This is a genomic window from Blautia sp. DFI.3.45 (assembly GCF_020593505.1).
GTDB classification, from domain to species: Bacteria; Bacillota; Clostridia; order Lachnospirales; family Lachnospiraceae; genus Blautia_A; species Blautia_A wexlerae.
This window is the reverse complement of the sequence record NZ_JAJDMI010000020.1, coordinates 1-57,671: the sequence shown is the minus strand read 5'-3', so window position 1 is coordinate 57,671 and position 57,671 is coordinate 1. Positions and strand designations below refer to the sequence as shown.

Genomic DNA, 57,671 nt, shown 5'->3' with positions numbered 1-57,671 from the left:
AAAACAGCATTCTTCCTTCTGGGAGAGGTGGTTGAGTTTGATGATACCGATAAACTGTTCTCTATGCCTTCTGACAAGCGTACAGAGGATTATATTACAGGAAGGTTTGGTTGATTATGTCAAAGTATTTCGAAAGACAGCTGGAGGAACTGCACGTTCAGCTTATCACACTGGGAAGCTATTGTGAGAAAGCAATTTCATTCTCTGCAAAAGCAATCCAGAAGGTACAGAATGAAGAGATTGCCCGCCAGGTTTTTGAGACGGACAGAGATATTGATGCCAAGGAAAGAGAGATTGAGAATCTGTGCCTGAGTCTTCTGCTCCATCAGCACCCGGTTGCAAGAGATTTAAGAGAGATATCTGCAGCATTGAAGATGGTTTCTGATATGGAACGTATCGGTGACCAGGCAGCAGATATTGCAGATCTGTCTTTATATGTTGCAAAGAATACCACTGCGATCCCGGAGACTATCACACAGATGGCGGAAGACACTGTGCGTATGGTAACTGAGAGCGTGGATGCTTTTGTAAAGAGTGATCTGGAGCTGTGCAGAAATGTCATTGACAGAGATGATGTGGTGGATGATGCGTTTAACGAGATTAAAGAGAAGCTTGCAGATATGATCTACGGAGGAAATCTGGATGCCAAGACCGGACTGGATCTTCTTATGACTGCCAAGTATTTTGAACGTATCGGAGATCATGCAGTGAATATTGCTGAATGGGTGGAATATTCCATCACAGGACAGCACAGAAATAATGAGCATCAGGATTATCTGAATAATTAAAAAATGAAGTCCCTTATCACAGATAATGTGAGAGTGTGCAGGGGCGTTTTATATCCGCAGGCGGGAACCGTTTGCGGATATTTGAGTGTTAATATGTAAAGGGAAGTGAAGAGAAGTGACAAAAAAAATATTTAAGTCTACAATGTTAGTATGTGTACTGGTTCTGTCTGTAGGACTGGCTGCTGTGATGGGGATTCTTTACAGTAATTTTGACGGACAGATGAAGAAAGAACTGTCAAAGGAAGCTGCTTATCTGTCATATGGTGTAGAACAGCAGGGAACAGATTATCTGAAGAATGTAAAGGATAAGAGCTCAAGGATTACTTATATTAATAAGGATGGAACTGTGCTTTTTGATAATAAGGCTGATGCAGATGAAATGCAAAATCATAAGAACAGAACTGAATTTCAGAAAGCAGAGAAATATGGTGCAGGAGAATGTTCCAGGTATTCGGATACACTTTCTGAGAAAACAATTTATTATGCACTGCGTCTGAAGGATGGAACTGTGCTGAGAGTTTCAGACACTCAGGATTCTGTGCTGGCACTGGTTGAAAATCTTCTTCTTCCCTTATGTGGACTCTTATTTCTGATGCTGATTCTATCAGGAATCATGGCATCTGTGATATCAAAAAGGATCGTAAAACCTGTGAATGAGCTGGATCTGGAACATCCGGAGGAGAATAAGATTTACGAGGAGCTTTCTCCGCTTTTAGGTAAAATCCATAAACAGAACCGGCAGATCCAGAAGCAGCTGGAACTGGCAAAACAGCAGCAGGAAGAATTCTCTCTTATTACAGAAAATATGCAGGAAGGTCTGATCGTGATTGATAAGTATACCATGATTCTTTCTGCCAATTCCAGTGCATGGAATCTGTTCCGGGTAGATAAAGTATGTCAGGGAGAAAGTGTTTACTGTCTGGATCGTGCGGAAGATTTCAGACATGCGATCGAGCAGGTTCTCAGCGGAGAACATGCGGAACTGATATTGAAATTAAATGGAAGCGATATCCAGTTGATTGCCAATCCTGTGGTACGTGGACAAAAAACAGAAGGTGCTGTGATCCTGCTTGTGAATGTGACAGAGAAGCTTGAGAGGGAGAATCTGCGGAGAGAGTTTTCGGCAAATGTCTCTCATGAGCTGAAGACTCCTCTGACTTCTATTTCAGGATTTGCGGAGATCATGCAGGGCGGTCTGGTGAAATGTGAGGATATTCCCAAGTTTGCAGGGCGTATTTATAAGGAATCCCAGAGACTGCTTCAGCTGGTTGAGGATGTGATCCAGATTTCCCAGCTTGACGAGGAAAAAACATCCTACACCTGGGAACTGGTGGATGTTTATCAGGTTTGTAAGAATGCCTTTGAAAGTCTGAAGGAGAAAGCACAGAGCATGAATGTGCATCTTTATATCTGTGGGGACAGTATGAAGATGGAGGCAGTTCGGACACTTCTGGAAGAGGCAGTTTATAATGTCTGCGATAATGCCATTAAGTATAACCGAAATGATGGAAGTGTAAGCATTTTTCTGACTCAGACTGCACATGAGATACAGATTGTAGTCAAGGATACAGGTGTGGGAATTCCAAAGGAAGATCAGGATAGAGTTTTTGAGAGATTTTACAGAGTGGATAAAAGTCATTCCAAAGAGATTGGAGGTACCGGACTGGGACTTTCTATTGTGAAGCATGCGGTCAGCACTTTGAATGGAAGTATTGTGCTGAGAAGTGAAGAAGGAAGTGGAACGGAAATTACTATGAAATTTCTGAAAGTGCATAAGGAATAAAATAGAATAGATACAGAGGGGATGTCAGTTTGACAGCCCCTCTAAATTATACCGTAGAAAGAACCTTTTTATTTTTTTCGATATTCATTGGGGGTGCAGCCGATCACATCTTTAAACAGTTTGGAAAAGTAGGAATAATTTCCATAGCCGACTTTCAAAGCAACTGTTCCCACCGGGATGTCAGGGTTGAGCAGAAGCTCTTTTGCTTTTTCTAACCGATAGGTGGTGATGTAATTGATGATAGAGGTCTGCGTTTGTTTTTTGAAAAGTCGTGCCAGATAATCTGGATTGAGATAAACCATATCAGCCAGCATGGTACGTGAGATATCTTCGGAGTAGTGCTGATGGATATAGTTGAGTACAATATCAACGACGGAGTCTTTTTCGTTGATGAAGCTATTGTATTCTACGGCGCGTTGTATCAGATAGCGCAGATAATTAAACATATATGGTACAGCGTCCAGAGATTTTGTGATCAGTTCGTCTCTTTCTTCTGAAGAAAATAGAGTGTGTGCTTCGATTCCGTTTTTATGTAGATAGGAAAAAACAATTTGTTCGATATCAAGTCTCAGATGCAGAAGAAAATTTTTGGTGATACCACTGGCCTGAATGTATTTGGACAGGTAATTTTCGATATTCTGTAAAGCTGCGTCTGCCTGTTTTTGTTCCAGAAAAGTATTGATTACTTCCAGTGATGGAGGGATGTAGGAAGTTGTGCTGGGAACAAAATCTTGCAGAAAAAGTGGTTTATTTACGGAGTTAAGGTTGGATTCTCTCATTTCACGTAGTCTGGTAAGAGTTTCAGGCAGTTCTGTCAGGGAAACCTCTGGTGCAATGCCGCATGCAATTTCACAGTGCAGAAAACTCTGAAGATTTTTGAACAGTGTCAGTAGATTTTCTGTAAATGGCTGACGGATTTGTTCCAGTTGCAATCCAGAAAGTATGACAACGTATTCAAAGGTGTTCAGTATCACTATAGACTCATAGAGAATGCAGGATTTCTGAAAGGTTTCGGCTGTAATATTCTGGAAAGAAAAATCTACCATGGAAGACTCCATGGGCATTATCTGGCCGGAGAGTGGATAAAGCCGGAACAAAACAGGAATGAAGAGGTCATCTGCTGTATAGGAAAGATCTTTTTTTCTTAATTCTGTTTCAAGAAGAGAAGGTTCACGAAACAGAGTGGTGGCAAAAAGTTCTTTCCAGAATAAATCTACAATATAGCGGTAATTATCTTTCCATTTCTGACTGTCTGCTTTTGTCTGGGTGAGCGCAGCATTCTTTCTGACTTTAGAAACTGCTTTTTCCAGAATATGGGATAAAGTATCAAAGTCTATAGGTTTTAGCTGGTAATCGAGGGAGGACAGTTCGATAGCTTTTTTTGCGTAATCAAAATCCGCATAGCTGGTCAGGAAAATAAATTGTATTTCTTTTCCTGATTCCCGGACCCAGGAAAGAAGATCAAGACCAGAACCGCCGGGCATTTCGATATCGCAAACACAGATATCGATGGAGTTTTTTTCTATGATTTTCTGAGCTTGACGGATATTGAAAGCAGTGAGTACTTCTGTGATTGTTAGTTGCTCCCAGTTTATTTTTTTCTCAAGGGCCGCTACAACAAAGCGGTCATCATCAACTAATAATGCGTTCATAAAACTTTCCTTTCATAAATTAGGCAGAGAATTGGATCAGATTGCAGGGAGAAGGATGGTTACGCAGGCACCCCCAGACGGGAGGTTTGAGAAAGTAATGACCGCTTCTCCCTGACCGTACAGCAGATTCAGACGTTGGATGGCATTGGTAATTCCAATACGGTGACCATTTTGAGGTTCCAGAGGAATAGCAGAATTTAGGGATTGCAGGATGTCTTCCGAGAATCCGCATCCAGTGTCCATGACCTGAATCTGAATATTTTCATGTGAATTTCCGCCGGCAGTCATCCAGGCGATGTCTGTGCGTATGATTATGGGGTCATCAAAAGTATTGGAGTGTTTGATGGCGTTTTCTATAAAGGTCTGGATCAGAATGGGTGGGATTCGTATGTTTTCTGTACCTTCTTCTGCGTGAATTTCATAGGAGAACGTATCTCCGTAACGCATCTTTTGGATTTCCATATAATTTTTTATATGTTCCAGTTCATTTTTTACAGGAACAAGATCCTGGGTGTTCTGGAAAATATATCGAAAATAGTTGGAAGTAATCATAGACATTTTCATGATCTCTTCGTAAAGCTGCGTCTGTGCCATACTGTAAATGGTATTCAGACAGTTCAGAAAAAAGTGAGGACGGATCTGTAGCTGAAGATAATTCATCATTGTTTTTTGTTTTTCCAGTTCTTTTTCGTAAATGTCAATTTTCAGTTTTTTGATCTGGCGCATCAGATTTTTGAACTGGGAGTTCGCCTGCTCAAGTTCGAGAAGATTGGTGTCTTTTAAACTGATGGTTTCTGCAGAATCATCCAGATGTGCCAGATTTTCTAAAAAGAGCTTGATCGGAGTCAGAACGTGTTTCTTCATATAGAAAATGGAAGTAAACAGAATAACTGCGACCAGAAGGACTGCCAGTGCAAGAATAAACTGAAGCAGGATTATTTTTTCATAAGCCCTGAATTTGCTGAGAATAATCTGAGGATAAAAAGCACCCATAATCAGAGCACCGCTGATAATCAGATTATTTCCCTTATTATAGGTCTCGTAAGAATCGGAATTGCTTTTTCTTGGAAATTCAATATGGTGTTGCTTCAGCAGTTCTTTATTAGTAAGTACGGTTCCGTTTTGCGAGGTAAGAGAAATGAAACCGTCTTTTTCTTTAATTATGTTTTTTAGTGGCTGAATGATATTGTCAGCAGGAATAAAACAGCAGGCGTAGTGGGAGCCTGTATGAAAGGATTTGTAAAAATATACGTTCTTTCCGAACATTAGTACTTCCCAGGCATCCGTGTAGAAACTTGTTTTGGGCGCAGTTATTTTTTGGATCAGATGCTTGTTCAGCAGTACGAGCTGATTCTGAGTAAGTGTCTGAAAAATTTCTGTAGGACGATACATCCGTTCATTCTCTGAATTATATAGAAAAATCTGATATCCTTTTTCAAAAGATTCCAGAAAAATATCAATATTATTATGAACTCGTTCTGCGGATGAAATGAATTCCAGTTTGTCCTGTGTTTCCAACAGAGTATCTGCATCGTCATTTTCAGTCAGGAGCCGGATTAAATAGCGATTGATGGAAATATGTACGGTGTCGATTTGCGAAGCATAAAGGGATGTTGTATCTTGCAGGGACTGAATACTTTGGGAACGCATGGAAAAAATGACAAAACAGCTGATCATGATATCCAGGATTACAACCGGAACCAGCAGAAAAAACAAAAATTTTATGACATGATCAATGGAGTATCCGGCAACACGATGTCTGGAATACATATAAATACCTCCTGAAATATTATAAAATCATTATGATGAAAACAATTATAACAAAAATCCGATAAAAAGATAATAATATTCCGACCTTTTGATACAACAAAAGAGACAAGCTATGAAAAAAGAAATCGGATTTCGGAAAGTGTGAGGTCGTTATTTTACTATTAAAATACTGGAAAATCTGTATAATGAGAAACATCAGACAGAGAGATGTATACATCAAAAAAAATTAAAAAGGAAAAGAATTGAGGTAAAAGGATGAATAAGAAAGTGATTGCAGCGGGAATGGCTATGGTACTGGCTTCTATGGGGCTGACTGCCTGTGGCGATTCCGGTTCAAAAGAGGCTAAAGATTCTTCTGATGAGACTTATACAGTTACAATGGCTTATATTGGAGATAAGGAGGAAGATACAGATCGCATCGAGAAGAAAATCAATGAGATTATGAAGAAAGATATCAATATGGAACTCGATATCGAACCGATCAGCTGGGGTGCCTATGCGGAAACAATGAAGCTGATTCTATCCGGTGGAGAAAAGATGGACATTGTACCAATCCTGGTGGAACAGGTTAATTCCATGGTGAATGCGAAGCAGGTTATTGACATGTCTGAATATATCGACAAATATGGCAATAATATTAAAGAACTGCTTGGTGATACTGCGAAAGCAGCAAATATCGGAAATTATGTATACGGTGTGACAACAGGACGCGAATGGTTCTGCCAGTCATCTGTTATTATGCGAAAAGATATTCTGGATGAGTGTGGAATTGATGTATCTTCTATCACAGATTATAAAGATTTGACTGACGTTTATGCAACTGTGAAAGAAAAATATCCAGATATGGTCATGATGGCAAGCAATAACAGTGCAACACCGGATACCAAATATGAAATGAATGATACACTTACTGATGGATTTGGTGTATTGATGGATCATGGTCAGGATACGACAGTTGTAGATTATTATGAGACAGATGAATATAAAGAGTTTGTAGAAACAATGTATGACTGGCAGCAAAAAGGTTATTTGTCCAAAGATGCTGCAACCACAACAGAGAGTGCGGAGAATCAGGTAAAAGCAGGTGCCGCTTTTTCTTACCTTGCACCAAACAAACCAGGATATGATACCCGTGCCGCTTTACTTTGCGGAACAGAGATGGAGATTGCTCCGATTTCCGAACCATGGGCTGGTACTGCACAAATTTCTTACCTGACTTATGGCATCAGTTCAAGTTCTGCTGATAAAGATAAAACAATGCAGTGTCTGGATTATTTATATGGAAATGCAGATATTCTGAACCTGTTGAACTGGGGGGAAGAAGGTGTTGATTACGAAGTTGTAGATGCTGAAAATAATATCATTAACTATCCGGATGGAAAAGATGACAGCAACACGTATCATCTGGCAGAAGGATGGCAGTTATTTGACCAGTTTAAAATGCATATCTGGGAGGGTGATTCACCAGATATCTGGGATGAAACAAAGGCACTGAATGAGAGTGCAATCAAATCAAAAGCATTCGGATTTACCTATGATTCTACAAGTGTTGCAAACGAACTGGCTGCACTGAGTAATGTAAAAGCAAAATATGCAGCTGCTCTTGGTTCTGGTACAGTAGATCCTGAAGAAACACTTCCGAAATTTATTGAGGAACTGAAGAAAGCAGGAATTGAGAAAGTGATCAGCACCAAACAGGAACAGCTGGACAAGTGGCTGGAAGAGAATAAATAACACAGACAGGGGATGCCGCTATGCATCCCCTGTTATATTCCAGATAATTGAAAGGAAAAATTTATGAAAAAAGCAAAATTTAAAAGATGGGTACCGCTTTATCTGATGATGGCACCGGGGCTGATTTATCTTTTTATCAATAATTATATGCCGATGGCAGGACTTGTGGTTGCTTTCAAAAATTACAACGTGGTAGATGGAATCTTTGGCAGCCCATGGGCCGGTCTCAGCAATTTTACTTATCTGTTTAATGATGCGTGGACGATTACAAGAAATACGTTGCTTTATAATATTGTATTTATTATCATCAACCTGATTCTGGGAATTGCATTTGCCATCTTTATCTGTGATATTCGGAGCAAGGCATGCAAAACAATTTATCAAAGTGCAATTTTACTGCCGTTTCTTATGTCTATTGTAATTGTAAGTTATATCACTTTTGCCTTTTTCAGTGGGGATAATGGAATGCTGAATAAGACAATTCTTCCGTTTTTCGGGAAAGAAGCAATTAATTGGTATTCAGAATCCAAATATTGGCCTGTGATCCTGGTTATCGTAAATACATGGAAAGGTGTAGGATATGGATGCCTGATTTATATTTCCAGTATTTCCGGAATTGATCCTTCTTTTTATGAGGCTGCAGAACTGGATGGAGCTTCAAAGTGGAAACAGATCCGATACATTACACTTCCATCGATCATGCCGTCTGTAATCACTTTGACACTGTTAAACATTGGAAGAATTTTCTATTCTGATTTTGGATTATTCTATCAGGTTACACAAAATTCCGGTCAGCTTTATGATACCACCAATGTAATCGATACTTATGTATACAGGGCACTGCTTCAGTCCGGAAATATCGGAATGGCTTCAGCGGCAGGCTTTTATCAGTCCATTGTCGGATTTGCCTGTGTACTGCTGGCAAATGTGGTTGTGCGCAAATTAAGCCCTGAAAATGCAATGTTCTAGGAGGTAAAAAATGGTTAGAAGCAAAAGTGCAAAAAGATTTGAACGATTGGCACATACGGTCATGATACTGGTTACAATCTGTATTGTATTGCCGTTTATCTTGTTATTTATGTCATCTATTACCTCTGAAAGTGCTCTGGTTAGAGATGGATATTCCTTTTTTCCAAAAGAGTTCAGTATTCATGCCTATAAGTTTATCTGGGATAATGCTGCAAATGTATTCAGGGCATATGGAATTACAATACTGGTCACTGTAATAGGAACCAGTATTAATGTGGCAATGTCTGCATTGTTGGCGTATCCGCTTTCCCTGAAAAATCTTCCAGGAAAAAGAATCCTGAATTTCTACATATTTTTTACCATGTTATTTAATGGTGGACTGGTTCCTACATATCTCATGTATACAGGAATTTTCCATATCAATAACACACTGCTTGCATATATTGTGCCGGGACTTCTGATGAGTGCTATGAATGTTATGCTGATTCGTACATTCTTTGCAACCAGTATTCCGGATGCACTTTTTGAAGCAGCTCAGATTGACGGTGCAAGTCAATTCCAGATTTTTTTCAAAATTGTATTGCCACTGGGTAAACCCATTCTTATTGCCATGGGTCTGCTTTCCGGATTAGGATACTGGAATGACTGGACAAATGGTCTGTACTATATTAGAGATACGAAGTTATATGGCATTCAGAACCTTCTGAATAAGATGATTTCAGATTTGACAGCACTGACACAGAATGCTTCTGGTGCGTCAACTGTTGCAATTGCAGATATTCCATCTGCATCTGTCAGAATGGCAATAGCGTTTGTTGCAATGCTACCGATTTTATGCCTGTATCCGTTTTTACAGAGATATTTTACCAAAGGTATCGCGCTTGGTGCCGTAAAAGGCTGAAGATGTTTTGAAGGAAAGGTGGATTATTTTCCTGTAAATATTTAGTGTTTTCAGCAAAGATTTTTTCTGATAAGATGGGGAATAGAAAGTATTGGGGAAAAACGGTCGGAACGATCATTGCATCGCTTGAGAGATGTTGTTCTCAGAAAGAAAGGATAAAACATGAACGATTATAAATTGGATTTAGAGAAATATGCAACACTGGCGAGACAGGCAGCCGCAGAGGGATGTGTACTTCTGGAGAATGAGAAGCAGGCACTTCCTTTGAGAGAGGGAGAGAGTGTGGCTGTTTTTGGCCGCATGGCATTTCATTATTATAAAAGCGGACTTGGTTCCGGCGGTCTGGTGAATACGAGATATGTAGTGGGAATTCTGGATGCGCTGAAGGAGTGTAAAGAGATTCAACTGGATGAGAAACTGCTGGGTATTTATGCAAACTGGATTAAAGAGAATCCTTATGATGAAGGTCAGGGATGGGGTCGTGTTCCGTGGTCTCAGAAAGAGATGGAAGTTACAGAGGAAATGCTGGACTGCGCACGTAGCAACGATGTTTCGCTTGTTATTATAGGAAGAACTGCAGGTGAAGATCAGGATAATAATACGAATCTGGGAAGCTATTGTCTGACGGAGACGGAGGAGGATTTGATCTGCCGGGTCTGTGAGGTGAGTAAGTGCACAGTTGTGGTGCTGAATGTTGGAAATATTATTGATATGAGTTGGGTGGAGAAATATCATCCTCAGGCTGTGCTGTATGCATGGCAGGGTGGTCAGGAAGGTGGCAATGGTGTGGCTGATGTGCTGACCGGTAAAGTGTGTGCATGTGGGAAGCTGACAGATACCATTGCTGAGAGGATTGAGTATTATCCGTCTACGGAGAATTTTGGTGATCCATATAAGAATTATTATAAGGAAGATATTTATGTGGGTTATCGTTATTTTGAGACATTTGCGAAGGATAAGGTGCTGTATCCGTTTGGATATGGTTTGTCCTATACGAATTTTGAGACAAAGGCGGAGATTTTTAAGAATACTGAGGATGAACTCACAGTGGCTGCGACGGTTACCAATATCGGTGATGTGAGGGGCAAAGAGATTGTACAGGTTTATGTAAAAGCACCGCAGGGTAAACTTGGAAATCCGGCAAGAAAGCTGATCGGATTTGCAAAAACCCGGGAACTGGCACCGGGTGAAAAAGAAGAACTTGTTATCATCATTCCCAAATATGATATGGCCTCTTATGATGACAGTGGAGTGACAGGACACAAATCCTGTTATGTTCTGGAAGAGGGAACTTATGAAATTTTTGCAGGCAGTGATGTAAGAAGTGCGAAATCAGCAGGAATTTACGAAGAAGAATTACGTGTAATAGAACAGTTACAGGAGGCATATGCACCGATTGAGAAATTCCGGAGAATGAAAGCCGTTCTGAGAGCGGATGGAACTTATCAGGCAGTAACAGAAGAGGTTCCTGTCCGCACAGCAGATCCACATAAACGCAGAGAGGAAAGAATGCCGAAGACTCTGGAGTATACGGGAGATAAAGGCTATAAGCTGGCAGATGTACTGGATAAAAAAGTTTCTATGGATGAGTTTGTGGCACAGATCAGTGAGGCGGATCTGATTGCCATGTTCCGCGGTGAAGGAATGTGCAGTCCAAAGGTCACTGCTGGAACTGCAGCTGCATTTGGCGGTGTGACAGAGTCTTTGAAGGCTCTTGGAATCCCGGTGGGATGCTGCGCGGATGGGCCGTCAGGGATTCGTATGGATTGCGGTACGAAAGCGTTTTCTCTGCCAAATGGAACTTTGCTGGGCTGTACTTTTAATACGGAGCTTGTGGGTGAGCTGTATGAAATGACAGGGAGGGAACTTCGACTGAATAAGATTGATTCCCTGCTGGGACCAGGTATGAATATTCACAGGAATCCACTGAATGGTCGAAATTTTGAATATATTTCTGAGGATCCGCTTCTCACAGGAAGAATTTGTGCGGCTCAGGTGAAGGCAATGGCTAAATCCGAAATTGGAAGTACGATTAAGCATTTCTGTGGAAATAATCAGGAAGTGGGACGAAGTACTTCTGATTCTGTTATGTCTGAGAGATGTCTGAGAGAGATCTATCTGAAGGGATTTGAGATTGCAGTAAAGGAGGGTGGTGCACGTTCTGTAATGACTACTTATGGAAGTGTAAATGGGCTCTGGACTGCAGGTAGCTATGATCTGTGTACAACTATTCTGAGAAAAGAGTGGGGATTTCAGGGTATTGTCATGACTGACTGGTGGGCGAAGTCCAATTATGAGGGTCATCAGGCAGAGGTAACTGCGAAAGCTCCTATGGTAGCTGCCCAGAATGATATTTATATGGTAGTGAGTGATGCGAAGTCCAATCCGGAGAATGACGATGTGGAGGAAATGCTTCATGCAGGAAAAATTACTGTGGGAGAATTGCAGAGGAATGCAGCCAATATCCTGGGATTTCTGTTAAAAAGTCCTTCTGTTTTATTGTTGACAGACAGAATATGTAAAGAAGAACTGGAGGCTATGAATACAAAGGAAGAGGACGATGTGGATGCCGGAAGTCTGGTAAGTATTGAAAGTGATTCGGTGACACAGAAAATTGTAATTGACGGTGCATTATTACATCCTGCAAAGGGAAAGGCAGATGTGATTGCTGTGACTAACGAGTTCATGGGTGATTTCACAATGAAGTTTACTTTGAAATCTGATCTTGGTGAGCTGGCTCAGCTTCCAGTTTCTGTATTTTTGGATAATATTCATAAGATGACTGTTTCAGTACAGGGGACCAATGGAAAATGGGTAGAAGAAAGCCGCATCCTGAATATGGAATTTGGTCATAATCACTATATCAAATTTTATTATGGTGCGGATAATTTTGAAATTAAAGAAATTGTGCTGATTCCGAATAGGTAAGACCAATTTTGGGAACGCTTGCAAAACTATATCCTTTATGGCATAATTATGAAAATACTCAGAACCTGCGAAAGATGAGTGATAATTGCTTTATAAAAGTGGTTATCTGTGGACTTTTTTAATGCGGAGCGGGCTGTTCAGAGGAAAAGTGTTACTGATGATTAGAACAGTGTTAAGAGTGATGAGGAAAAGATAATATGTCAGGTTTTACAAAGGAAATTATTGCAAAGACTTTTACAGAATTGCTGGATGAAAAGCCCATGTCTAAGATTACGGTGAAGGATATCGTGGAACGATGTGGTGTAAACAGAAATACTTTTTATTATCATTTTAAGGATATTCCGGATGTAGTGGAGTTTATTTTGAAAAAGAAGTGGGATGAGATTCTGGAACACCCACAGGACAGAGCCTCTATTCTGGAATGTATGGAAGAAATGGCAGATCTGGTGAGAAATAACAGAAAGGTTATGTTTAATGTTTACAGATCAGTGAAAAAAGATACGTTCCTTTTTTATATGAATGAGATTTCCAACTATATTATTATGGAATATTTTCGGAAAAATGCAGATCAGTTTGATCTTGATGAGGGAGAAATCCGGATTCTGATTCAATATTATAAGTGTCTGTTTATGGGATTTCTGATGGAGTGGCTGGATAATAATCTGAAATCTGATTTTGGAGAAGAAATGCGTCAGGCTTCCCGGCTTTTTGAAAAGCACCCGGAGCTACATGCGGTATTGAACAGATCAGAATAGAGTGAAAATACCTGTTGTTCCTGATATTTATTATAGCAATTCTCTTAAATGTATTATCTGAGAGAAGCGTTATAGGTAATTCCTTTAATTTTCATATTATACAAAATTAAGCTTATGTCTGTTTTTTGGACATGGGCTTTTTTTTGTCTATTTATTGTTAAAAAAATCACAGCTATAATAGCAGCCATAAAGAGATGAAAACAAGAGCCTGACAGTCACAGGTTCGGGTATATTTCAGAAGGGAGGAGCAATAGGATGGATGCACTGAAGCAGTTAAAATTAGCCAAGAATGGTTATATTATTATGTCTGTATTATTTATGGTTCTGGGTGCCTGTCTGATTATCTGGCCGGATTGTTCGATGGCAGTTTTCTGTACAGCAGTAGGGATTATGCTTATTGTATACGGATTGATAAAGATTCTGGGATATTTTTCCAGAGATATCTATTGTCTGGCATTTCAGTTTGATCTTGCCTTTGGAGTGCTGCTGGCAGCAGTAGGAATTATTATTATAGTACGCAGGAACGTAGTGGTGAATCTGATCTTTGGAATCTTTGGACTTCTGATCCTTGCGGATGCATTATTTAAAATTCAGATGTCGATAGATGCAAAGAAATTCGGGCTGAATCTCTGGTGGAGGATTCTCCTGGTAGCGATTCTGACCGGTGTTCTGGGATTTTTACTTTTGATAAGGCCGTTTGAGGCAGCAGAGATCATGATGATCCTGGTTGGTGTTTCGGTTCTGTTTGAGGGAATTCTGAATCTTTGTGTGGCGATTTACACTGTAAAAATTATTAAAAACCAGAAACAGGATATCATAGATATGGATGAATATTGATAAAATAATAAAAATATACCTGATACACAGGTGTTTATATATATATCACATCACAACAAGGAGGAGCAATCACATGAAATTAATGGACAAAGCAAAACAGGCTGCACTTGCAGCAGCAGTTAAGACAGGTCTGGGTTATCTGGAGAAGGACCCGGAAGTAAATATACCAAAACTGATGGAACTTGTAGATAAATTTGTACCGGATGGCTGGTATGAGTCACAGAGAAATGCAATCCGTAATGCAATCCAGGATAAGGACAGCAACTGGTATAAACTGATCCTGAGGATTTATGAGCTGGATCCAGGAGTACGTGAAGCATTCTTTACAAACTTTATTATCAATGCCAGCTTAAAAGGAAGTGCACTTCAGGAAGAAACAGCAGAAGAGAACAACTGTAATGTTCCATGGGCAATCCTTCTTGATCCTACAAGTGCCTGTAATCTGCACTGTACAGGATGCTGGGCAGCAGAGTATGGTCACAAATTGAATCTTGATTTTGACACCATCTGTTCTATTGTAGAGCAGGGCAGAAAAATGGGAACTTATATGTACATATATACAGGTGGTGAACCGCTGGTACGTAAGAAAGACCTGATGCGTATCTGCGAGAAATATCCGGACTGCGAGTTCCTTTCCTTTACAAATGGTACACTGATCGACGAAGAATTCTGCCAGGAAATGCTTCGTGTTAAGAACTTTGTTCCGGCAATCAGCCTGGAAGGTTCTGAGGAAGCAAACGACGGACGTCGTGGAGAAGGTGTATATCAGAAAGTTATGCATGCAATGGAACTTCTGAAAGCTCATAAACTTCCGTTTGGTGTATCTACCTGTTATACTTCTGCAAATGTGGACAGTGTAAGCAGCGAGGAATTTTTTGATCACATTATTGACTGTGGTGCATTATTTGTATGGTTTTTCCATTATATGCCGACAGGTAATGACGCTGTAGTAGAATTAATGCCGAATCCACAGCAGCGTGAGAAGATGTATCACAAGATCAGAGAGTACCGTTCTACAAAAGCTATTTTTGGAATGGATTTCCAGAATGATGCGCAGTATGTAGGAGGATGTATTGCAGGAGGAAGACGTTACCTTCATATCAATGCGAATGGTGATGTAGACCCATGTGTATTTATCCATTATTCTAATGCAAATATTTATGAAAATACTCTGCTGGAAGCATTGAAGAGTCCGATTTTCATGGCATATCATGATGGTCAGCCGTTTAATGAAAATATGCTTCGTCCATGCCCGATGCTTGAGAATCCGCAGAAGCTTCGTAAGATGGTTGAAGAATCCGGTGCGAAGTCTACAGATTTGCAATCACCGGAGTCTGTGGAGCATCTTTGTGCGAAGTGTGATGCTTATGCAGAGCATTGGGCACCGAAAGCTGAGGAATTATTTCCTGTAAAAAATAAGTAACTTAATAATAAGAAAAAATATTAACTCAAAATTTAGCCAAAGTTATCAGAGAAAGTTCCCTGTCCGGTCATCCCCTGTCCGGATGGGGAACTTTCTCGTCTTTGAATAAGGGGACGCGCGAAACAGCATCTCTCTGTGGGTTCAGTTCCGGGGGCTAAGTAACTCTAAGGTGGAGGAAATCCGCTAAAAGCATGAAGAAAAACGCAAAACTCGCTCCGTTGCAAACTTCGCTCAGACAGGTTGCTGCTTTTCTTCATAACGCGGATTTTCTCCGCCTAAGAGTTACTAAGCCCCCTCCAGATTCACCCACAGAGAGATGCTGTTTCGCGCTGTTGATTGATTGTGGAAGGAAGTGTGTGAAGCATTTTATTGTTAAAAATAACTTGCCTGAGTGTGCGACATGTATTAAAGTTATGGTGTTAACCTGTATGATGGATATGTAGAAGTTCTCGTAAATAATGTATTTAAGAGGATGGCTGTAGATTTTTTAGTATGAGAGAGTGGTAGGGATGTTAAAAACTTTTTTAGTAGAGGATGAAGTTGTGATCAGGGAGATGATTAAGAAGATGATTCCCTGGGAGCAGTATGGATTTGAACTGGCAGGAGAAGCATCTGATGGGGAGATGGCACTGCCGTTGATATTAAAGAGCAAACCGGATCTTCTGATCACTGATATTAAGATGCCGTTTATGGATGGTTTGACGTTATGTAAATTGGTGAAGAAGGAGTTGCCGGACATTAAGATTGTGATTCTTAGTGGCTATGATGACTTTAACTATGCGAAGCAGGCGATCAATATTGGTGTGGAGGATTATCTGCTAAAGCCAATTACTAAGAATGCATTTATTGAGCGTCTGGAGGAGATTCATAATCGTTATGAACATGAGAAGACGCAGAAGGAATATTATGAGAAATTCAAACTGGAGATGCAGGAGTATGAGAGGAATGCGAGCCGTGATTTCTTTGAATCTCTGGTGAGAGCGGACTTTGATCTGGAAGAGATTTATCGGAGAGCAGATCGTTTGAATCTTGATATTGTGGCAGAGGCTTATAATATTCTGATTTTTACACCGGATGCTTCAGACAGCAGTTATAATTCGTCGGAAGGATATTCAGACTGGGAGGCAGAAGTACATAAGAAGATTGAGAATTATTTCCTAAGTCATCCGGTTGCGATGCTTTTTAGACATCAGGTGTTCAGTTATGCGATTCTGGTCAAGGGGCAGCGAGACACGATAAAGAAGAATACATGCGAATGTGTGGAAACAATTCAGAAGATCATGGAAGAAACCAGAGCAAATGTGGACTGGTTTGTGGCAGTCGGCGAGGAGGCAGACCGTCTGAGCAGAATTAAGCAGAGTTATCACACGGCTGCAAGAACTTATGCATTCCGTTATCTGTATGACGGGCATATTCTTTATTACAATATGCTTGAGCAGGTAAAGGAGAATTCAGCAGACACTTCAAAAACAGAAGCTGTTCAGCTTAAGAATGTGAATATCAATGCCCTGAATCCGGAAATCCTTCAGAAATTTTTAAGCAGTGGTCTGGAAGATGAAGTAGACAGTTTTGTCCATGATTATTTCCATGCTATTGGCAGGGAACCGATGAAATCACTGGTGTTCCGTAATTATGTGGTTTTGAATGTGCGTTTTTCTGTACTGTCATTTCTTAAGAAAATTGGATATGATGATACGGAATTGTCCAGAGAAGAGACAGATGATGTTGTGAAGAAGACAAGCCAGTCTACAGAAGCTTCTGTTGCATATGCAGAGGAAGTCTTGAAACGGGCCATTGCAATCCGTGATGAAAATGCAGGCAGTCAGAACAGAAGTGTGTTGAAGCAGGCAATAGATTTTATAGATGGACATTATATGGATGAAGAGATTTCTCTGAATAGAGTGGCGCATGCGGCGAATGTGAGTGCCAATCATTTCAGTGCGCTTTTCAGTCAGAATATGGGACAGACATTTATTGAGTATCTGACTTCGCTTCGTATGGACAAGGCAAAGGAGCTGCTTCGCTGTACTTCCAAACGTTCCAGTGAGATTGCAGGGGAAGTGGGATATAAGGATGCGCATTACTTCAGCTATCTTTTTAAGAAAACTCAGGGAATGACTCCGAGTGAGTATCGTAAGACGAGAGGAGAAGTCTGATTCATGAAGCAGAAACAGGAGAAGCTGGAAACAAAGATGAAGTGGATGCTTCTGAGCACTATGATCCCTATGACAATTTTGATCATAGTGCTTCTTGTTTTTTTCTGGCATTATACAAATGAATATAATCAGTTGTCTAATAATCTGGCGGTGAGTTCGGAATATAATGCAAACTATAGAAATTCCAATAATGATATGAGCTTTAAAGATGAAGTGGATATGGATATCTATTATGTGACTATTGGGCGAAAAGGTAAGGACGGGCTGCCGACAGAGCAGGTAGACAAGGCAATCAGTACTGTGGAGAGTCTGAAGAAAACCACATCAAAGAAGGAAAGCCTGCGTTCTCTGAAATATCTGACTAACTATCTGGAGAATCTTAAGAAACGGATGAATCAGCTTCTTGAGATAAAGAATTATCAGGAACGACAGGAATTTGTGGCAAATAATACAGAAATCCTGACCACGCTCTTTGAGAAAGAAATGCAGAATTATATTTATCAGGAGGCGACGGAACTGGTGCAGATAGAGTCTCAACTGGCTGGAAATGTACGTCTGACGATCATCACTATGTGTGCGGCGATTTTGGTTGCTACGGCTATTCTGCTGCGGCGTTCTTTCCGTCTGACATACAGCATTACCAAACCGATTTCTGAAATTCTCCATAATATTAAGAAGGTTGGAAAAGGAGAGTACAAAACTATTAATGCAGTATCTGCCGACAGTGTTGAAATCCAGGAGCTTGATGCCGGTACCAGAAAGATGGCAGGAAGGATTGAAGGGCTTCTTGAGAATGTGCGTAAGGAGCAGGAGGTACAGCATATGACGGAGCTGCAGCTGATCCAGGCACAGGTAAATCCGCATTTTCTGTATAATACACTGGATACTATTGTGTGGCTGGTGGAGGGTGGTATGCAGCAGGATGCAGTGGATATGATCACGAGTCTGTCTGTTTTTTTCCGCACTTCGCTTTCGAAGGGGAAGGATATCATTCCGCTGTCGGAAGAGAAACGCCACACATTGAGTTATCTGGAGATTCAGCAGTCAAGATACAGGGATATTATGGAATTTGAGATTAATATTCCGCCGGAACTGGATGAAGTGATGGTGCCGAAGCTTACTTTGCAGCCGTTAGCGGAGAATGCTCTTTATCATGGAATTAAGAATAAGCGTGGAAAAGGTAAGATTCTTATTGAAGGATTCAATCTGGGAGATGATATGATGCTGAGAGTGACTGACAATGGTCAGGGAATGACACCGGAACGTCTTTATGAAGTACAGGAAGCCATCCGCACCGGTGAACGTGCCGGGTTCGGACTTGCTGCGGTGTCAGAGAGAATTGTACTTTATTATGGTCCGGGTTATGGACTGAAGATTTCTTCTACAGAGGGAGAAGGTACGGTTATGGAAGTGTATATGGCGAAAAAAATTAACCTGGATAACAATTCAAGATAAACAAAGAAAAAGCTGCATGAAGTTAAGAATCTTAACAGATATGCAGCTTTTGTTATGTATTCAGGTGGATAAAGTCAATTATTTTATTGTTTATTCATATCCAATAACAGTTTTATGGCCTGCTGATAGAGACTTACGAAGGTCTGCCAAATAATGGAATGTATGAATTATGTCGACTAATGCTGGATTGTGCAAAGTGAATATAAAAGAAAGTTGATAATTTATTTCTGTATTTATAATGCACAATAAAAAATCCAACTTCCGCAATAAAAAAATAAACTTTGTATAAATTATGAACAAAATATGATAGAAGAATAAACTTTTTGCGGAAAATATTCTATGGAATTTTCCTGGATTTTTACTATAATAAAGACATCTTAAATGAATCGGGAGGATTTACAAAATGAAGAAAAAAATCGTGTCAGCTTTATTAACAGCAACAATGGTATGCGGTATGAGCGTTGTTCCGGCAGTGGGTGTAGCAGCAGCGGACGACACAATCACAGTTGGTTTCTCACAGGTAGGTGCTGAATCTGACTGGCGTACAGCTAATACAGAATCCATGAAATCCACATTCAGCGAAGAGAACGGATATGAATTGATCTTCGACGATGCACAGCAGAAACAGGAAAACCAGTTAACAGCAATCCGTAACTTCATCCAGCAGGAAGTTGATTACATTCTTTTAGCTCCTGTAACAGAGACAGGTTGGGATACAGTTCTTCAGGAAGCTAAAGATGCTGATATTCCTGTAATCATCGTAGACCGTATGGTTGATGTATCTGATGACAGCTTATATACAACATGGATCGGAACTGACTCCTTACTCGAAGGAAGAAAAGCAGCTGAATGGCTGAATGCATACACAACAGCTAAGGGAATCGATGCAAAAGATGTTAACATCGTTGATATCCAGGGTACAATCGGATCTACAGCTCAGATTGGACGTTCTAAAGGCCTTGAAGAAGGTGTTGACAACTATGGATGGAACTTACTTGCTCAGCAGTCCGGTGAATTCACACAGGCTAAAGGACAGGAAGTTATGGAGTCCATGCTGAAACAGTATGACAATATTAATGTTGTATACTGCGAGAACGATAACGAAGCATTCGGTGCTATCGATGCTATCGAAGCAGCTGGTAAAACAGTAGGATCTGATATCGCAAACGGTGAAATCATGGTTATGTCTTTTGATACAACAAATGCTGGTTTAACAGATACATTAGCCGGCAAGATCGCATGCGATGTTGAGTGTAACCCATTACACGGACCACGTGCAGAAGAACTGATCAAAGCTCTTGAAGCTGGTGAAGAAGTTGAAAAACTGAACTATGTAGATGAAGAAATCTTTGCTACAGATGATACAGTTGATAAAGTTAAAGCTGTAAACAGTCTTGATGAAGAGGGCGAATATGACGTAACACCTATCACACAGGAAATTATTGACGGACGTGCATACTAATTTTTGACAACATATAATAGACGTGTAATAGAAGAAATATAAACAATCCGGAGCGTGGTTCATAATTCGGAGAAACCCGGATTTATGAATCACGCTCTCTTTATGCCGAAATGATTTACAGATACCCGCTTTACTGAAGCTTTTCAGTAAATGAGGGGTAAACCAGTTTAGAAAGCAGGTGGAAAGAATATGGAACAAAATGTAGTATTGGAAATGCGTGATATCAGCAAAAACTTTACAGGAGTCCGTGCCCTTTCCCATGTGGACTTTACCCTTCGAAAGGGCGAAATCCACGCACTGATGGGGGAGAATGGTGCAGGTAAATCAACACTGATTAAGGTGCTGACCGGTGTACATGAATTTGAAAGTGGAACAATTCATATGGCTGGAAACAGTAATGCCATTATTAACCACTCGCCTCAGGAAGCGCAGGCAAATGGTATCAGTACAGTATATCAGGAGGTAAACCTTTGTCCCAACCTGACTGTAGCTGAGAACCTTTTTATTGGCAGAGAACCGAGAAAGATGGGGATGATTGATTGGAAGCAGATGAATGAGCGCTCAGGAAAACTTCTTGAGAGCCTGGACATTCATGTGCCGCCAACACAGATGCTGGATGAATGTTCCATTGCGATTCAGCAGATGATCGCAATTGCCCGTGCAGTGGACATGAAGTGCCAGGTACTGATTCTCGATGAACCGACATCTTCACTGGATGATGATGAAGTTGAAAAGCTGTTTGTACTTATGAGAAGACTTCGTGACGAAGGTGTAGGTATTATCTTTGTTACGCATTTCCTTGAGCAGGTATATGCAGTCTGCGACAGGATTACAGTTCTTCGTAATGGTGAACTTGTTGGGGAATATGAGACGAAAGATCTTCCGAGAGTAATGCTGGTTGCCAAGATGATGGGTAAGGATTTTGATGATCTTGCAGATATTAAAGGCGATCATAAAGACAAGAGAATCACAGATGCAGAACCTGTAATCGAGGCAAAAGGATTATCTCATAAGGGAACGATCAAACCGTTTGATATTACCATCAATAAAGGTGAGGTTATTGGTCTTACCGGACTTCTGGGTTCCGGACGTTCTGAATTGGTTCGTGCAATTTATGGTGCGGATAAAGCTGATACAGGAACTTTAAAAGTAAAGGGAAAAGAAGTAAAGATCAATACTCCGCTGGATGCCATGAAACTTGGTATGGCATATCTTCCGGAAGACAGAAAGGCAGAAGGTATTATTGCAGATCTTTCTGTAAGAGAAAATATTATTATAGCGCTCCAGGCTAAACGCGGTATGTTCCATCCATTAAGCAAGAAAGAAATGGAGGATGCTGCTGATAAGTATATTAAATTACTGCAGATTAAGACAGCAAGTCGTGAAACTCCGATTAAGAGTCTGTCCGGTGGTAACCAGCAGAAGGTTATCCTTGGAAGATGGCTTCTGACTAATCCGGATTATCTGATTCTGGATGAGCCGACCAGAGGTATTGATATCGGTACTAAGACAGAGATTCAGAAACTGGTTCTTGATCTTGCGGATCAGGGAATGGCAGTTACATTTATCTCCTCAGAGGTTGAGGAAATGCTCCGCACCTGCTCCCGTATGGCAGTTCTTCGTGATGGCCAGAAGGTAGGGGAGCTGGAAGAGGATGAACTTTCCCAGAGCGGAGTTATGAAAGCTATTGCCGGAGGTGACGATAAATAATGAATAAGAGTAAATTAAAGAAAATAACAAGTGCACGTCTGTTTCTTCCTATTGTGTGTCTGATCGCAGTACTTTTGCTGAATGTGATCAGAACACCGGATTTCTTTAATGTATCAATCCGAAACGGTGTACTCTATGGTTACATTGTTGATGTTATTAACCGTGCTTCAGAGTTGGTTATCCTTGCAATCGGTATGACACTGGTAACAGCAGCTTCCGGTGGACAGGATATCAGTGTTGGTGCGATCATGGCAGTTGCAGCGGCTGTCTGCTGTCAGATTCTTTCCGGCGGACAGGTTTCTGTAAATGATTACCAGAATCCTGTGATCCTGGCTGTTATCGCAGCACTTCTTGCATCTGCATTATGTGGTGCATTTAATGGATTTCTGGTTTCCAAGCTGAATATTCAGCCAATGGTTGCAACTCTGATCCTTTACACAGCCGGTCGTGGTATTGCTCAGCTGATCACAAACGGACAGATTACTTATATTCGTGTGGATTCCTTTAAGATGGCTGGTGGATATATTGGAAAATGCCCGATTCCTACACCTATTTTCTTTGCAATCATTACAGTTGTTATTGTGTACCTGATTTTGAAGAAGACTGCTCTTGGGCTTTACATTGAAAGTGTTGGTATCAATGGAAAGGCAGCTCGTCTTGTGGGATTAAATTCTACGATGATTAAATTCCTTACCTATGTTATCTGTGGTGTACTGGCTGGTATTGCCGGTATTGTGGCATCCAGCCGTATCTACTCTGCAGATGCAAACAACATTGGTCTTAACCTGGAAATGGATGCCATCCTTGCAGTTGCGCTTGGCGGAAACTTCCTTGGTGGTGGTAAATTCAGCCTGATCGGTTCCGTAATCGGTGCCTACACTATTCAGGCTCTGACCACAACACTCTATGCGATGAACGTAAAAGCAGACCAGCTTCCTGTTTATAAGGCAATCGTAGTTGTTATCATCGTTACACTGCAGAGTGATGTATTTAAGAAATATATTGCCAACTTAAAGGCTAAAAGAAGTGTGGCAGCAGAAGGAGGTCAGAAGTAATGAAAGCAAATGTACAGAAAAAGAAAATAACGGGAAATGGCTTCCTGCTTCTGATCACAATCGCATTATTTGTAGTAATGTATGTTGCAGGTATGATTGTTTTTGCTGATAAAGGTTTTGCAAAACCTCAGATGTTTCTGAACCTGTTTGTATCTAATGCGGGTCTTCTGGTTATTGCGTGTGGTCTTACAATCGTTATGATCACCGGTGGTATTGATATTTCCGTAGGTTCTGTTACTGCACTTGTATGTATGGTTCTTGCAGACCTTATGGAGAACAAAGGTGTGAACGCATATGCAGCAGTTTTAGTTGCACTGCTTATTGGTGTTGCTTTTGGTATTGTTCAGGGATTTCTGGTAGCTTATCTGGATATCCAGCCATTCATCGTTACTCTGGCAGGTATGTTCTTCGGACGTGGTCTGACAGCTATCATCAGTACTGATATGATTTCTATCAAGAATGAGTTATTCCTGAAATGGGCAAATTACCGTTTCTATATGCCTTTTGGTTCAACCAGTAAGAAGGGTAAATTTATTCCGGCTTATATTCCGCCGACAGTTGTGATTGCTCTGATTGTTGTAATTCTGATCGCGGTTCTTCTGAAATATCGTAAGTTTGGACGTAAGCTTTATGCAATCGGCGGTAGCCGTCAGAGTGCATTAATGATGGGTCTGAATGTTAAGAAAACTATTTTTAATGCTTATGTTCTGGATGGTTTTCTTGCAGGCCTTGGTGGCTTCCTGTTCTGTTTGAACAGTTGTGCAGGTTTCGTTGAGCAGGCAAAGGGTCTTGAGATGGATGCAATTTCATCAGCGGTTATTGGTGGTACGCTTCTTTCAGGTGGTGTTGGTACTCCGATTGGTACTTTGTTTGGTGTGTTGATTAAGGGTACGATTTCCAGTTTGATTACTACTCAGGGTACTTTGTCAAGCTGGTGGACAAGAATTATTCTTTCTGCGTTGCTTTGTTTCTTTATTGTTATTCAGTCTGTTGTGGCTTCTATGAAGAAGAAAGCGAAATAAGTGGTTGTATTATGAAACAAGCTGAGACTTTTGGGAGTCTTGGCTTGTTTTTTTGTAGAGGGACGCGCGAAACAGCATCTCTCTGTGGGTTCAGTTCCGGGGGCTAAGTAACTCTAAGGTGGAGGAAATCCGCTAAAAGCATGAAGAAAAACGCAAAACTCGCTCCGTTGCAAACTTCGCTCAGACAGGTTGCTGTTTTTCTTCATAACGCGGATTTTCTCCGCCTAAGAGTTACTAAGCCCCCTTCAGATTCACCCACAGAGAGATGTTGCTTCGCGCTGGTTACTGGAAACGATTTAGAGTGAAGTAAGTTTTTGATAAATTGTGGAGAAGATATGGGATTATGGGTAGATAGCGAAAGTTATAGAAAGCCCGAGACATACAGCGCGACTTTATGCGATTAGCATAAAGTCTGTGCATCGCGAAACGTGTTACTGAAAACGGAGTGAACAGTAATGCTTTATTTGTTTATAACTGTGAATTATGATGGTTTGCTTGCCATGGGGGGAGTTTTATTTTATACTTTAAGCAGTGAATGATGTTAAGGTTAAAGGGGATTTTGATCTTGATATTATTGAAATTATGTGAGAAATGTGGCTTTACTAATGGTTGGATATGTAGTACAATCGTAACTTATTATGCGTTTATTTTAGGAGGATTATTATACAATGTGGATTGCAGATGGATGGAAAGATTATGAGGTTATTGATACTTCCTGTGGGGAGAAGCTGGAGCGTTGGGGGGATTATCTTCTGGTGCGGCCGGATCCGCAGGTTATATGGGATACGCCGAAGGTGAATAAGGGCTGGAAGCATATGAACGGGCATTATCACAGAAGTAAGAAGGGCGGCGGTGAATGGGAGTTTTTTGATCTGCCCGAGCAGTGGGATATTCATTATAAGGGACTTACCTTTAATTTGAAACCTTTTAGTTTTAAGCATACCGGGCTTTTTCCGGAGCAGGCGGTGAATTGGGACTGGTTTGGCAATAAGATCCGCAATGCGGGACGTCCGGTGAAGGTGTTGAATCTTTTTGCATATACAGGTGGTGCGACTCTGGCGGCAGCGGCTGCGGGAGCTTCTGTTACTCATGTGGATGCTTCTAAGGGTATGGTTACCTGGGCAAAGGAGAATGCGGTTGCTTCCGGTCTGGGAGATGCTCCGATCCGCTGGCTGGTGGATGACTGTGTGAAGTTTGTTGAGCGTGAGATTCGCAGAAGGAATCATTATGATGCGATCATTATGGATCCGCCTTCTTATGGACGTGGACCGAAGGGGGAGATCTGGAAGATTGAGGATTGTATCCATGACCTGATTAAGCTGTGTACAAAGATTCTCAGCGATGAGCCTTTGTTTTTCCTGATAAATTCTTATACAACAGGTTTGGCACCGGCAGTTCTTACTTATATGCTTTCTACTGAGCTTAAGAAGTTCGGCGGGTATGTGGATTCTCAGGAAATCGGGCTTCCGGTAAGTTCTAACGGGCTGGTTCTGCCTTGTGGTGCTTCTGGAAGATGGGAGGCGTAAGTTTGTTTCCTTTTGTTTGTTATTGACGGAAATCTGCTTTTTAGCTGAATCAGTTAAGTCTCCTGCAGAGATTGTGAAAAGCAATTTCACATGAGTTCAATTTGAACTGTTTGGCGAGATGGGAGGAAACGTGATTATGAAGGAACTTAATTTAAAACATGAAGCCAAGCGTTACGGCTGTGCGGTTCTGGCTGCAACGATCATGGCGTTGAATATTAAGACATTTGTTCGTGCAGGCGGTCTTTTTCCGGGAGGATTTACAGGACTTACTCTGCTGCTCCAGAACATTTTTCAGACATTTATGGGGATTGCAGTTCCGTATACGCTGATTAATGTACTGCTGAATTCTATTCCTGTATTTATTGGTCTGAAGTTTATTGGAAAGAAATTTACCATCAGTTCTGTCTGTGTGATCGTGCTTTCCGGTCTGCTTACAGATATTATTCCCAGTCAGCCGATCACTTATGATACATTGCTGATCAGTATCTTTGGCGGTTTGATCAATGGCTTCTGTATCAGTCTCTGTCTGATCGGTAATACCAGTACAGGTGGAACGGATTTTATTGCGATTTATTTTTCCGAGAAAAATGGCAGGGATATCTGGAATTATATTCTGTGTGGAAATGCAGTGATCCTGACTGTGGCAGGTTTACTTTTTGGCTGGGACAGGGCACTTTACTCTATTATCTTTCAGTTTACCTCTACTCAGGTGATTCAGATGTTGCATCAGAGATATAAGAAGCATACGCTGTTTATTATCACGAAGGAGCCGTATCAGATTTATGAGGAGATTTTCAAACTTACCAATCATACGGCGACACGTTTTGAAGGTACCGGATGTTACACAGACGAGAAGACCAGTATGATCTATTCTGTAGTCTCTACAGAAGAAGCGAAATATCTGGTAAAGAAGGTACATGAGATCGATCCGAAGGCTTTTGTAAATATTATCAAAACCGATTACATAAACGGAAGATTTTACCAGAAAACAGATTATTAATTACTTGTATTCCCTTTCTGTGAGCGTATAATACAGGATATAAGGAATCTGTTCGTTCATGGAGTTTGTACTTAAAATTGGATGAACAGTAACCGGCACACAAGGAGGGGGATATATATGGGTAATGCAACAGAAAGCACACTTCCTCACGGCAATACCTCAGGCTATGACCGCAAAGCCTGCAGGACATGCGCCTGTTCCACCTGTTATGAGCAGGAGTTCTGCGACAGATGCAGTTCCTGTCAGAATCAGTCACGGAAATTAGACAGGTGCAATGCTTACGAGGGGGCATATAACTATTAACCTCAACATATCCCTATCTGCTGCAAAATAATAAACAGTGGATGGGGATTTCTTTATAAAAAACAGTTATTATATTATAAGTATAAGCAATGTTTTTCTATAGCAAGCCTCTTAATCAATATGCATTATTTACAAGGGTTGCTATAAGTTTACAGATTCATAAGATGTATCTGATATAATAATTCTGTTACTTACTGATATAAACTTTCCGTAAGTTCTTTTGCTGATGAACTTTGCTATAGAATTTTTTTGAGGATGGCAGAATGTTGAATGGTTACAAAAGAACAATTATTTACAGGAGAAGAAAAATATGATCGTATATCACTATTGCAGTTTAGAATCATTGAATTCTATTTTGAAAAATCGTTCCCTCCGTCTGACAAATATCCTGAAATCCAATGATTCCATGGAGATCAGCTGGATCTGCAGGTATTATGACGCAGAATTTAAAAGAGCTTATGAAAATGCTTCAGATTTATTCAGATCAAAGATTTCATCAGAGAGATTGATGGGATATGTGAAACTGTTTACAGATGAATTTTTCAATGAAAATCATGCAGACTTCAGATATTATGTAACCTGTTTTTCGTATCAGAATGATCTGCTCAGTCAGTGGCGGGGATATGCGGATGACGGGCGCGGAGCTGCCATCGGATTTGACCTGGATGTATTAAAAGAAGTTGTAACGGTTTCTCCGGAGATTTCAAAGCCGTCAATTGTGTCATTACATAAGATCAGTTATTCTGAAGCAGAGCAGAGAGAAGTTGTACATCAGATAGTGCAAGAATTGGTTGATGAAATCGAGAAGATATTACAGAAAGAAGAACAATGTCGGGAAAGCATTGAGGAGAAGCAGGATTATGAAATAGAAGTACTGGATAAAGTCATGAACTGTTTTGAGAAAAAGTTTTTGAAATTATTTCAGGAATCTGTTTACATGAAAAATCCGTTTTTCAGAGAAGAAAGCGAAATCCGATTGTGCGAGTTTTCGCCGAAACAGTTTCTGATGGGAAGAGAAGTTGAACTTTCTCTCGGTGCACGTTTATATAACTATTCCTACTATGTAAAAGAAAGTCAGCTGATATCTTATGTGGATTTTGATTTTTCAGATTGTCATGACCGGCTGATAAAGGAACTCGTTATAGGGCCAAAGTGTCTGATGTCAGAGAGAGACATGGAATATTATCTGACAACGCTCGGTCTGTCGAATTGTCGGGTAAAGAAATCGCAGGGGACATATCGGTAATATATTTATAGCAATTCCCTTATATGGGCATATCAGACATCATGGAAAGGCAGATGAAAGACATGAAAAGAAAATTACCATTCAGAAAAGTGGCGGTATTTCTGATACTGGCATTATTTCTGACAGCAGGCATCAGTATGCGTGCAGTTACCGTAAATGCAGCTACATATGTGAAACAGGACAGAACCTCCGTCAGCATCACATCGAAGAAAACGGGATGGCAGAAAATAAACGGAGATTACTATTTTTATAATTCAAAGGGGCGTCTGATCTGCGGTTCTTTTAAGTATAAAGGTTATTATTACTACAGTATTGCCAACGGCAAACGTTTCACCGGGTGGATGAAGCGTTCCGGTAATAAATACTATTACAATCGTAAAAATGGTGCCATGTTCCGCAATCGCTGGGCTACAGGTGATAAATATACCTATTATTTCAATGAATCCGGCGTGGCAATTGCCAGGCAGTGGCTTACTCAGGATGGAAAAAAATACTATTTCCTCAGCAATTCCACCATGGCAAAGGGCTGGAAGAAGATAGGAAAATATTATTACTATTTCAGCAAGAAAACAGGAGTGATGGCAAAAAATACCTGGATAGGTAAATATTATGTAAACAGCAAAGGGCAGCGTGTAAAATCTTCAGATACTAAACCGACAAATACTAAACCAACAGTCACTCAAAGCGGCAATACTTACAAATACAAAAGCAGCACTCTTAATATTAAACTTGAACGCAAATCAGTCCATGGAATTTCCTACTGGGTAGCGCATATAAAGACATCCAATGCCAAACAGCTGAAATCCGCCCTCTCCAACGGAACTTATGGCGGATTCCGACAGACAACCTCTGATGCAGTATCCTCAAATGGAGGCATTATCGGAGTAAACGGCAGTGCTTTCGACTATGGGACAGGAAAACCATCCCCCCTTGGCATGTGCATCAAAAACGGGATTATCTATGGTGATTACATGACCAGTTATTCAGTCATGGCAGTAAAGAAAGACGGAACCATCTATACTCCGGCACAGGGACTTATGGGAAAAAATCTTCTTGCAGCCGGTGTAAAAGATACATATAATTTTGGTCCGGTTCTTATTAAAGATGGCGAAGCCCAGCTTCCATGGGCTGAAACAGAAAAATATTATCCACGTACAGCGGTAGGAATGGTAAAGCCCAACGATTATGTACTCCTTGTAACAGATACCGGCAGCTATAATGGTCTTAATCACTGGGATATGGTGAATATTTTCAAATCCTACGGCTGTACTTATGCTTACAACCTAGATGGAGGCGGTTCTGCAACCCTGTACTTTAATGGAAAAGTAATGAATAAACTTATCGGCAATACTCAGCGTCCATGCGCAGACTTCCTTTATTTCACCCGATAATCCTTTTCCAGATAAGAATCCCGCCTGCTTGCACATGCTGCCAAAGCCCAGCACACAAGAATCAGTAGCCCGATTCCCATAGCCAGCACAGCAAGCAGGATTACGATAATTGCGTGGATAAACATAGACATGGATGACCTCCTTTCACAGTCATTCGGTTATGAACTGAGCAGCGAAGCAGATGATTTTATCCGCCTGACTTGTCTCATTCACTGACTTGGATAAAAATGGATGTTGTATAAGGAGTAATAAAAAGATATCAGGATGACCTGACAAGAACAATTAAGACAGTTAAAAGATCTGTTAACTGATTTAAATATACGCTGTCACACTCAAAAAAGCAAGCCGAAACTTTCGAGGAATTTCGACTTGCTTTTTGGCTAATTATTTACGAGGCTTGTTATAAGTATCAGAGAAAGATGTTACGGCAGTCCGGAATGAATTTGGGTTACGTTACTGAGAACAGAGGGAACAGTAACGATTGTTTTGGTAAAATATTAACAATTCCATAAAAACACTTGACAACCCTACTTTACCATACTAAAATGTAAAAAGCAAAAAAACTGTTGCCGTAGGAAAAACAAATGATTGCCCTATACGGAAAAAGGGACATCCTTCCATGGCAGAACAAGGAGGAATATTATGAAAAAATACAGCGACATGAGCAAAGAAGAACTGCTTACACTCAAAGCACAGCTGGATAAAGAATACGCAGATATCAAAGCAAAGGGCTTAGCTCTCGATATGTCACGTGGAAAACCGTCAGCAGACCAGCTCGATCTCTCAATGGGATTAATGAACGTATTAAGCAGCGATTCAGACCTCAAGTGCGAAACAGGAGTAGACTGCCGTAACTACGGTGTTATCGACGGAATCCCGGAAGCTAAACGCCTCCTTGGAGAAATGTCCGAGGTAGATCCGGACCACATCATCATCTACGGAAACTCAAGCTTAAACGTTATGTTTGACAGCATTGCACGTTCTATGACACAGGGTGTAATGGGAAATACCCCATGGTGCAAACTTGATAAGGTAAAATTCCTCTGTCCTGTACCGGGATATGACCGCCATTTCAAGATCACAGAATTTTTCGGAATCGAAATGATCAACGTGCCAATGACACCACAGGGACCGGACATGGATATGGTAGAGAAGCTTGTCAGTGAAGACGCATCCATCAAAGGAATCTGGTGTGTGCCGAAATACTCCAACCCACAGGGATATACTTATTCAGCAGAAACAGTAGAGCGCTTTGCGCATCTGAAACCGGCAGCACCTGATTTCCGTATCTACTGGGATAACGCATACAGCATTCATCATCTCTATGATGACAATCAGGACTTCCTTGTAGAAATCCTTGAAGCATGTGCAAAAGCAGGAAATCCTGATCTTGTATATAAATTTACATCAACATCAAAAGTCAGCTTCCCGGGTTCCGGTATTGCAGCAGTTGCAGCTTCCAAAGCAAACCTGGAAGATTTCCGCAGCTACATGCAGATCCAGACAATCGGACATGACAAATTAAACCAGTTACGTCATGTAAAATTCTTCAAAAATATCGACGGTCTTCGTGAACACATGAGAAAACATGCGGCAATTCTCCGTCCGAAATTTGAAATGGTCCTTAACACACTGGACAGAGAACTTGGCGGTCTTGGAATCGGCGAGTGGACAAAACCCCATGGTGGATACTTCATTTCCTTTGATTCAATGGAAGGATGTGCAAAAGCTATTGTTGCCAAGGCAAAAGAAGCAGGTGTTGTACTTACAGGAGCAGGCGCAACTTATCCATATGGAAAAGATCCGAAAGACTCCAATATCCGTATTGCACCAAGCTTCCCGACTCCTGAGGATCTTGGAAAAGCAGCAGAAGTGTTCGTACTCTGTGTTAAACTTACAAGTGTAGAGAAATTACTGGAAAACGCATAAAAGAGAATAATCGTATTTACTTTCTGGATAAATAATGTGATAATAAAACTGCCCGGCATAACTTCTTGCCGGGCGGTTGCTGTTTATAAAAAAGAAAGGAGAGGATGTCGTGAGCAGCAGAAAGAAAATCATGATCACCCTGATCATAATCTTGCTCCTGCTGACTGCCGGAGTATATGGATATGGTGTATACTATTTCACAGAGCATTTCTTACCGGGATCAATGGTAAACGGATTCAACTGTTCCTATATGACAGTATCCCAGTCAGAAGAATTGCTTACGCAGAAGGTGGGAGCATATGTTCTTACTATTGACACCAGAAATAATGGGCAGGAAAGTATCACAGCAAAACAGGCGGGACTTTCCTATGACTCAGATGGAAGTGTTGATAAACTGATCAGAAATCAGGATCGTTTTACATGGTTTCTTGCTTTTGATCAGCACAGGAATTATGAGGTGTCCTCCTCCATTAAATATGATGAGCAGAAGACAGAGGCTGCCATTTCCGAACTGAAATGTATGCAACAGGAGAATATGACAGAGCCTTCGGATGCTCATATAGAAGAGAAAGACGATAAGTTTGTAATTGTTCCTGAGCAGGAGGGAACTGCACTGAAACCAGAAAAAACAAGTCAGGATATTATAGATGCTCTTGTCACAGGACGAACGCCGGTTGATCTGGAAGCAGATGGATGCTACAAAGAACCGAAAGTTTATCAGAGTGATGAAACTCTGACGAAGAATTGTGAACTGATAAACAAACTTACGGATGTAGTGATAACTTATGATTTTGACGATTGCACAGAGACAGTAGACAGAGATATGATCAAAAACTGGCTCACAACAGATGAAAACGGTCTTTATACACTTGACAAAAAACAGATAGAAGCATATATCAGTGAACTGGCGGCTAAATATGATACGGTTGGAACAGAGAGAACATTTAATACATATGATGGTCGTGAGATTACTGTCAGCGGAGGGAATTATGGCTGGCAGATCGATCAGAAAGCGGAGCTGAAAGAACTTACAGAACTGATAAAAAACGGAGAAACCCAGGTCAGAGAACCTGTTTATTCCCATGAAGGTCTGGTCAGGAAAACAAATGATATCGGATATACGTATATAGAGATTGACCTGACGGCCCAGAGAATGGTATTCTATAAAGATGGAACGCCGACTGCGGATGCGCAGATCGTATCCGGAAATCCATTCGTGCCCAACTGTGCAACTCCTGTGGGATGTTATACAACAGGTGAAATGAAGAGCGGATGTACAGTGAACGGAGAGGACTATCCTTCTGCTGTAAATTACTGGATCCCATTCGATGGAAATCTGGGGATCAGTGATGCTCCATGGAGAATGGATTTCGGAGGACAGCTTTATGAATTTGAAGGCACACATGGAAGCATCTGTGCACCATCCGATCAGGTGCAGATTATTTTCAGCAATGTTGAGAAGAACACACCGATTGTTATTTATGAATAAAGGAGAAAAATGATGAAGATTGTAGTATTAGCGGGGGGAACAAGTACAGAACGTACTGTCTCCATTACATCAGGAACGGGAATATGTAAGGCATTACGACAGAAAGGACATCAGGCGATTCTTGTGGATATTTTTTGCGGCATTGAGAATGTGGACCGGGAGAATCCGTTTCCGTCAGAGTATGATGTGGACGCAGCATCAGAATATATGTCAGCATTTAACGACAGGATTGAACAGATGAAAAAAGAGAGAAGAAGCTTCTTCGGACCAAACGTGCTGAAACTCTGCGAGGCGGCTGACATTGTTTTCCTGGGACTTCATGGTGCGAACGGAGAAGATGGAAAAGTACAGGCAACATTTGACCTGATGGGAATCAAATATACAGGAACCGGATATTTAAGCAGTGCCCTGGCAATGGATAAGGGAATCACCAAGCAGATGTTCCTGATGAATAATGTACCAACACCGCGGGGAGTGTCTATGGTAAAAGAAGAAATGACCACAGATCTGAAAGCACTTGGAATGGAATTTCCTGTAGTTGTAAAAACCTGCTGTGGCGGTTCCAGTGTAGGTGTTTATATTGTGAATGATCAGGCCGAATATGAGCAGGCTCTCAAAGACGCTTATTCTTATGAAAATGAAGTCGTGGTCGAAGAATATATAAAAGGACGTGAATTTTCAGTAGCGGTTGTGGACGGAAAAGCTTATCCGATCATCGAAATTGCTCCGCTTCAGGGATTCTATGATTATAAGAATAAATATCAGGCTGGCTCTACGATTGAGACCTGTCCTGCCGAAATTTCACCGGAACTCACAGAGAAAATGCAGCATTATGCGGAAGCAGGAGCCAAAGCTCTGTTTATGGAAGGATACTGCCGTCTTGATTTCATGATGAAGGAGAATGGAGATATGTATTGTCTGGAAGCAAATACTCTTCCCGGAATGACATCAACCAGTCTGATTCCGCAGGAGGCAAAAGTTCTGGGAATCGACTATCCGACTTTATGTGAGAAACTGATTGAAGTTTCCATGAAAAAATATCCGACGCAGGATTTCACACTATAGAGCGTGTCTGCAGTAATTTATAGAATTGTTATAGATGCATTATTAAGAGAATTGCTATAACAGGAAAGAAGATATAAAAAATATTATGAAAAACTTAACTCTTGAAAATATCGCCCGCGTATGCGGCGGTACTTATTATGGTCCGGCTGATAAATTACAGGAAGAAGTAATGTCTGTTATCACAGACAGCAGAAAAGCAGAAGAAGGATGTCTGTTTGTACCTATTGTGGGGGAACGTGTAGATGCCCATAAATTTATCCCACAGGTAATGGAAGCAGGGGCACTGGCAACCTTGTCGGAACGGGTGCTTGATAACGCTGATTTTCCTTATATCGCAGTAGAATCTTCTCTTCAGGCAGTGAAAGATATTGCAGAGTTTTATTTAAAGCAGCTTCAGATCCCGGTTGTGGGAATTACAGGAAGTGTTGGTAAGACAAGTACAAAAGAAGTGATCGCATCTGTTCTGAACCAGAAATACCATACTCTGAAAACACAGGGCAACTTTAACAATGAACTTGGTCTGCCTCTCACAGTTTTTCGTCTGCGTGATGGAGATGAAATTGCAGTTCTGGAAATGGGAATCAGTGATTTCGGTGAGATGACCAGACTTGCGCAGATTGCAAGACCGGACACCTGCGTGATCACGAATATCGGTACCTGCCATCTGGAGAATCTGGGAGACAGAAATGGTGTTCTGAAAGCAAAGACAGAGATTTTTAAATTCCTCAGACCAGAGGGACATATTGTATTAAATGGCGATGATGACAAGCTTATCACAGTAAAAGAATATGAAAAGATAAAACCTGTATTTTTCGGAATGAGTAATGAATGTCAGGTTTACGGCGATAAGATTGTAAGCAGAGGTTTAAAGGGAATGACCTGCACCATTCATCTGGGGGATACTGCATTTACAGTTGATATCCCGATGCCGGGGCGCCATATGGTATATAATGCGCTGGCAGCAGCTGCAGTTGGAAATATTTACGGACTTACAACTGAGCAGATCAAAGCCGGAATCGAGAGCCTGGAGCCGATCAGCGGTCGTTTCAGAATGATCGAAACAGATAAATTTCTGATCGTAGATGACTGCTATAATGCAAATCCCATGTCCATGAAAGCCTCTCTGGATGTTCTGCAGGATGGTGCAGGACGCAGAATAGCAGTCCTTGGCGATATGGGTGAACTTGGAGAGAATGAAGTTCAGCTTCATGAGGAGGTAGGAGAGCATGCCGGAAAATGTGATATTGATGTTCTTATCTGTACAGGTAAACTGTGCAGAAATATGGCAGAGAGAGCACAGCGGACAAATCCGGACCTGAAAGTAATCTATGAGCCGGACAGAGAAAGTCTGCTGGAGCATCTGAAAGGTTATGTACAGGATGGTGACACTATTCTTGTGAAAGCTTCCCATTTTATGAAGTTTGAAGAGGTAGTTACGAAACTGGAAAATATGTAAACACTTTTGTCTTTTTATGAGAGAATTTGATGAGCGATTTTAGTTCCATGATACCGGAAACTGCAGTATAATAATCCTGTCAGTTTATGAGCAGGCAGCGAAGCAGATAGTCTTATCTGTTCAAGTGAGGAGGATGTTATGCTGGAGAAAGTTATGGAACTGCATTTCCTGCTGTATGCCATGATGTTAATGGGCGGACTGGGAGCACTGGGGATGCTGACCACACATCTTACCTACCGAAGAATGATCAGAAAAAATACAGAGGTTAAATCAAATCTCAAAGAGAAATGGACAAATCTTTGGAAAACAAGAGACAGGCTGTTGAACCGTATGAACCGGTTTGTCTGGTATCCGTCACTTTTCTGTATCGCCTTTCTTGGACTGGCTTTTTTTCTGTATTCCAAAGATGCACGATGGGACGGAATGCCGCTGGCATATCTTTATGTGGCTGCGATCATTCCGACAGCATTGCTTTTGCTGAGACAGGCGCTGGATTTTACATACAGAGAAGAACTTCTGATGAATTCTTTTTCTGATTATGTGGAACATGCCCGCACATGGGTAGAAGAAGTGCCGGTGCCGGAGAAGGCTGACGAAGCTGTAAAAGAGGAAATCGTTGAACATATTGCGGACAGTATCCGCCAGACTGCAGCAGCAGGAAGCCATTTCAGCGGAATGCTTACACCCGAGGAAGATGAGATTATGAGAGAAATCATAAGAGAATTTATGAAATAAAGACATGAAAATTCACTGCAAATGAGATACACAGGATCAGAAACAATATGGCAATGTAAAGTTTCTGATCCTGTACACATTTTAAGACAGAATAATTTATTATTCGTCATCCTCTTCAATTACCTGGATCTCCAGATAATCAAAATCAATCTGCTCTATAAAATTATCCTGATAAAATCTGGCTTTTCCATGTTTCTTAAAATGTCTGACTGTAGATTCCAGCCAGATTGGGTTTCCCAGATCCATTTCATAACAGATACTTTCCAGACCACGAAAAATCTTGTGGGTCCGCGTATCTTCGGAGTCATCGCAGATTACAGTATCTTTCAGTAAATGATTATTTTTCCATAATTTTCCCCATAAACGGAACATATCGGTAATACCTCCCTGTCAGAACTGCCACAGGCGGCAGAAATCTCATTTTCTAAGTGATTCCCAGTATAGCGGATTTTGGTAGGAAAGTAAAGAAAGTAAAAAAATGCTACTGCTTGTAGTAACTAAAATGTTACTGTTCACTCCGTTCTCAGTAACATAGCCAAAATTCATTTCAGATTGCCTGCGGCAATGGAATTTTGGCTTGTATGTCTCGGGATTTTGGCATATTCATGCCAAAACACCTCGCGGAATAGTGGTGTGTGAACAGTAACACTAAAATACTTATAGTCTTAGGCTTGATTATTCCGGTGGAATATTCTATAATAAAACCTAAATTTCCATAAATTAGCGTGTCAAAGTGCCGGTTCAGGAGAAAATCAGTTTTCATCTGGAAATTTGAAGACTGGTGTGGATAAGGTGAGTTCCATAACTGCATTTGTGATATGCAAAAAAACAGAATGGAGGAGACATTATGAAATTATACGATACCGGTGTGTATTTGCTGAATGGTCAGAAGATTGTTCCGGAGAATCAGGCAGATTTTCCTGTTTCCAAAGAGGAAGCTGCAAAGAGTACAATTGCCTATTCAATTCTGAAAGCACACAATACTTCCGGAAACATGGAGAAACTTCAGATTAAATTTGATAAACTGACTTCTCATGATATCACTTTTGTCGGAATTATCCAGACTGCACGTGCTTCAGGCCTTGAGAAATTTCCGGTGCCATATGTACTGACAAACTGCCATAATTCACTCTGTGCCGTAGGCGGAACTATTAATGAAGATGATCATATGTTTGGACTTACCTGTGCCAAGAAATATGGCGGCGTATATGTACCGCCCCATCAGGCGGTTATCCATCAGTTTGCAAGAGAAATGCTTGCAGCAGGCGGTAAAATGATCCTCGGTTCAGACAGCCATACACGATATGGCGCACTGGGAACCATGGCAATGGGTGAGGGCGGACCGGAGCTTGTAAAGCAGCTTCTTTCCCAGACTTATGATATCAATATGCCAGGCGTCGTTGCCATTTATCTTACCGGTTCTCCTCGTCCGGGCGTAGGTCCTCAGGACGTTGCGCTTGCGATTATCGGCAAGGTTTTTGCAAACGGATATGTGAAGAATAAAGTTATGGAATTTGTAGGACCTGGTGTTGCAAATTTAAGTGCTGATTTCCGAATTGGTGTAGATGTAATGACAACAGAGACCACCTGTCTTTCCTCTATCTGGCAGACAGATGAGAAGATTCAGGAATTCTATGAGATCCATGGCAGAAGTGAAGATTACAAAGAACTGAAACCAGGTGAAACAGCATACTATGATGGCTGTGTAGAGATTGATCTGAGTGAGATCAGACCAATGATCGCTATGCCATTCCATCCAAGCAATACATATACAATTGATGAACTGAAAGCAAATCTGAATGATATTCTGGCAGATGTTGAGAAAAAAGCACAGATCAGCCTTGATGGAAAAGTTCCATATACATTAAGAGACAAAGTAATTGATGGTAAACTTTATGTAGAACAGGGAATCATCGCAGGATGTGCAGGTGGTGGATTTGAAAATATCTGTGCAGCAGCTGATATCCTTAAAGGCAAGAGCATTGGTGCAGATGCTTTCACATTGAGTGTATATCCGGCAAGTACTCCGATTTATATGGAACTGGCTAAGAATGGCGTTCTGGCAGGACTTCTTGAAACGGGAGCTGTTGTGAAGACTGCTTTTTGCGGACCTTGCTTTGGTGCAGGGGATACTCCTGCAAATAATGCATTCAGTATCCGTCATACGACCAGAAATTTCCCGAACCGCGAAGGTTCCAAAATCCAGAATGGTCAGATTTCTTCTGTTGCACTCATGGACGCACGTTCTATTGCGGCAACTGCAGCAAACAAAGGTTTCCTGACTTCAGCAGAGGATTATACGGGTGGTTATACAGGACAGAAATATTTCTTTGATAAGACAATTTATGACAATCGTGTATTTGACAGCAAGGGTATAGCTGATCCGGGTGTAGAGATCCAGTTTGGGCCGAATATTAAGGACTGGCCGGAGATGGCTGCACTTCCGGAGAATCTGATCGTGAAGGTTGTTTCTGAGATCCATGATCCGGTTACTACAACAGATGAACTGATTCCGTCCGGTGAGACATCTTCTTATCGTTCCAATCCACTTGGATTGGCTGAGTTTACACTTTCCAGAAAAGATCCTGCTTATGTAGGACGTGCGAAAGAAGTTCAGAAAGCTCAGAAGGCTATTCAGGAAGGAAAATGTCCGGTTGAGGCATTACCGGAGATGAAACCTGTAATGGATGTGATCAAAAAGGATTATCCGAATGTAAGCAAGGAAAATCTTGGTGTGGGAAGTACGATCTTTGCAGTGAAACCAGGTGATGGTTCTGCGCGTGAGCAGGCTGCTTCCTGTCAGAAAGTGCTTGGTGGATGGGCAAATATCGCCAATGAGTATGCGACAAAGAGGTACCGTTCCAATCTGATCAACTGGGGTATGCTTCCATTCCTGATTAAAGAAGGGGAGCTTCCGTTTGCAAACGGAGATTATCTGTTCTTCCCACAGATTCGTAAGGCAGTGGAAGAAAAGGATGATGTGATCCGGGGATATGTTGTCGGTGCTGAGGGACTGAAGGAGTTTGAAGTGGCTCTTGGGGAGCTTACGGATGATGAGCGTGAGATTATCCTTAAGGGATGCCTGATTAATTATAATCGAAAATAGGAAGTGATGAAGATGCAGCTATCCTCTCTTTGGGTTGGGAGTAGCTGCATCTTTATTATTTATGAAATTATGAGAATTGCGGGAACTGCTTTGCAGCGGAGCGATTCGTGGATATAATAGAGCCCCGGGCAGCAACATACTGTATCGAAGAAAGTGAAATAGTCTGAAAATTATAAAATAAATAAAAATATTATAAAATTAGTGCAAATAAGACAAAGATAAATAGAAAATATTGAAATAAAATGCAAAAATGTATTGACAAATAATAACAAGAGTGTTATTATAACACCATCAAAAGAAACAAGGAAACGAATTAAACAATCAAAGAAATTCATTCAATTCATAGCATATATAAATGTTCCAATGAAAAGGATGAAAATAAAAGAAAGGTTCGGGTGATTCCATTGGGAAAGAATTTATAACTTCATCAATATAAGAGTAACGGGTATCGCATTTCCTGCAAGAAAGACCTGATACGGAGATTATAAAAAAGTATTTTCCTTATATAATATAAGAGCATACGCACAGTCTGATTAATAAGGAAGGAATGTATCAAAGGTATTATAGAAGCGATAACTTATATTGAATATCTGTTGCAGACCTGATACAGGGATTTTGGTAAATGTGTAAAGAAATATTTACCGGAAGAGCATAACCCTTATCTCAGTAGTTAGCCTGAAAGCAGAGGTTCAGGTAACAGATAAACTGAAGGTAAGAACGATGTTTTGAGAGGCATATAGAAGTTTAAGTATATGGTTTGAAATCCTGCATCAGAAGAATATCCGGTATATAAAATTACAGGATATTGAGAGAAATATTAAGGTACTTTTTCAGTGATACTTTACATAATTCAGAACATCTGCCATTAATGTTCGATAAATATGAAAAGCACATAAGGAAATTAAACAGTTGTGAATTTAAGAAGTTAGGTTTATGATTGCTTAGCACGAAAAATAATGAAAAAGTGTATCCGATATTTCATAAATGAAAAACAAATTATAATACGTGAAATTATAATTTAAAATCTATAAAACTTTCTAAGTAAGTTCCGATGAACTGAATAACTGATATCATAAAAGCATAAAAGCAGGAATGAATCAGATTATAAACAGTACATATGGATTATGAGCAGGAAACAGAATAGGAATTTTAAATAAACATAGAAAAATTTAATAGTGAACTTATAAAGTAGTTTGTAAATAACATATTATTTTATTATAGAAAGAATACTAAGAGGAAAATAAATTGAATAACGAAGAACATTGAAGCGGTCATCATTTTTGAAATCAGGAAAAGTAAAAAGTGATGACCGTTTTCAAATTGTATTCATATATATTCGTTTATTGCGTGAAATGGAATTTTAGGATATACTCTCCATGAAAAGGAGAGTTTTTTTATGTGGATAAAAGATATCAGAGATTATATTTTATATGAAGATAAAGATATTCTGGTCTGTCACAAACCGGCAGGGCTTGCAGTTCAGAATGCGCGGGTTGGCAGTATGGATATGGAGAGCCTTCTGAAGAATTATATTGCTCAGAAGGTGCCGGGTAAGATGCCGTATCTGGGTATTATCCATCGCCTGGATCAGCCGGTGGAGGGGGTTCTTGTATTTGCCCTGAATCCGAAGGCAGCAGCAGATCTCAGCAGACAGATGACAGCGGGAAAAATAAAGAAGACTTATCTTGCAGTTACAGAAGGAACAGTGAAAGTGAAGAGTGCAAAACTGGTGGACTGGCTGAAGAAGGATGGCAGGACCAACAGCTCTGCAGTGGTTGAGGGAGGAACTTCCGGAGCAAAAAAGGCGATCTTGTCTTATGAAGTTCTGGAAACCTGGAAAAATAAGGAAGATGCACAGGATTGTGGCGAAAGAAATCTGATTCGGATTGATCTGGATACAGGCAGGCATCATCAGATTCGTGTGCAGATGGCGCATGCCGGAATGCCTTTGGTTGGTGACAGAAAGTATAATCCCGGTCAGAATAGTCAGGAACCGCTGGCTCTCTGTTCTGCAAAACTGGGATTTCAGCATCCGGTGACAAAGAAACAGTTGGAGTTTCAGGTGCAGCCTGCAGGTATGGCATTCAAAAGACATTGACATAGCGCAATTTTTGATGTATAAAAGTGAAAAATGTGTAAAATCTCTGGACGAATTTCGTAAAGTGTGTATAATGTAGAAAGTAATATACAGTTATTCGGTTATGAGCAAGTAGCGAAGCGGATTGCGAATATCCGCTTGACGAGGATCGCTACAGGTAATTGTTCGATGTTAATTATTCTGTGAGAGTACTGAGCAGATATCGATTTTTTAGTTGACAGAAATTATACATTATTTTATGAAATTGCTGTAATGTGCAGTATAGCACTGAAAGGAAGAGGAAATTAAAATGAAAAGAGCGGCGGCAGCAGCGATAAGTTTAATGACAGGACTGGCAATGCTGACAGGATGCAGCAGAGCGGAGGTGGAAGAGACAATCCAGCCGTTGGTGGCAGACGCTATCGAAGAATCCGATTCAGAGGCAGAAGCAGTGAAGGAAGAGGATGAGAGTCCGCTGATTCCGGAGATTGATACAGATATAAAAATCCATGCCGGTTCAAGGATCGCAGTGGTAAGCAAATGTGTCAAGGGCGAATACTGGAAGATGGTTAAGAAAGGCATGGAAGATGCGGTAAAGGAAATTAATAAGGCATATGGTTATAAAAAAGATGACCAGATCACTATGACTTTTGAAGGCCCTGATAATGAAGAAGATGTAGAGACTCAGATCAATACAATAGATGCTGTTATCGCAGAGAATCCGGATGTTCTTTGTATTTCGGCAAGTGATATGGATTCCTGTGAGGCACAGCTTGAAGCTGCAAAGGAGAATGGGATTCCAGTTATAGCATTTGATTCTAATGTAGCCGAGAAAAAACTGGTGAAGGCATATCGGGGAACCGATAATGTGCAGGTAGGAAAGATGGCTGCTTATCAGCTTGGCAGTGCACTCGGAAAGATGGGAAAGGTTGCGGTTTTTTCCGCACAGCAGAAGACAAAGAGTGTTCAGGATCGTGTAGAAGGATTCATGAATAATATCGGGAAGTACGGAGACATTGAAGTTGTGGAAACCATTTATTCTGATCAGGTAGATGATATGGAGGCTTCCATGAAGGAAGTTCTGGAAAAATATCCCACACTGGATGGTGTATTCTGCACCAATGCAGATATTACAGAGATGTATCTCAATCTGGAGAAGAGTGATGAGCATGATGCACCGGCTCTGGTAGGGGTTGATGCAACTACTAAGCAGCAGGAAGCAATCCGTAATGGAGAAGAGATTGGCTGTGTTTCTCAGCAGCCTTATGCTATGGGATACCAGACGATCTGGGCAGCAGTTGAAACAACGGCACCGAAAAAATCTGTTGTGATCGAGAAAAATGTACTGAGCAATCCGGCATGGATCGATGCAGACTGTCTGGATGATCCGGACTACAGTGGATATTTATATACAGAATAAGAATTAAAGATAAACGCTCCGGGAGGATGTACAGGGTCTCAAATGCATTAATTAAGAGGATTTTCTATAAGAGGAATGTGTCTGCTGGGACAGACCGGTAATACAGAACTTATATATAAAGCAGAATTATATACGAAAGAAGAAGCATGAAAACAGTGATGAGTTGTTTTTGTGCTTTTTTTGTGTTATAGAATATTACTCCGTAATGTTCTATGACACAAAAAAGCTCTCCGGGCAGGCTCCTTATTTATATCTCTTCTTCTTTGAAATAAAAATATAAACCAATCAGAAGCTTTGACTGTATAAAAAGATTTATATTGATGATATAATCACATACACGATATAAAAATAACAAAAAAATATTGGATGGATAAAAAATATTTGATAAAATTATTTAATGAGATTGTAATTTTAAAGGATATATGATAAAATTTGACTATAAATTCTTGAAAATATATAAAAAAATTAGGCAAAAAGGAGAAGAGGATGAAACAATGGTCAGAGATCATCAGAAATGTCACCATGTTGTCGCAGCTTGGACTGTCTCTCATAACCCCTGTCCTGATATGTCTGGCAGTATGCTGGCTGATTGTTTCTAAGACCGGAGCTGGCGGATGGGTATATATCCCCGGTTTTTTCTTTGGTCTTGGAGGTTCCGGGACAGTGGCATATAAATTTTATCTTTCTATTAACAGACAGCAGAAGAAAGAGAACAAAAAGAAGAAAAATAAAGTATCGTTTAACAGACACCTGTAATGATACAGAAACGAAAGGGAGATTTATATGAGTATTATGGATAATGTTCAGCCTGCCGTAAAGAAGGAAACCGGGAAGGTAGCCGCCATCACCGGAATCGGGCTGATTTTGATGTGGATCGTGTTTGGAGTGCTGCATGCTTTCATGCCACAGAAGGTACCGTTTGATTATACGGTGTTTCTTGGAGGGGCAGTGGGAGGATGTGTGGCAGTCCTTAATTTCTTTTTTATGGGACTTGCAGTGCAGAAAGCAGCTGCAGCAACAGATGAGGACACAGCGAGAATGAGGATCAAAGCAAGTTACTCCCAGAGAATGCTGATCCAGATGTTGTGGGTGATCCTGGCAATCGTGGCACCCTGTTTTCATTTTGTGGCAGGAATCGTTCCTCTTTTATTTCCCGGAACAGGAATTAAAATTGCAGGAATTTTTCATACTAACAAATAGGTATTTCTATATCAAACCGGAACAGTACCGGGAGAGACAGGAGGTGAATAAAGAGTATGGAATTGGATATCAGCGGGGCAAGGATATTCTTTACATTACCCATTGATGTGCCTGTTCTCGGACCATTAAGGATCAGTGAGACAATGGTGGTAAGCTGGATTGTTATGATACTCATAACAGGTTTGTGTATCTGGCTGACACATGATCTGAAAGAAGAGAACATTTCCAAACGTCAGGCTGTGGCAGAGCTCATTGTAGAGAAGGCCAACAGCTTTGTAATCGGAAATATGGGTGAGAAATTCAGATACCTGATACCATTTGTTGCAGCACTTTTTGCAACCAGTGTGGTTTCCAACCTGATCAGTCTGATCGGACTTCGAAGCCCTACAGCAGACCTTTCTACTGAGGCTGCCTGGGCAGTTGTGGTTTTCATTATGATCACAGCACAGAAGATAAAGACCAGCGGATTTGGCGGTTATCTGAAAGGATTTACGACTCCGATCGCAGTTATGACACCGTTTAATATTCTTTCCGAGCTGGCTACACCTGTCAGTATGGCGTGTCGTCATTTCGGAAATATCCTTTCCGGTGTGGTAATCAATGGCCTGATCTATGGGGCACTGGCAGTCGCAAGTTCCGCGCTTCTGGGCCTGATCCCGGGTGCATTGGGAGATGTACTGTCAAAGATACCGATTCTTGATGTCGGTGTACCTGCGATAACGTCGGTCTATTTTGACTGGTTCTCAGGAGTTATGCAGGCATTTATCTTCTGTATGCTGACTGTAATGTATATTGCAAATGCAACAGAAGAGTAGCAGAAACATGATTTGCCGGAGCAAAACGGCAGCGGTGGTAACCGCAAAGAATGCTGAAATACAGCAGAAAAATTAATACCGCAGTAAAGGGGAAAAGCTGCAGATTATTATTTAACAGGAGGGTTTTAATATGGATTTTCAGTTATTGGCAAAAGGTATCGCATTAGCAGGATGTGCAATTGGAGCAGGATGTGCGCTGATCGCAGGTATCGGACCTGGTATTGGTGAAGGTAACGCAGTAGCAAAGGCATTGGAAGCAATCGGACGTCAGCCTGAGTGCAAGGGTGATGTTACTTCTACCATGCTTCTTGGATGTGCCATTGCAGAGACAACAGGTATCTACGGTTTCGTAACCGGTCTGTTGCTTATCTTCGTTGCACCTGGTATGTTCATGAACTTCCTGAGCTGATAAAAACAGCTGAGATGTCGAATATCACAGATTAAGCGGCATCTGATATGGAACCTGTGGATAATTCCGGCAACAGCCGGAGAATGATCCGCATAAATACAGACAGGAGGTTACAAACATGCAGGTACAGGAATTAGTTGGAATTGTGCCGTGGAATTTTATAGCGACGATTTGCAACCTTTTTATTCAGGTATATCTGATCAAACGTTTCCTCTTCAAGCCCATCAATGAGATGCTGGAAAAGCGCAAAGCGAAAGCGGATGCCCAGATCCAGGATGCAGTGAAGGCAAAGGAAGAAGCTCAGGCAATGAAGGCAGAATATGAAAAGAATATGCAGGAAGCCAAGAATAGGGCAAATGACATTGTGATGACAGCTCAGAAAACAGCCGCTATCCAGAGTGAAGAGATGCTTAAGGAGGCTTCCAGTCAGGTAACTGCCATGAAAGAGAAGGCAGAGAAAGACATTGCCCAGGAGAAACGTAAGGCAGTCAACGAGATTAAGGGAGAAATCGGCGGTATGGCTGTTGAGATTGCCGGAAAAGTGATCGAGCGCGAAATTAGTGAAGAGGATCATGCAAAACTGATTGATGAGTTTATTGAGAATGTAGGTGAGGCATCATGACAAAAACTGCCAGAGTTTACGGCGGAAGTCTGTATGACCTTGCCGCTGAAGAAAAGCTCGATGGACAGATCATGGAGCAGATGATCGCAGTCAGACAGATTTTTCGAGAAAATCCCGGATATTTGAAATTGCTGGGAGAACCGGCGATTCCTGAAGACGAGAGACTTAAGATGATTGAAGAGGCTTTCGGAGGGCAGGCAGAGAGATATCTGGTGAATTTCCTGAAATTATTGTGTGAACGCAAGATTCTGAGAGAGTTTGCCGGATGCTGCGAAGAGTTTATCAGACGCTACAACAGTGCACATGGAATTGCAGAAGCCGTGGTTACCAGTGCAGTGAAGCTCAGTGATACTCAGATGGAAGCTCTGAAAGCGAAGCTTGAGAAGCTAAGTGGAAAGAAAGTGTATCTGGTTCAGAAAACAGATGCATCCGTTCTTGGCGGACTTCGCGTGGAACTGGAGGGCGTACAGCTTGACGGTACAGTACAGAGCCGTATTTCCGGTATTTCGAAGAAACTGAATGAATTGGTAGTATAAGGAACTGGATTCCGGATTTGAGAATCGTACTGTATGGGTATTTGACATATGGATATGAAAAATCTTTAAATTTCTGAATTCAGACAGCGCAAAATAATAGAATATAAAAGGATGGAATGGAAACATGCAATTAAAACCTGAGGAAATATCCAAGGTCATCCGAAGCCAGATAAAATATTACGAAAATGCCATTCAACAGAACGAGACAGGTACGATCCTTATGGTTGGTGACGGTATTGCCAGAGCCAGCGGACTGGTAAACTGTATGTCAGGAGAGCTTCTGGAATTTGAGGACGGAAGCTTTGGTATGGCACAGAACCTGGAGGAGAACAGTGTCTCCATCGTAATCTTTGGTTCAGATGAGAACATTGGTGAGGGTCAGACCGTAAAGCGTACAGGCAAGGTCGTGTCTGTACCTGTAGGCGACGCCATGGTTGGACGTGTTGTAAATGCACTGGGACAGCCAATTGACGGAGCAGGCCCGATTGATACAAAAGAATTCCGGCCAATCGAGAGCAAGGCACCGGGAATCTGTGAGAGAAGATCTGTATATCAGCCTCTTCAGACCGGTATCAAAGCCATCGACTCCATGATCCCCATTGGACGTGGACAGCGAGAACTGATCATTGGTGACCGTCAGACCGGTAAAACTACAATTGCTACAGATACCATTATTAACCAGAAGGGAAAAGATGTGATCTGTATCTATGTAGCCATTGGACAGAAGCGTTCCACAGTAGCTACATTAGTAGAGAACCTGACCAGAAACGGCGCAATGGATTATACTATCGTTGTGGCAGCTACAGCATCTGAGTCAAGCCCGCTGCAGTATATCGCACCGTATTCCGGATGTGCAATGGGTGAATACTTTATGAATAAGGGAAAAGATGTGCTGATCATCTATGATGATTTAAGTAAGCATGCAGTTGCATACCGTGCACTTTCCCTGCTGATCCGTCGTCCGCCTGGACGTGAGGCATATCCGGGTGATGTTTTCTATCTGCATTCCAGACTTCTGGAACGTGCAGCGAAGCTGGACGATGAACATGGCGGCGGTTCCATGACAGCACTGCCGATTATTGAAACACAGGCAGGTGACGTATCTGCCTATATTCCTACTAACGTTATTTCTATTACAGATGGACAGATTTTCCTGGAGACAGAGTTATTCCATTCAGGAATCATGCCTGCTGTAAACCCAGGTATCTCCGTATCACGAGTTGGTGGTGATGCGCAGATCAAGGCAATGAAGAAGGTAGCAGGAACACTGAAACTGATTTATTCCCAGTACCGTGAGCTGCAGAGCTTCGCACAGTTTGGTTCTGATCTGGATGCTGATACAAAGGCACGTCTGGAACAGGGAGCACGTATTGTGGAAGTTCTGAAACAGAACCAGAATGCACCGGTTCCTGTAGAGAAACAGGTTGCGATCCTATATGCGGTTACAAAGGGTGTTCTGGAATCAGTAAAAGTTGAAGACGTAAATGTATATGAATCAGGATTATATACCTATCTGGATACAGATGCAGCAGGCGTAGAGGTTATGCAGGAGATCCGCTCAACAGGTAAGCTGGAGCAGGAAACAGAGCAGAAGCTTCGCAGCGTACTGGATGCGTATACAGAGAACTTCCTGAATACAAGACCTGAGAAATAAAGTGATTAGGAGGGTATCGTATGGCTTCGAATATGAAAGCGGTAAAGCTGCGTATCAAGAGTGTACAGAGTACCATGCAGATTACCAAGGCCATGGAGCTTGTAGCATCCTCCAAACTGCGTAAGGCAAAGGAACGTGCAGAGGTATGCCGTCCGTACTTTACAGAACTTCATGAGACATTGAAAGAGATTGCAAGGGAGAATACAGATTTCTCATCCGTTTATGCGAAAGAGTCTTCCAACAATAAAACCTGCTATGTAGTGATCGCAGGTGACAGAGGACTGGCAGGCGGATATAACACCAATCTTTTTAAATGTCTGGAGGCTTCTGCTGAAGGTAAGGACTACATGGTTCTGCCGGTTGGAAAGAAAGCAGTAGAATATTTCCGCCAGAGAGGGATAGAAGCTCTGACAGAACAGTTTGCAGAGGCAGGAAGTATTTCTGTAGCGGATTGTTTTGAGATGGCAAATATGCTCTGTACAGAATTTCGCAAAGGAACCTTTGGCCATATTGAATTATGTTATACTGTCTTTAATTCCATGCTTTCCCAGCAGCCGGAGGTATTTTCCATGCTTCCTATGACTGATATCAGAGAGGAAAGCGGAGGTAAGATAGAGACGAAGAATCTGATCCTCTATGAACCGGACGGAGAGACAGTATTTGATGCCATTGTTCCGGAATATCTGGCAGGCCTGGTTTATGGCGGTATCTGCGAAAGTACTGCAAGTGAACTGGCAGCCAGACGTATGGCTATGGATGCAGCCACAAGTAATGCGGAAGAGATGATCGATCAGCTCAATCTGTATTACAACAGGGCACGTCAGGCCAGCATCACGCAGGAGATCACGGAGATTGTTGCAGGTGCGGAAGGTCTTTAGAAATAGGAGATTATAAACATGAGTGAAAAACACATTGGCGAGGTAGTGCAGGTTATCGGTCCGGTACTGGATATCCGCTTTGCGCACGATGAACTGCCGCCTCTTCTCAATGCCATAGAGATTGATAATGATGGCGCAAAGCTGGTTGCCGAGGTTGCACAGCAGGTTGGTGATGATGTGGTAAGATGTATTGCCATGAACTCTACTGACGGTCTGGTGCGCGGTGCCAAAGCTCTGGATACAGGCGGTCCAATTTCCGTTCCTGTAGGTGAGGAATGCCTGGGACGAGTATTTAACCTTCTGGGTGACCCGGTAGACAATCTTCCGGCACCGGAGGCAAAGGAACGCTGGTCTATCCATCGTCAGGCTCCTTCTTATGAAGAACAGATGCCTGCAACAGAAATCCTGGAGACAGGTATCAAGGTCGTTGACCTGATCTGTCCTTATGCAAAGGGTGGTAAGATTGGTCTTTTCGGTGGTGCAGGTGTAGGAAAAACAGTTCTTATCATGGAGCTGATCCACAACGTAGCAACTGCACACGGCGGACTTTCCGTATTTACAGGTGTAGGAGAGCGTACACGTGAGGGAAATGACCTTTACAATGAAATGAAAGAAAGTGGAGTTATTGACAAGACTGCTCTGGTTTACGGTCAGATGAACGAGCCGCCCGGAGCACGTATGAGAGTTGGACTTTCCGGACTTACCATGGCGGAATACTTCCGTGATGAGAAGAACCAGGATGTGCTCCTCTTTATTGACAATATTTTCCGTTTTACACAGGCAGGTTCCGAGGTGTCTGCGCTTCTGGGACGTATGCCTTCAGCCGTAGGTTATCAACCTACACTGGCAACTGAAATGGGTAACCTGCAGGAACGAATTACTTCTACAAGAAAGGGCTCCATCACATCTGTACAGGCTGTATATGTGCCTGCCGATGACCTGACTGACCCGGCTCCTGCAACTACATTCTCACATCTGGATGCAACAACTGTACTTTCCCGTGAGATTTCTAGCCAGGGTATTTATCCGGCTGTTGATCCTCTGGATTCCACAAGCCGTATCCTTTCTCCTGAAATCGTAGGAACAGAGCATTATGAGATTGCCAGATCAGTACAGAGAGTTCTTCAACGTTACAAAGAGCTTCAGGACATTATTGCCATCATGGGTATGGATGAGTTGTCAGAGGAAGACAAACGTACTGTAAGCCGTGCCCGTAAGGTTCAGAGATTCCTGTCACAGAGCTTCTCTGTAGCAGAACAGTTTACAGGTATGCCTGGCAAATATGTTCCGCTGAAGGAGACGCTGAGAGGATTCAGAATGATACTTAACGGTGAGTGTGATGACATTCCTGAGAGTTATTTCCTGTTTGTGGGAACCATCGATGAAGTGTTTGAAAAAGCGAAGAATCAGTAAAGGGGGAAATGTCCTATGAGTACTTTCCCGTTGAGAATCGGAACACCGGACGGATTACTCTTTGAAGGCAATGTGGAGCGTGTGATCTGCAGAACTGTCAGCGGTGATCTGGCCATTCTTGCCAGACACTGTAATTACTGTACTGCCCTGGGAATGGGCGAAGCCAGTGTGGTAATGGAAGACGGCAGCAGACGGACTGCAGCCTGTATTGGCGGAATGCTTTCTGTTATGAACGGAAAGTGCCGTGTCCTTGCAACTACTTGGGAGTGGAAAGAGGATATTGATGAGCAGCGCGCACAGGAAGCTAAGAAAAGAGCTGAGGAGATGATTGCCAAAGGTGGTTTGAGTGATCATGATTATAAGATTGTGGAGGCTAAACTGCAGAGGGCGTTGGTGCGTTTGAGTGTGAAGAGCTGAGAAAATAAGAGTTATTAAAAGACTGACAGGAAATCCGGGAAGGGAGACTGTCGGTCTTTTTTGTTTGTGATATATTTTTTGGGGATATAGTGGGAAGAATCTGAGGGAGGGATTTGAAGGAGGGACGCATAGAAAAGGGACGCATAGAAAAATAATTTATTTCATGTGCGGTTTCGGACATTAAGATATTCTAAGCTGCTCAAAATCTGCTAAAGGCATGAGAAAAATGCCACAAACTCGCTTCGCTCAGACAGTGTGTCATTTTTCTCATAACGCAGATTTTGACCAGCTAAGAATATCTAAATATCCTGCAAATGCACATGAAATAAATTATTTTTCTATGCTGGTAATTGGATCTTTCAAATACACTGGCAGGGATTTATTTGATTTGGTGTTGTTGTTCACGTGCCACTATCCCGCAAGGTGTTTTTGGGGCATGAATATGCCAAAATCCCGATACACAAGCCTATATTCCATTGGTGCGGGCAATCTGGAATTTTGGTTACATTGTTGTAAACGGAGCGAACAGCAACGATTCAATTAAAAAGATGAAACGTAGTATATTGTCACACATTGACACACATTGACACTTTACCATGATGAGGTTAAAATAGAGATAGATTATGCGACTGTAGGGGAAAGTGGGCAGTTGTGATATTATTCTGAATTTCGGCGGTTTGCCGAGATTATTTGGACAGGAGCGAATATGTTATGATAGCAGAAAAAATGAAACCTTATGTAAAAAATAATTCAGCCATCCGTATGATGTTTGAGGAGGGAAATCGTCTCAGAGCCATTTACGGTGCGGACAAAGTTTATGATTTCAGTCTTGGGAATCCGAGCGTTCCGGCACCGGAGTGTGTGAAGGAGGCTATTATTGATCTGGTGAACGAAGTGGAGCCGACAGTGCTTCATGGTTATATGAGTAATGCAGGATTTGAGGATGTGCGCCAGACGATTGCGGAATCTCTGAACCACCGCTTTGGGACAAAGTTTGCGGCGAAGAATCTGATTATGACAGTTGGAGCAGCCAGCGGTTTGAATGTGATTTTCAAGACGATCCTGAATCCAGAGGAAGAAGTGATTGTTTTTGCACCATATTTTCTGGAATATGGTGCATATGTGCGCAATTTTGATGGCAAGCTTGTGGAAATCTCTCCGGATACAACCACATTCCAACCGAATCTTGAGGAGTTTGAGCAGAAGATTACGGCAAAGACAAGAGCAGTGATCGTAAATACACCTCACAACCCCACTGGTGTCGTATATTCAGAAGAAACCATTAAGAAGCTGGCAGCAATTCTTGAGAAAAAACAGCAGGAATTTGGCAGTGTGATTTACCTGATTTCTGACGAGCCATACAGAGAGCTGGCTTATGATGGTGTAGAAGTTCCGTATCTGACAAAATATTACGATAATACTATTGTTGGCTATTCTTACAGCAAATCTCTGTCCCTTCCGGGAGAGCGTATCGGTTATCTGGTAATTCCGGATGAAGCAGATGGAAGTGAAGAACTTATTACTTCAGCGGCTATTGCCAACCGTACTATCGGATGTGTCAATGCCCCATCCCTGATGCAGAAGGTGATTGCCAAATGTGTAGATGCAGAAGTGGATGTAGCTGCATATGACAAGAACCGTCTGGCGTTATACAATGGACTGAAAGAATGCGGATTCGAGTGCATCAAACCCCAGGGTGCATTCTACCTCTTTGTGAAATCACCGGTAGCAGATGAAAAAGCGTTCTGCGAAGCTGGAAAGAAATATAATATTCTCATGGTTCCGGGAAGTTCCTTTGCCTGCCCGGGTTATGTGAGACTGGCTTATTGTGTATCTTATGATACTATCATTAATTCCCTGCCGGAGTTTAAGAAACTGGCAGAAGAGTTTGGACTGTGAAAACGGCGGGGATTGACATTGGGACAACAACGATAAGCGGTGTTGTTCTGGAAAAAGAGGAAAACGGACAGGCAAAGATTCTGGAGGCAAAAACTGTAGAGAATGGTTGCTTTATCGAAACCGGAAATGAATGGGAAAGAATACAGTATGCAAAAGAAATTGTAGAAAGAGCAGTGAATCTGCTGGATTATTTCCTGGAGAAGTATCCGCATGTTGAGCGGATTGGGCTCACAGGGCAGATGCATGGAATTGTCTATGTTGACAAAGAAGGAAATTGTGTCAGTCCGTTATATACATGGCAGGATGCCAGAGGAAGTATCTGCGATGGGGATCAGATTCCTTTAACAGAAGAAATCCGGGAAAGATGTCAAATCCATGCTGCTTCAGGATATGGGCTTGTCACACACATTTATAATATCAGACATAATCTGGTTCCGGATTCGGCTTTGAGCTTCTGTACGATTATGGATTATTTTGGAATGTATTTGACAGGGCGTAAAAAACCATTGGTACATGTGAGCAATGCGGCAGGTTTTGGATTCTTTGACAGCCATAAGATGTGCTTTGAAAAAGAAAAACTGGCTGAAATGGGAGTGGACGTAAACTGGCTGCCGGATGTCTGTACGGAAATAGAAAAACTGGGTACATACAGAGGAAGGACAGTTACAACAGCAATCGGAGACAACCAGGCAAGCTTCCTTGGAGCAGCAGGTGATGAGGAGAATATATTACTGGTCAATATGGGAACCGGCGGACAGATTTCTGTTCTTTCCAGTCAGTATTTTTCGGGAGATGGAATTGAGGCAAGACCTTTCCTAAATAGGAAGTATCTGCTTGCAGGAGCATCTCTGTGTGGCGGCAAGGCATATGCGCTTCTGGAACAGTTTTTCCGAAAAATTGTAAAAGAAGCGACCGGACAGGAGCAGCCATTATACAAAGTAATGGAAAAGATGGCAAGAACAGGGAGAGACCAGAATAGTGAAAGAACTGAAAGTCGAAAGATTAAAGTTGAAACAACATTTGACGGTACGCGGGTGGATCCGGAAAAAAGCGGCAGTATTACTCAGGTAAGTTCCGAAAACTTTACACCAGAAGATTTCTGCTATGGTGTTCTGAAGGGGATGAGCACAGAATTGTATCAGATGTATATGACTATTCAGAAAGGAACCGGCATAAAGATCAGGCGCATGATTGGTTCAGGGAATGGACTGAGAAGAAATCCGGTACTGTGTGAAATTATTGAAGATATGTTCAAGGCCGAACTTGTTCTTGCAGAATGTGAAGAGGAAGCTGCGACAGGGGCAGCAATGAGCAGTCTGCCAAGGTCGGCTCAATGATTAATTGAATGAGGGTCATGTTCTTTTATTATCCGATTAATCGTAGCGCTGTTAATGAATACCTTTCCCTGATTGGTGAAAGGGAATTGCCATTAAATCTGTTTGAAGTAGTTGATATTGAAGATAGATTTTCGGTTGAGAGAGTAAAAGAATTATTGAATGAAAAGAAATAGAAATGCCAGCAGTCTTGCAATATGGAGAATAAAAAATTTTGACATTCTCACAAATGCGTGCTAATATGATTATAGAAAAAGAGTGTTGCCGATAGACGGTTAGTCCGATATATGTTTTGACAAAAATTGCCGTTTAGTTTTGATATGCTCCTTGTCAAGTAGACAGGTGAAATATCTAAAGGTAAGCGACAAAAATACCTACATTTCATTTTGGAGTGTAGGTATTTTTATGCACACCATTTCTCTTTATATTTTTTAATTCGTTTGTTTTCTGGAATAGGATATTCTACTGGTATGTCAGATTTCAGTGCTTCTTGACGTACTTCTAGGGGTGTTTTGCAGCAATACCTATCCTGTGGACGTTCTTCACTATAAAATCTTATATAATCCTTTATTGCAAATCTTAATGAGGATTCATCAGTTATTTCGTACATCTGATACATTTCTGCTTTGATAATTCCCCAGAAACCTTCTGTTGGTCCATTATCAATACAATGTTCAACCCGAGATATGGATTGTCTCATTTCTTGTTTTACAAGTTTCTTTTTAAACATTTTGCTGGTATACTGGAATCCCCGATCTAAATGAAAAATCGGCTTTGCACAGGGGTTCAACGCAATTGCCTTATCAAAGGTTTTAAATACTAATTTACCTTATTGTGCTATTACTTCTTGTGCATGTGGTCTATATCAGAATCTGATGTTATGTGAAAGACTGGCAGGAAGAACGGGGATATTATTAAAATTTAATTTTTTAACTGCTATTACTTATATTTACTTTCATGCTAATATATATTATCATATTAGCATGAAAGGAGAACCTATATGACTCAATTTGAAAAATTAGATTTGTTATTGCGTGAATGTGGAGGGACAATTCAGACATTTCAAGTCCTAAATAATGGAATTAGTAAGTCTGTGTTTTATGCCTATGTGAAGGAACGAGGATTAGAGCAAGCTTCTCATGGTGTGTATGTATCACCTGATACGTGGACAGATGCGATGTTCCTTTTGCATTTGCGTTGTGGTCAAGCTGTATTTTCTCACGAAACTGCATTGTTTTTTCATGATTTAACGGACAGAGAGCCTTTGAAATACACCATAACAGTAAGAACTGGATATAATCCAAGTCGTTTGCAGGAAGACGGTTTTCAAGTATATACAGTAAAAAAGGATTTACATGAAATAGGAATCATAGCTATGCAGACATCATTCGGACATTCCGTTCCCGTTTATGACATGGAGAGAACAATTTGTGATCTGCTTCGTAGCAGGAAAAATATTGAAATGCAGGTATTCCAAGATGCATTAAAGCAATATGCGAAACGTAAGGATAAAAACTTACGGATGCTTATGAAATACGCAGCTATGTTTCATGTTGAAAAGATACTAAGACCATATTTGGAGGTGTTACTTTAGATGATAACAACGGCAAGACAATTAAAGGATTTGATTCGTAATCTGTCAAAGAAAAAATCCGCAGATGCACAGATTTTGATGCGGAATTATATGATGGAACGTTTTTTAGAACGAATTTCTTTATCAGAGTATAAAAATCAGTTTATATTAAAAGGTGGCATGCTGGTGGCGGCAATGGTCGGTCTGGATGCCAGAGCTACTATGGATCTGGATGCTACTATAAAAGGCACTAATGTTAGTGTGGAGGATGTAGAAATGATTATATCCCAAATTATATCAATTCCACTGGACGATGGTGTTTCATTTCGGGTCAAACGGATATCGGAAATCATGGAAGAAGCAGATTATCCTGGTGTTCGTGTAAGCATGGAAACGAAATTTGATGGTGTAATCACACCATTAAAGATTGATATTTCTACAGGGGATGTAATTACACCAAGAGAAATCAAGTACAAATTTAATCTTATGCTTGAAGACCGCACTATTGAGGTATGGGCATATAATCTGGAAACGGTATTGGCTGAAAAACTGGAAACTGTTATTAGTCGAAACGTTACAAATACACGAATGAGAGATTTTTATGATATTTATATTTTACAAAAACTGTATGGGGAGCAACTTTCAAAAGATGTATTAAGGGATGCACTTGTTGCTACCGCTAAGAAGCGAGAAACGTTAGAACAGATAGAAACTGAAGACATAGATGAGATTTTTGACGAGATTCAATCCAGCTCTGTTATGGAAAATCTATGGAAAGCTTATCAAAGAAATTATTCTTACTCTGCTGACATTCCATGGCATACAATCATGAAATCAATTCGCACATTATATGAAATTATATCAAAAAAATACATATAATGTATTGCAGTTCTCCAAGAACGTAGAAAAGCCGAATGACGGAACAACAAAACAAGGGAAGGAGTTGCATCATGAATAAAATCCTGATTATAGATGATGACAGAGAACTGTGCGCTTTGATTAAACGTAGCGTACAAGCAGAAAACATAGAAGCTGATTTTTGTAATACCGGAAAAGAGGGCTTACAAAAATTAAGAGAGCAGGAATATCAGCTTGTGGTGCTGGATGTGATGATGCCCGGCATGGATGGTTTTGAAACACTGGAAGAAATTCGCAAGGAGTACAGCTTACCGATTTTGATGTTTACATCTAAAAATGACAGCATTTCTAAAGTACGGGGCTTACGAGCCGGAGCGGACGATTATCTTACAAAACCATTTGATATGGATGAACTGATTGCCCGTATTGCGTCTCTTATACGCCGCTACACTCGCTTTAATCAGCAAGCCGGAGCCATACAAAAGCTAAATTTTAACGGATTGCAGATTGACCTTGAAAATCGTTCTGTTACTACATCAAACGGCACTTTTGAACTGCCCCCAAAGGAATTTGATTTGCTCCTGTACTGTTCAAAATATCAAGGGAAAATTTTGACCAAACAGCAGATTTATGAGGAAGTATGGGGCGAAGAATATTTCTATGATGACAGTAACATTATGGCGATTATCAGTCGGCTTCGCAAAAAATTAGAAGTCAATCCTTCAAGCCCAAAGTATATACAAACGGTCAAAGGGATTGGCTATCGGTTTAATAAGGAGGTGTAGCCAGCATGGAAATCATCGTATTCTTATCCGTTGTGATTGCTGTTGTGGCTGTATTGACTTCCATCGTTCTCGTTCGGCGTGTAAAAAAACAAATAGCAGAAATGACCGATGTGCTGGTTGATGTGAAAAACGGAA

General features: G+C 41.2%; 49 protein-coding genes and 1 pseudogene (1 of these 50 running past the window's edge). 45 read left to right on the top strand and 5 right to left on the bottom strand.

Annotation, left to right across the window (positions count from 1 at the left end; genetic code table 11):
- The 3 genes from pstB to LJE09_RS09015 all read left to right on the top strand — a co-directional run.
- Positions 1-114 carry the 3' portion of a phosphate ABC transporter ATP-binding protein PstB gene (gene pstB / locus LJE09_RS09025; RefSeq protein WP_022381180.1) on the top strand. 645 nt of this gene lie to the left of the window's left edge, so only the last 114 of its 759 coding nucleotides appear in the window; its start codon lies beyond the left edge, outside the window; the stop codon is at positions 112-114.
- 2 nt (positions 115-116) lie between these two features.
- Positions 117-788, top strand: coding sequence for a phosphate signaling complex protein PhoU (phoU, locus tag LJE09_RS09020; RefSeq protein WP_008705061.1), 672 nt, complete (start codon positions 117-119; stop codon positions 786-788).
- Between the two features lie 115 nt (positions 789-903).
- Entirely contained in the window at positions 904-2,571 is a 1,668-nt protein-coding gene (locus LJE09_RS09015) for a sensor histidine kinase (protein ID WP_062808139.1), read from the top strand.
- Between the two features lie 68 nt (positions 2,572-2,639).
- On the opposite strand, the gene LJE09_RS09010 is transcribed toward LJE09_RS09015, so the two are convergent.
- Positions 2,640-4,223, bottom strand: a complete 1,584-nt coding sequence (locus LJE09_RS09010) for a response regulator transcription factor (RefSeq protein WP_227311223.1) — start codon at positions 4,221-4,223, stop codon at positions 2,640-2,642.
- A 36-nt stretch (positions 4,224-4,259) separates the two neighbouring features.
- Positions 4,260-5,993 carry a sensor histidine kinase gene (locus LJE09_RS09005; protein ID WP_227311222.1) on the bottom strand — a complete coding sequence of 578 codons (1,734 nt, stop codon included), beginning with the start codon at positions 5,991-5,993 and terminating at the stop codon, positions 4,260-4,262.
- A 255-nt stretch (positions 5,994-6,248) separates the two neighbouring features.
- Between LJE09_RS09005 and LJE09_RS09000 the strand changes: the two genes are divergently transcribed.
- The 18 genes from LJE09_RS09000 to LJE09_RS08915 all read left to right on the top strand — a co-directional run bounded on the left by LJE09_RS09000 (position 6,249) and on the right by LJE09_RS08915 (position 29,866).
- Positions 6,249-7,727, top strand: a complete 1,479-nt coding sequence (locus LJE09_RS09000; RefSeq protein WP_008705054.1) for an ABC transporter substrate-binding protein — start codon at positions 6,249-6,251, stop codon at positions 7,725-7,727.
- Between the two features lie 63 nt (positions 7,728-7,790).
- Positions 7,791-8,696 (top strand): ABC transporter permease, encoded by a 906-nt coding sequence (locus tag LJE09_RS08995; protein ID WP_008705047.1) that lies wholly within the window; start codon positions 7,791-7,793, stop codon positions 8,694-8,696.
- Positions 8,697-8,706: 10 nt separating this feature from the next.
- The gene (locus LJE09_RS08990; RefSeq protein WP_008705044.1) at positions 8,707-9,597 is read left to right on the top strand and encodes a carbohydrate ABC transporter permease; all 891 of its coding nucleotides are present in this window, start codon (positions 8,707-8,709) and stop codon (positions 9,595-9,597) included.
- 162 nt (positions 9,598-9,759) lie between these two features.
- A complete protein-coding gene (locus LJE09_RS08985) occupies positions 9,760-12,525 on the top strand; it encodes a glycoside hydrolase family 3 protein (protein WP_227311221.1) in 2,766 nt (921 codons plus the stop codon).
- A 197-nt stretch (positions 12,526-12,722) separates the two neighbouring features.
- A complete protein-coding gene (locus LJE09_RS08980; RefSeq protein WP_022381285.1) occupies positions 12,723-13,280 on the top strand; it encodes a TetR/AcrR family transcriptional regulator C-terminal domain-containing protein in 558 nt (185 codons plus the stop codon).
- 255 nt (positions 13,281-13,535) lie between these two features.
- A complete protein-coding gene (locus LJE09_RS08975; RefSeq protein ID WP_008705039.1) occupies positions 13,536-14,117 on the top strand; it encodes an HdeD family acid-resistance protein in 582 nt (193 codons plus the stop codon).
- A gap of 73 nt (positions 14,118-14,190) precedes the next feature.
- On the top strand, positions 14,191-15,540 hold the full coding sequence (locus LJE09_RS08970) for a radical SAM protein (protein WP_118585895.1): 1,350 nt from the start codon (positions 14,191-14,193) through the stop codon (positions 15,538-15,540).
- A gap of 509 nt (positions 15,541-16,049) precedes the next feature.
- Positions 16,050-17,696, top strand: coding sequence for a response regulator (locus LJE09_RS08965; RefSeq protein ID WP_196002876.1), 1,647 nt, complete (start codon positions 16,050-16,052; stop codon positions 17,694-17,696).
- A 3-nt stretch (positions 17,697-17,699) separates the two neighbouring features.
- Positions 17,700-19,151: a sensor histidine kinase gene (locus LJE09_RS08960; protein WP_227311219.1), complete on the top strand. Its 1,452-nt coding sequence runs from the start codon at positions 17,700-17,702 to the stop codon at positions 19,149-19,151.
- A 403-nt stretch (positions 19,152-19,554) separates the two neighbouring features.
- Positions 19,555-20,613, top strand: a complete 1,059-nt coding sequence (locus tag LJE09_RS08955) for an ABC transporter substrate-binding protein (RefSeq protein WP_008705032.1) — start codon at positions 19,555-19,557, stop codon at positions 20,611-20,613.
- A gap of 189 nt (positions 20,614-20,802) precedes the next feature.
- Positions 20,803-22,323, top strand: a complete 1,521-nt coding sequence (locus LJE09_RS08950; RefSeq protein WP_008705031.1) for a sugar ABC transporter ATP-binding protein — start codon at positions 20,803-20,805, stop codon at positions 22,321-22,323.
- Positions 22,323-23,378 (top strand): ABC transporter permease, encoded by a 1,056-nt coding sequence (locus LJE09_RS08945; protein ID WP_008705030.1) that lies wholly within the window; start codon positions 22,323-22,325, stop codon positions 23,376-23,378. Before LJE09_RS08950 ends, LJE09_RS08945 begins: the two co-directional genes overlap by 1 nt.
- Complete coding sequence (locus tag LJE09_RS08940; protein WP_008705029.1) at positions 23,378-24,400, top strand: ABC transporter permease subunit; 1,023 nt, start codon at positions 23,378-23,380, stop codon at positions 24,398-24,400. The genes LJE09_RS08945 and LJE09_RS08940 overlap by 1 nt, the downstream gene beginning before the upstream one ends.
- Before the next feature lie 668 nt (positions 24,401-25,068).
- Positions 25,069-25,926: a class I SAM-dependent methyltransferase gene (locus LJE09_RS08935; RefSeq protein WP_227311217.1), complete on the top strand. Its 858-nt coding sequence runs from the start codon at positions 25,069-25,071 to the stop codon at positions 25,924-25,926.
- Between the two features lie 136 nt (positions 25,927-26,062).
- A complete protein-coding gene (locus LJE09_RS08930) occupies positions 26,063-26,926 on the top strand; it encodes a YitT family protein (RefSeq protein WP_081017093.1) in 864 nt (287 codons plus the stop codon).
- 117 nt (positions 26,927-27,043) lie between these two features.
- Complete coding sequence (locus LJE09_RS08925; protein ID WP_020993174.1) at positions 27,044-27,229, top strand: hypothetical protein; 186 nt, start codon at positions 27,044-27,046, stop codon at positions 27,227-27,229.
- A gap of 310 nt (positions 27,230-27,539) precedes the next feature.
- Complete coding sequence (locus LJE09_RS08920; protein WP_227311216.1) at positions 27,540-28,475, top strand: DUF2971 domain-containing protein; 936 nt, start codon at positions 27,540-27,542, stop codon at positions 28,473-28,475.
- 62 nt (positions 28,476-28,537) lie between these two features.
- Positions 28,538-29,866, top strand: coding sequence for a phosphodiester glycosidase family protein (locus tag LJE09_RS08915; protein ID WP_227311214.1), 1,329 nt, complete (start codon positions 28,538-28,540; stop codon positions 29,864-29,866).
- Here LJE09_RS08915 and LJE09_RS08910 read toward each other — a convergent pair.
- On the bottom strand, positions 29,851-29,997 hold the full coding sequence (locus LJE09_RS08910) for a hypothetical protein (protein WP_008705017.1): 147 nt from the start codon (positions 29,995-29,997) through the stop codon (positions 29,851-29,853). The genes LJE09_RS08915 and LJE09_RS08910 overlap by 16 nt on opposite strands.
- Before the next feature lie 511 nt (positions 29,998-30,508).
- Here LJE09_RS08910 and LJE09_RS08905 point away from each other — a divergent pair.
- The 5 genes from LJE09_RS08905 (at position 30,509) to LJE09_RS08885 (ending at position 36,540) form a co-directional block, all read left to right on the top strand.
- Positions 30,509-31,795 (top strand): aminotransferase, encoded by a 1,287-nt coding sequence (locus LJE09_RS08905; protein ID WP_227311212.1) that lies wholly within the window; start codon positions 30,509-30,511, stop codon positions 31,793-31,795.
- A gap of 109 nt (positions 31,796-31,904) precedes the next feature.
- Complete coding sequence (locus LJE09_RS08900; RefSeq protein ID WP_227311211.1) at positions 31,905-33,284, top strand: L,D-transpeptidase family protein; 1,380 nt, start codon at positions 31,905-31,907, stop codon at positions 33,282-33,284.
- Between the two features lie 12 nt (positions 33,285-33,296).
- Positions 33,297-34,349 carry a D-alanine--D-alanine ligase family protein gene (locus LJE09_RS08895; RefSeq protein WP_227311210.1) on the top strand — a complete coding sequence of 351 codons (1,053 nt, stop codon included), beginning with the start codon at positions 33,297-33,299 and terminating at the stop codon, positions 34,347-34,349.
- A gap of 85 nt (positions 34,350-34,434) precedes the next feature.
- A complete protein-coding gene (locus LJE09_RS08890) occupies positions 34,435-35,805 on the top strand; it encodes a UDP-N-acetylmuramoyl-tripeptide--D-alanyl-D-alanine ligase (protein WP_227311209.1) in 1,371 nt (456 codons plus the stop codon).
- A 138-nt stretch (positions 35,806-35,943) separates the two neighbouring features.
- Complete coding sequence (locus LJE09_RS08885) at positions 35,944-36,540, top strand: hypothetical protein (protein ID WP_025577784.1); 597 nt, start codon at positions 35,944-35,946, stop codon at positions 36,538-36,540.
- Between the two features lie 99 nt (positions 36,541-36,639).
- Here the strand turns inward: LJE09_RS08885 and LJE09_RS08880 are convergent, their stop codons facing one another.
- A complete protein-coding gene (locus LJE09_RS08880; RefSeq protein WP_227311208.1) occupies positions 36,640-36,912 on the bottom strand; it encodes a hypothetical protein in 273 nt (90 codons plus the stop codon).
- A gap of 475 nt (positions 36,913-37,387) precedes the next feature.
- Between LJE09_RS08880 and LJE09_RS08875 the strand changes: the two genes are divergently transcribed.
- The 15 genes from LJE09_RS08875 to LJE09_RS18410 all read left to right on the top strand — a co-directional run bounded on the left by LJE09_RS08875 (position 37,388) and on the right by LJE09_RS18410 (position 54,323).
- Complete coding sequence (locus LJE09_RS08875; protein WP_227311207.1) at positions 37,388-39,646, top strand: hydratase; 2,259 nt, start codon at positions 37,388-37,390, stop codon at positions 39,644-39,646.
- 1,396 nt (positions 39,647-41,042) lie between these two features.
- Complete coding sequence (locus tag LJE09_RS08870) at positions 41,043-41,744, top strand: RluA family pseudouridine synthase (RefSeq protein ID WP_008704977.1); 702 nt, start codon at positions 41,043-41,045, stop codon at positions 41,742-41,744.
- Between the two features lie 289 nt (positions 41,745-42,033).
- Complete coding sequence (locus LJE09_RS08865) at positions 42,034-43,143, top strand: substrate-binding domain-containing protein (protein ID WP_008704974.1); 1,110 nt, start codon at positions 42,034-42,036, stop codon at positions 43,141-43,143.
- Positions 43,144-43,629: 486 nt separating this feature from the next.
- On the top strand, positions 43,630-43,899 hold the full coding sequence (locus LJE09_RS08860) for an AtpZ/AtpI family protein (protein WP_022380878.1): 270 nt from the start codon (positions 43,630-43,632) through the stop codon (positions 43,897-43,899).
- 27 nt (positions 43,900-43,926) lie between these two features.
- On the top strand, positions 43,927-44,343 hold the full coding sequence (locus tag LJE09_RS08855; RefSeq protein WP_008704972.1) for a hypothetical protein: 417 nt from the start codon (positions 43,927-43,929) through the stop codon (positions 44,341-44,343).
- 56 nt (positions 44,344-44,399) lie between these two features.
- A complete protein-coding gene (locus LJE09_RS08850; RefSeq protein WP_227311206.1) occupies positions 44,400-45,158 on the top strand; it encodes a F0F1 ATP synthase subunit A in 759 nt (252 codons plus the stop codon).
- Positions 45,159-45,288: 130 nt separating this feature from the next.
- Entirely contained in the window at positions 45,289-45,567 is a 279-nt protein-coding gene (gene atpE, locus LJE09_RS08845) for an ATP synthase F0 subunit C (protein ID WP_008704968.1), read from the top strand.
- Between the two features lie 118 nt (positions 45,568-45,685).
- Positions 45,686-46,189 (top strand): F0F1 ATP synthase subunit B, encoded by a 504-nt coding sequence (atpF, locus tag LJE09_RS08840; RefSeq protein WP_008704967.1) that lies wholly within the window; start codon positions 45,686-45,688, stop codon positions 46,187-46,189.
- On the top strand, positions 46,186-46,725 hold the full coding sequence (gene atpH, locus LJE09_RS08835; RefSeq protein ID WP_055053787.1) for an ATP synthase F1 subunit delta: 540 nt from the start codon (positions 46,186-46,188) through the stop codon (positions 46,723-46,725). Before atpF ends, atpH begins: the two co-directional genes overlap by 4 nt.
- A gap of 124 nt (positions 46,726-46,849) precedes the next feature.
- Positions 46,850-48,379, top strand: a complete 1,530-nt coding sequence (gene atpA / locus LJE09_RS08830) for a F0F1 ATP synthase subunit alpha (protein WP_008704965.1) — start codon at positions 46,850-46,852, stop codon at positions 48,377-48,379.
- A 20-nt stretch (positions 48,380-48,399) separates the two neighbouring features.
- Positions 48,400-49,257: an ATP synthase F1 subunit gamma gene (gene atpG / locus LJE09_RS08825; RefSeq protein WP_055150651.1), complete on the top strand. Its 858-nt coding sequence runs from the start codon at positions 48,400-48,402 to the stop codon at positions 49,255-49,257.
- A gap of 18 nt (positions 49,258-49,275) precedes the next feature.
- On the top strand, positions 49,276-50,670 hold the full coding sequence (gene atpD, locus LJE09_RS08820; protein WP_008704959.1) for a F0F1 ATP synthase subunit beta: 1,395 nt from the start codon (positions 49,276-49,278) through the stop codon (positions 50,668-50,670).
- Positions 50,671-50,685: 15 nt separating this feature from the next.
- Positions 50,686-51,087 (top strand): ATP synthase F1 subunit epsilon, encoded by a 402-nt coding sequence (atpC, locus tag LJE09_RS08815; RefSeq protein WP_008704958.1) that lies wholly within the window; start codon positions 50,686-50,688, stop codon positions 51,085-51,087.
- A 711-nt stretch (positions 51,088-51,798) separates the two neighbouring features.
- Entirely contained in the window at positions 51,799-52,986 is a 1,188-nt protein-coding gene (locus LJE09_RS08810) for a pyridoxal phosphate-dependent aminotransferase (protein WP_227311205.1), read from the top strand.
- Positions 52,983-54,323: a sedoheptulokinase gene (locus LJE09_RS18410; protein WP_227311203.1), complete on the top strand. Its 1,341-nt coding sequence runs from the start codon at positions 52,983-52,985 to the stop codon at positions 54,321-54,323. The genes LJE09_RS08810 and LJE09_RS18410 overlap by 4 nt, the downstream gene beginning before the upstream one ends.
- Positions 54,324-54,723: 400 nt before the next feature.
- Here LJE09_RS18410 and LJE09_RS08800 read toward each other — a convergent pair whose 3' ends face one another.
- A complete protein-coding gene (locus LJE09_RS08800) occupies positions 54,724-55,050 on the bottom strand; it encodes an IS3 family transposase (protein ID WP_128868174.1) in 327 nt (108 codons plus the stop codon).
- 270 nt (positions 55,051-55,320) lie between these two features.
- Here LJE09_RS08800 and LJE09_RS08795 point away from each other — a divergent pair, with 270 nt between their 5' ends.
- The 4 genes and pseudogenes from LJE09_RS08795 to LJE09_RS08780 form a co-directional block, all read left to right on the top strand.
- On the top strand, positions 55,321-55,914 hold the full coding sequence (locus LJE09_RS08795) for a type IV toxin-antitoxin system AbiEi family antitoxin domain-containing protein (RefSeq protein ID WP_118338688.1): 594 nt from the start codon (positions 55,321-55,323) through the stop codon (positions 55,912-55,914).
- Positions 55,915-56,772, top strand: a complete 858-nt coding sequence (locus LJE09_RS08790; protein ID WP_227311201.1) for a nucleotidyl transferase AbiEii/AbiGii toxin family protein — start codon at positions 55,915-55,917, stop codon at positions 56,770-56,772.
- Positions 56,773-56,843: 71 nt separating this feature from the next.
- Positions 56,844-57,536: a response regulator transcription factor gene (locus LJE09_RS08785; RefSeq protein WP_227311199.1), complete on the top strand. Its 693-nt coding sequence runs from the start codon at positions 56,844-56,846 to the stop codon at positions 57,534-57,536.
- Between the two features lie 5 nt (positions 57,537-57,541).
- Positions 57,542-57,671: pseudogene (locus tag LJE09_RS08780) on the top strand (sensor histidine kinase); the annotation flags it as partial.

Bases quoted from the DNA above. Each gene is read 5' to 3' on its own strand.
- phoU (WP_008705061.1), top strand. From the start codon at position 117: ATGTCAAAGTATTTCGAAAGACAGCTGGAGGAACTGCACGTTCAGCTT.
- LJE09_RS09010 (WP_227311223.1), bottom strand. From the start codon at position 4,223: ATGAACGCATTATTAGTTGATGATGACCGCTTTGTTGTAGCGGCCCTT.
- LJE09_RS09005 (WP_227311222.1), bottom strand. From the start codon at position 5,993: ATGTATTCCAGACATCGTGTTGCCGGATACTCCATTGATCATGTCATA.
- LJE09_RS09000 (WP_008705054.1), top strand. From the start codon at position 6,249: ATGAATAAGAAAGTGATTGCAGCGGGAATGGCTATGGTACTGGCTTCT.
- LJE09_RS08995 (WP_008705047.1), top strand. From the start codon at position 7,791: ATGAAAAAAGCAAAATTTAAAAGATGGGTACCGCTTTATCTGATGATG.
- LJE09_RS08990 (WP_008705044.1), top strand. From the start codon at position 8,707: ATGGTTAGAAGCAAAAGTGCAAAAAGATTTGAACGATTGGCACATACG.
- LJE09_RS08985 (WP_227311221.1), top strand. From the start codon at position 9,760: ATGAACGATTATAAATTGGATTTAGAGAAATATGCAACACTGGCGAGA.
- LJE09_RS08980 (WP_022381285.1), top strand. From the start codon at position 12,723: ATGTCAGGTTTTACAAAGGAAATTATTGCAAAGACTTTTACAGAATTG.
- LJE09_RS08975 (WP_008705039.1), top strand. From the start codon at position 13,536: ATGGATGCACTGAAGCAGTTAAAATTAGCCAAGAATGGTTATATTATT.
- LJE09_RS08970 (WP_118585895.1), top strand. From the start codon at position 14,191: ATGAAATTAATGGACAAAGCAAAACAGGCTGCACTTGCAGCAGCAGTT.
- LJE09_RS08965 (WP_196002876.1), top strand. From the start codon at position 16,050: ATGTTAAAAACTTTTTTAGTAGAGGATGAAGTTGTGATCAGGGAGATG.
- LJE09_RS08960 (WP_227311219.1), top strand. From the start codon at position 17,700: ATGAAGCAGAAACAGGAGAAGCTGGAAACAAAGATGAAGTGGATGCTT.
- LJE09_RS08955 (WP_008705032.1), top strand. From the start codon at position 19,555: ATGAAGAAAAAAATCGTGTCAGCTTTATTAACAGCAACAATGGTATGC.
- LJE09_RS08950 (WP_008705031.1), top strand. From the start codon at position 20,803: ATGGAACAAAATGTAGTATTGGAAATGCGTGATATCAGCAAAAACTTT.
- LJE09_RS08945 (WP_008705030.1), top strand. From the start codon at position 22,323: ATGAATAAGAGTAAATTAAAGAAAATAACAAGTGCACGTCTGTTTCTT.
- LJE09_RS08940 (WP_008705029.1), top strand. From the start codon at position 23,378: ATGAAAGCAAATGTACAGAAAAAGAAAATAACGGGAAATGGCTTCCTG.
- LJE09_RS08935 (WP_227311217.1), top strand. From the start codon at position 25,069: ATGTGGATTGCAGATGGATGGAAAGATTATGAGGTTATTGATACTTCC.
- LJE09_RS08930 (WP_081017093.1), top strand. From the start codon at position 26,063: ATGAAGGAACTTAATTTAAAACATGAAGCCAAGCGTTACGGCTGTGCG.
- LJE09_RS08925 (WP_020993174.1), top strand. From the start codon at position 27,044: ATGGGTAATGCAACAGAAAGCACACTTCCTCACGGCAATACCTCAGGC.
- LJE09_RS08920 (WP_227311216.1), top strand. From the start codon at position 27,540: ATGATCGTATATCACTATTGCAGTTTAGAATCATTGAATTCTATTTTG.
- LJE09_RS08915 (WP_227311214.1), top strand. From the start codon at position 28,538: ATGAAAAGAAAATTACCATTCAGAAAAGTGGCGGTATTTCTGATACTG.
- LJE09_RS08910 (WP_008705017.1), bottom strand. From the start codon at position 29,997: ATGTCTATGTTTATCCACGCAATTATCGTAATCCTGCTTGCTGTGCTG.
- LJE09_RS08905 (WP_227311212.1), top strand. From the start codon at position 30,509: ATGAAAAAATACAGCGACATGAGCAAAGAAGAACTGCTTACACTCAAA.
- LJE09_RS08895 (WP_227311210.1), top strand. From the start codon at position 33,297: ATGAAGATTGTAGTATTAGCGGGGGGAACAAGTACAGAACGTACTGTC.
- LJE09_RS08890 (WP_227311209.1), top strand. From the start codon at position 34,435: ATGAAAAACTTAACTCTTGAAAATATCGCCCGCGTATGCGGCGGTACT.
- LJE09_RS08885 (WP_025577784.1), top strand. From the start codon at position 35,944: ATGCTGGAGAAAGTTATGGAACTGCATTTCCTGCTGTATGCCATGATG.
- LJE09_RS08880 (WP_227311208.1), bottom strand. From the start codon at position 36,912: ATGTTCCGTTTATGGGGAAAATTATGGAAAAATAATCATTTACTGAAA.
- LJE09_RS08875 (WP_227311207.1), top strand. From the start codon at position 37,388: ATGAAATTATACGATACCGGTGTGTATTTGCTGAATGGTCAGAAGATT.
- LJE09_RS08870 (WP_008704977.1), top strand. From the start codon at position 41,043: ATGTGGATAAAAGATATCAGAGATTATATTTTATATGAAGATAAAGAT.
- LJE09_RS08865 (WP_008704974.1), top strand. From the start codon at position 42,034: ATGAAAAGAGCGGCGGCAGCAGCGATAAGTTTAATGACAGGACTGGCA.
- LJE09_RS08860 (WP_022380878.1), top strand. From the start codon at position 43,630: ATGAAACAATGGTCAGAGATCATCAGAAATGTCACCATGTTGTCGCAG.
- LJE09_RS08855 (WP_008704972.1), top strand. From the start codon at position 43,927: ATGAGTATTATGGATAATGTTCAGCCTGCCGTAAAGAAGGAAACCGGG.
- LJE09_RS08850 (WP_227311206.1), top strand. From the start codon at position 44,400: ATGGAATTGGATATCAGCGGGGCAAGGATATTCTTTACATTACCCATT.
- atpE (WP_008704968.1), top strand. From the start codon at position 45,289: ATGGATTTTCAGTTATTGGCAAAAGGTATCGCATTAGCAGGATGTGCA.
- atpF (WP_008704967.1), top strand. From the start codon at position 45,686: ATGCAGGTACAGGAATTAGTTGGAATTGTGCCGTGGAATTTTATAGCG.
- atpH (WP_055053787.1), top strand. From the start codon at position 46,186: ATGACAAAAACTGCCAGAGTTTACGGCGGAAGTCTGTATGACCTTGCC.
- atpA (WP_008704965.1), top strand. From the start codon at position 46,850: ATGCAATTAAAACCTGAGGAAATATCCAAGGTCATCCGAAGCCAGATA.
- atpG (WP_055150651.1), top strand. From the start codon at position 48,400: ATGGCTTCGAATATGAAAGCGGTAAAGCTGCGTATCAAGAGTGTACAG.
- atpD (WP_008704959.1), top strand. From the start codon at position 49,276: ATGAGTGAAAAACACATTGGCGAGGTAGTGCAGGTTATCGGTCCGGTA.
- atpC (WP_008704958.1), top strand. From the start codon at position 50,686: ATGAGTACTTTCCCGTTGAGAATCGGAACACCGGACGGATTACTCTTT.
- LJE09_RS08810 (WP_227311205.1), top strand. From the start codon at position 51,799: ATGATAGCAGAAAAAATGAAACCTTATGTAAAAAATAATTCAGCCATC.
- LJE09_RS08800 (WP_128868174.1), bottom strand. From the start codon at position 55,050: ATGTTTAAAAAGAAACTTGTAAAACAAGAAATGAGACAATCCATATCT.
- LJE09_RS08795 (WP_118338688.1), top strand. From the start codon at position 55,321: ATGACTCAATTTGAAAAATTAGATTTGTTATTGCGTGAATGTGGAGGG.
- LJE09_RS08790 (WP_227311201.1), top strand. From the start codon at position 55,915: ATGATAACAACGGCAAGACAATTAAAGGATTTGATTCGTAATCTGTCA.
- LJE09_RS08785 (WP_227311199.1), top strand. From the start codon at position 56,844: ATGAATAAAATCCTGATTATAGATGATGACAGAGAACTGTGCGCTTTG.